The following is a 45,663-nucleotide window of genomic DNA, read 5'->3' on the forward strand; positions in this document are numbered from 1 at the left end:
CTGGGTCAGCAAGGTGTTGCCGGCGTTGACCGAGCCGGTGTCGGAGCGCAGCAGGATGTGCGCGTCGTCGCTGGCGCCCAGGCCTGTCGATTTCAGATAGGCGCCGCCGGCCGAGACGTCGCCGGCCGAAGCCGTGATCTCGATGTCGTCGCCGGCGAAGATGCGGTTGGTCACATAGGCGGCCGTCGAACCGGTCACGAACACGTCGCGCGCCGCGTCGATGGTGCTCACGAAGACCTGCGGAGCGCTGATGGTGACGTCGCGCGCCGAATTGCCCAGGGTGAGCGACGCCGAACCGTTGCTGGTGAGCAGGATGTCGCCCGAGGTCGTTGTCGTGGCCGCGCCGACCGAGGTGTTGGCGCTCGACGAGACCGTGACGCCGGTGGCGCCGGTGATCTGGGTGACGGTCGCGCCGGGGCCGCCGGCGGCGACGCTGGCCGCGCCGCTGGTGGCGACGACTTCGCTGGCGGTGATCGAGCCCGAGGTGGTGGAGATGTCCACAGTGGCGCCCACCACGGTGGAGACGTTGAGGGCGCCGCTGGAGGCGCTGAGCACGACGTCGCCGCTGCTGTTGATCGAGGCGCTGGTCGCCGAGCTGATCGTGGTCATCTGGATCAGAGCGTCGGCGGTCGAGCGCAGGAAGGTCAGCGGCGCAGCGGAATCGACGAAGCTGGCGTCGACCAGCCCCGAGCCCTTGCTGAACAGGAAGCCGCCAGCGGTCATGGTCGCGCCCGGCGAAATGATCACGCCCTGGGGCGAATAGAACCAGACATTGCCGGCCGTCGCCGCCCCGACCTTGCCGGTCACCACGCTGCCGTTGTCGAACCGGATCTGGCTGGTGGTCTTGTTCAGGACGATGTCGCTGGCGGAGTCGAACAGGAAGTTCATCGCGTCGCCGCTGCTGAGGTGCAGGTCGGTCCAGTTGATGACCGTCCGGGGCGCGTTCAGCTCGATCTGCAGCGTGATGGCGTCGGGAAAGCTGATCACCGGCTGCGAGCCGCCGGTCGAGACCGTGATGTTGGCGGCGCTGGGAATGCCCGGCAAGGTTCCCGACACCGCCGGCTGAGCCAGCATCGCCGCCACGCCGCCCATCAGGGAGCTGACGAGGGCGGACGCCGCCAGCAACTTGGTTCGGTGCGCCGGGCGCGGGGCGTTGCGAGAGAAGGTCGGGCGGATCGGCGACGAGGTCATGATGGACGCTCCGGGACTTCGACGGTCTAGAACAGGGCGGCGGACAGCGAGATCAGGACGCGCGAGGGCGGCTCGTCGCCGACCCCGAACGGGCTGTCGAAGGGCTTGGCCCAGGTCAGGTCCAGCGCCACGCGCGAGGTGATCTGCGCGCGCAGCCCAACCCCCGCCGAGGTCAGGTCCAGCTTGCCGCCCCCCAGGCCCAGATTGGTCAGCTCGGCGACGTCATAGAAGGCGTAGGGCCGCCAGGCCGCCCTCCCCCCGCCCTTCAGGGCGAACGGCAGGGCCAGCGGCGTGGTGCTGATCTCGAGCGAGCCCGAGATCGCGCGGTCGCCGGACGCCGCCGACGGGTCGTAGCCGCGCCCGATCGTCAGGTTTCCGACCCCGTACTCCTCGTAGGAAAGCAGGGGATCGTCCGTATGCTGCCAGGCGACGTTCAGCTTGCCGATCAGCGGTCCGGCGAGCCGGCCGCCGAACTCGCCCTCGGCCCGCACGACCGTGGCCTCGGGCTTGCCCAGGAAGCGCGAGGCCGAAAGATCGCCGTACTTGCTGGCGCCCAGGCCGCGGCTTCCCTGGCGCACCTCGACCAGGCCGGTCATGGCCACCGAATGCGAAGCCAGACTGGCCGGGGCGTAGTGGCCGTCCAGCCGCAGGAAGAACACCCGCAGCTTGTCTTCGGTCAGCACGGCCGCGCCGCCGCCGAACTCGACCTTCTGGTCCACCCAGTCCAACCCGACCCCGATGTTGAGGTTGTGGCGGCGGTGACGGACCAGCGGGTAGGTCAGGCGGAGGCTGCCCGCGAAGGACTCGCCCTCCAGGTCCAGCGGCTTGAGCACGTCGCCCGGCCGGGTCCAGCCCCACGCGCCGGACAGATCGGCCGCCAGGCCGTCGCCGCCGATGTAGAAGCGCTCGGCAACCTGGATCACCCGCTGCTCGTCGCTGGACAGCGTGCCGTAGCCGAGGATCGAGGTGCGTTCGCCCAGCGGCGTGAAGCCGTTGAAGTCGACGCGCGCCAGGGTCAGGTCCCGGCCCACGGTCTTGGAGCCGTAGTTCTGGGCCACCACCGAGCCGTCGACGGCGTCGCGGGTGATGGCGATCTCGAGATCCAGCGCGCCCTGCCCCTGCGGCGAGGCCTTCAGCACCGACTGGATGCGCGCGCCGGGCACGTCGGAGGCCAGCAGCAGGTAGCGCTGGGCGACGTCCAGGTCGAACGGGGTCAGGCCGCGCAGGTGATCCAGAAAGCGGACGACCTGCTTCTGGGCTGGGCCGGCGTCGCCGTGATAGTTCACCGCCGCGATCCGCGCCTCGACGACCGTCAAGACCAGCTTGCCCTCGACGATCCGCTGCTCGGGAATGACCACGCTGGCCAGCACGCCGCGCCGCAGATAGAGCGTCGCGGCCCGGTCGCGGATGTCGCAGACCACGCTGACCGGCGTCTCGCGGCCGACGAACTCGGCATAGGTCGAGGCCAGGGCCTGGTCCGACAGCGCCAGCGGTCCGGACCTCGCGCCCTGGAACTCCACCGCCTTCAGGGTGACCTTGACGGGGCTGTCGCGGAAGGCGCAGGAACCGGCCTCCACGCCCTTGAACAGGTCGCCGCGCGGCGCGGCCGCGATCGGGGCGGCGTTGGCGGGGTCCAGTTCCTGGCGTGACGGCAGGGTCACCTGCGCGGCGGCGGGCGCGGCGAAGGAAACGGCGGCGGCCAGGACCGCGCCCATGCACGCCGGCGCACCGGCGCCCACGATGGCGCGACGCATCCTCATCAGCACTTGCAAGCCCCTTGCCACCAAACGCGGTATTGTCACAACGCCGTTACGTCATGACTCGCGCCGGTTTAGTATAACACGGTTCTGCAACGAGCAATCTTGAGCCGCGCCGCCGCCTCCGATCAGAACCTCCAGCTGAGCTGGGCGCGAGCCCCGTGGTCGGTCGAGCGGTCGCCATAGTCCCCGGAGTAGCTGACGCCCAGCACGGCGCTCCGGCCGAGGTCGGCTTCCAGGCCCAGATTGACGGCGAGGCTGTCCTTGTCGATCGGGGCGCCGACGATCCTGAACGACGGCGCGCCGCTGAAGGCCAGGTCGATGGTCGGCGCGCGATCGCCGAACGCATGGCGCAGCGCGGCCGAGCCGGCGAGACGCAGGTGAAGCTCCCCGGCGTTCAGGTCGCTCTTCAAGCGCACGCCGACCGAACCGTAGGTCAGGTGTTCGTCGCCGCCGCCCTGCAGCGCGGCGGCGCCGCCCTGCTCGCTGACATCGGAGTCGGTCAGCGCGACATAGGCCAGGCCGGCGAATGGCTGCAGCGTCGTGCCGGCCACCTCACGCTTCAAGGCGACCTCGCCGAACGCCTGATAGGTGTGGGCCGAATAGTCGCTCGACAGGGTCTCGCCGAACGTTCCGAACGCGACCCGGCGCGAGGCCTCGACCTCATGCCACGCATAGGCGCCGCCGAGCTGGAACGACACCCCGCCGCGCTCCGCCAGGACATAGCCGCCGAGGTGATAGGTCTCGACGTCGTGCTTGGCGCGCGCGGTCTTCAGGTCGCTGGTGCTGTAGCCCGCGGCGACGCCGGCGCGGATATCCCGGCCCAGCGAGCCGTCGTAGCCGGTCAGCAGCCCCTGGATGTCGCGGTCGTAGCTCTGCGCGTCGCCGTCGCCCTTCATGGAGCCCCAGCCGCCGAAGATCTGCCCCCACGCCGAGGTTCCGTCGACGCCGGCCAGGTCGCCGCGCGCCAGGATCGCGTCGCGAACGAAGCGGCTGTCCTGGATCAGCGAGCCGCGCAGGCTGGCGTGGTCCGAACCGGCCAGCTGGTCGAAGGCGTCGCGCGCCTGATCGGCCGAGAGGTTGACCACGGCGTCGAAGACCGGGTTGTCCCAGCCCAGGCTCTCGGCGCCCGCCCCCGCCGCGATCTGGTTCGGGGTCACGCCGATGTCGGTGAAGCTGATGTCGTTGCGCCGCAGCCGCAGATAGACGTTCGAGCCGTCATAGCTGAGCGAGGGGTCGAGGAAGGCGAGGTTCGAGGTGACGCCGTCGAACTTGCCGCCGGCCGTCAGGCCGCCGTCGGCATGCAGGATCAGGTAGCTGGTCTGGGGCTTGTAGGTGCCCGCGCCCGCCAGGACCTTGACGGTCCCGCCCTGGATCGTGGCCGCGCCGGAGGCGAGGATCTTGTCCGACTGACCGGCCGCGTTCGCCTCGACCTCGAAGATCGAGCCCGGCTTGAAGGTGACGCCGCCGGCGATGTTCAGCGTGCCGATCGAATTGCCGGGCGCGATCGTGCCCGACACGACGGTGGTCCCCACCGTGCCGACGCCTTGCAGGCGAGCGCCGGACCAGACGTCCAGCGTTCCGCCGAGCAGGCCGTTCACCGCCAGCGTGCCCTGCTCGACCGTGGTCGAACCGGTGAAGCCGCTGGAGGCGCCGGTCAGCTCCGTCTTGCCCGCGCCGACCTGGCGGATGGCGCCCGAGCCGCTGATCGCGCCGGCGAAGGTCAGGCTGTCCGAACGGTCGAACACCAGCGCGCCATTGGCGACGACGTCCCCGCCGATCGAGCCCGTCGTGCCGCCGGCGCCGAGCTTCAACTGCGCGCCCGAGGCGATGCTCGTGCCGCCGGCATAGCTGTTGTTGGCGGTGAAGGTGACGCCGCCGTCCAGGATGCGAACCGCGCCCGAACCCGAGATCAGCCCACCGAAGGTGACGGCGTCCGACCGGTCGAAGGCCAGCACGCCGCTGTTGGCGACGTCGCCGACGATCGAACCCGAAGTCCCGCCATCGCCGATCTGGAGCGTACCCGCCTGGATGGAGGTGCCGCCGGCATAGGTGTTGGTCCCGGTCAGGACCAGCGTGCCGGCCTCGGTCTTGACGACCTTGCCCACGCCGGTGATCGCCGCGCCGATCTTGGCGACGTCGGCCAGCACGCGGATCTCGCTGCCCGTCGCGACGGTGGTCAGCTGGCCGCTCCCGTTCAGTTCATAGCCTTCGTCGACGAATTGCAGGCCCAGGAAGCTCTGCGCGCCCTCCACCGTGATCTCGCCGCCGACAAACGCGCCGGCGTCCTTGAAGACGGCGTAGTTGCCCGCCCAGGCAGCCGGGGTGTTGCCGCCCTGGTTCAGCCATTGGGTGCTGGCGGCGCTCCAGACGCCGTCGCCGCCCTGCCAGTGCTGCAGGGTGTCGTCGCCAGGAATGAGCGTGCTGCTGATCAGCAGGTCGACTCGGCCGCCGCCCGCCTCCAGCGTGTAGTCCACATTGCTCAGCGACAGCATGGAGTTGATCGTCGCCGTGTTGGCGGTCAGGGCGCCGCCGTAGGTGATCAGGCGATAGTATCCCAGGCCCGCCGCCATGGCGGGGCTCTGCGAGAGATTGACCACGCCGTTCAGCGCCAGGTCGCCGCTGACGACCAGACGGTCGCTGACGCCGGGCGAGGCCGACGACGCGCCCGGAGCGACCAGCTCGATGTCCAGGTTCGAGCCGGACGCCAGGGTCAGGTCGCCCGCGATCGACAGGGTTGCGACAGATCCGATAGATCCACCGGAGCCGGGAGCCAGATGGCCGCCGCTCTGGATGATGGTGTCGCCCACCGTGCCCTTGCCGCCCAGCGTCGCACCGGAAGCGACGGTGACCGTCGAACCGGCCAGGGAGCCGTTGACCGTCAGGGTTCCCGCCTCGACGGACGTCGCGCCGGTGAACGCCGAAGAGTCGCCGGTCAGGACCAGCTTGCCCGAACCGACCTGGCGGACCACGCCCGAGCCGCTGATCAGGCCGTCGAAGTCGAAGCTGTCGGAGCGGTCGAACACCAAGGCGCCGTTGGCGACCACGTCGCCGATCAAGCCGCTCGTGCCGCCGGCGCCGAGGTTCAGCTGCGCGCCCGAGGCGATGGTCGTGCCGCCGGCATAGATGTTGTCGGCGGTGAAGGTCACGCCGCCGTCCAGGATGCGCACCGCGCCCGAGCCGGAGATCCGACCGGCGAAGGTGATGGCGTCGGAACGGTTGAAGACCAGCACGCCGCGGTTGCCGACATTGCCGACGATCGAGCCCGAAGTCCCGCCGTCGCCGATCTGCAGCGTGCCCGCATCGATCAACGTCCCGCCGGTGTAGGTGTTGGCGCCCGTCAGGATCAGCGTGCCGGCCTGGGTCTTGGTGACGAGGCCGGCGCCGGTGATCGCCACGCCGATCTTGGCGACGTCGGCCAGCACGCGGATCTCGCTTCCGCCCGAGACGGTGGCCAGCTGGCCAGTCCCTGTCAGCTCATAGCCCTCGTCGACGAACTGGAGGCCGATGAAGCTCTGCGCGCCGTCCACCGTGACCGTGCCGCCCGTGAAGGCGCCGGCGTCCTTGAAGATCGCGTACTTGCTCGCCCAGGCCGCCGGGGTGTTGCCGCCGTCGTTCAGCCATTGGGTGCTCGTCGCGCTCCAGACCCCGTCGCCGCCCTGCCAGTGCTGCAGGGTGTTGTCGCCAGGAATGAGGGCGTTGCTGATGTAGAGATCGACCCGGCCGCTGCCGGCCTGCAGCGCGTAGTTCACATTGCTCAGCGACAGCGTGGAGTTGATCGTCGCCGTATTGGCGGTCAGGGCCCCGCCATAGGTGATCAGGCGATAGTAGCCGATGCCGGCGACGCCGTCGGCCGAGGCGGCGCTCTGCGAGAGATTGATCACGCCGTTCAGCGCTAGGTCGCCGCTGACGACCAGACGGTCGCTGACGCCGGGCGAGGCCGAAGACGCGCCCGGCGCGCCCAGCTCGATGTCGAGGCTGGAGCCTGACGCGAGGGTCAGGTCGCCGGCGATCGACAGCGTACCGACGGAGTTGCCGGCCGCCAGATGGCCGCCGCTCAGGATGATGGTGTCGCCCACCGTGCCCGTGCCGCCCAGCGTCGCGCCGGAGGCGACGGTGACCGTCGAACCGGCCAGGGAGCCGTTGACCGACAAGATCCCGGACCCGACCGTGGTCGCACCGGTGAAGGCCGAAGAGTCCTCGGTCAGGATCAGCTTGCCCGAGCCGGCCTTGCGGAACTCGCCAGCGCCCGAAAGCACGAAGCCATAGGTTCCGTCCGTGCTCTGATCGAGGGTCAGGAACGCGCCGGCGTCGATCGTCGCATCGTTGCCGAACAGGCCGGCCTGGGCGATCACCCCGCCGCCCGAGATCGTCCAGTTCGAGGCGGACTCGCCGGTCAGCGTCAGGGTTCCGGCGCCCGTCTTGGTCACCGCGCCGCCGCTGGACATCTGGCCGCGGTAGACCCCGTCGAACGCCTGGTCGAAGACGACGCCCCGGCTGCCGGCGCCGGTCCCGAAGACCACGCTGCCGGCCAGGCTGTTGCTGTCGCCCTTCAGCACGCCTTCCAGCAGCGACCAGGTCTGGGCGCCCGTGCCGGTCAGGGTCCAGGTGCTGGCGCCCAGCTTCTCGAAGGTGTCGAAGCCCATGTAGCCGTAGCCGTCATAGGACCCGTCCGACCCGATATGCGTGGCGTCGAACCTGTCGTCGTCGGCGCCGCCCAGGGCCAGCACGTTGTTGGAGCCGCCGCCGGTCACCGCCACGACGTCACGGATCCACGAGCCGGCGTGAAGCTCCAGACGGTTGTCGCTACCGAACAGTTGGATCGCATAGGCGCGCTGGGAGCTTACGCTGACGCCGCCGATGATCGTGCCCGAATTGATGATGGTGGTGGAGCCGGTGCTGGCGCCGACCACGCCCCTGCCGCCGGCGCCCCGCCGGATCGCGTTGGAGGCAGGGCCGCCCGCCCCGCCCTGGATCGTTCCGGCGTTGACCAGCAGCCCCGGCTGACCGCCCGTGAAGACGATGCCCGCCCCGCCGGCGCCGGAATACATCCCGCTGAAGTTGCCGTTCCCTTGCCCGCCGACGCCGCCGGCGATGACGCCGGTCGCGCTGTTCTCGATCGTGCCGCCCCAGGCGATCACGCCGATGCCGGCCGCCCCGCCGTTCGAGTAGCCGTAACCGCCCTCGCCGCCGGTGATCGTCCCCGCGTTGACGATGGTTCCAAGATTGCTGAGCACGCCGGCCGCGCCGGCCCCGCCCCAACTGGCGAAAGTGCCCCCGGCCCCGCCTGTGATCGTGCCGCTTTGGACGTTCAGCGAACCGCCGTTGTAGAGGAAGAGGCCCGCGCCGCCGTTGCCGAGCGAGCTGCCCGCGCCGCCCGTGATGGCGCTGGCCGCACCGCCCGCGCCGCCGTCCACGGTCACCGAGCCGCCGTTCAGCAGCACCAGCCCGACGCCGCCGCCGCCACCGCCGCCGCCGCCGCCAGCGTTGCCCTCGCCGCCGTCGCCCCCCGTGATGTCATAGCCCGCGGTCGACAGCCGCACGTTCGCGCCCGTCAGCACGAGCCCGCCGCCGCCGCCGCCGCCAGCCGCATTGGCGCCGCCGTTGGCGCCGCCGTTGGCGCCGTCCGTCCCCGCGAAGTCGACGACCAGCGAGATGGTTCCGGTCGAGGCGACCTGCCAGCCCAGGCCGCCGTCGCCGCCAAGGCCGGTGGAGCCGCCGCCGCCGCCGCCGGCCGAGAGGTCGTTCAGCGCCCCGGGCTGCCCTCCGGCCTGGCTGCCGTTGGCCCCGGCCTCGGCCGAGCCGGTCGGCGTGGCGGCCGCCGCCCCGCCATAGCTTCCAGAGCCGGAGGCGCCGCCGGCGCCGCCGGCGATGCCGCCTTGGGGCGTATAGGAGCCGAAGCCGGCGCCATCACCGCCGCCCCGGGTGATCTGCCGGGCCTGGGCCATCGGGGCTGCAAGGCTGACCGCCAGCGCCAGCACCGTGAGCGAGACCGAATTGCGGATAGCCCGCGTGTTGTTGAACGCCCGAACCGTGTTGATCGACTGCCGCACTTTGACACCTGCCAGGCCCGTCTTGGCGGGCCGTTCTTGAACCGCAGGGACGTCAGATCGCGTCACGCGACGCGCTGGCCTGGGCCCAGGCCCGATCCCCCTGAAACGCACGTGCAAACAGGGATCGACGGCGACGCTTCAGGCCGGCCAGGTCGAGGATCCGCATGACGCGTGTCCGCCCGTCCCTGCCAGCGAGGCGGGCGCCGGACTATGCGATCCCGGCATGAACGGCGGAGTTTGGAGAAAGGTCAGTGCGCGTTGCGGCGCAGGGTGTCCGAAGGACGCTCGCCGAAGCGAAGGCGATAGGCCTGGGCGAAGCGGCCCAGTTCCCAGAAGCCGTGATCCATGGCGACCTTGGTCACCAGGGTGGTGGCGGGATCGGAAGCCCGCAGCCTGGCATGGACGAGGTCCAGCCGCCGATTGCGGGCGTAGCGCACCGCGCCTTCCCCAAGAAACTCCTGGCAGGCCAGGTTGAGCGTCCGCTCGGCCGCGCCCACGACCCTGCAGATGTCGCCCAGCGACAGCATCTCCTCAGGGCGCTCCTCCAGGGCGCGCTCGAAGCGGGCGACGATCTGGCGATGGCGACCCAGGGCGGCCCTGTCCGGCTTGACCAGCCCCTCCGAGAGACAGGCCATCAGCCTGTCCACGACCGCACCCGCCAGGGCCTTGGACGGCTGTGGCTCCGCCAGGACTTCGGGCGTGCTCTGGATCACGCCCGAGATGTCGCTCATCAGCCCGATGAGCTCGTTCATCGCCGCCGACGGCGCGACGAACATGCGGTCATCGTCCAACGGCGTCGCATGGCCCGCGCCCATCAGGTTGGGCGCATGCTCGGTCAGCCGCTCGAACGGCATGGTCACGATGCCGAAGGCCCAAGGCATGTCGGGCGGAGAGCCGGTGACGGTCCGCTCGTTGGGCCGGAAGTGGAAGATGTGCCGGCCGAACAGCTTGCGCCCCGAGACGCGCCGCATGATCCCCGGCTCGGTGGCGAACATGAAGGTGTGGACGCCGGGGATGGCCGCGGTCTGGGCGATGCCCTGGGCGAAGCGGCCCATGCCCAGGTTCAGCCCGCCGAAGCTCGCCCGCGCCAGCATGCCGTCGAAGCGCCGGCTCGTCCGTTCGAGGGGAAGAGGCTTGGCGCCCGAATTGATGTCGCCGATCGCCAGCGCCATCGTCTCGGCGTCGGTGAACCTGGCGAAGGCGCTCGAGGCGGAAGGTACGCTGGACGGGTCGGGTGTCATCGTGATGCGGAGAGGTCGCGAACTGTGTCGGCTTAGCGACAATCTCCAACCGGTATGCCAAGACTCGGCAAAGAACAACCGAAGCCCGCTGGAACCTAGATGGACCTGATCAGTCTTCCCGTGTCGCCGTTCGCGGCGCGCGTCCGCATCGCGATCTACGCCAAGGGCCTGCCCATCGACCTGATCCCGCCGCCCGCGGGCTGGCGCGACAACCGCCACTTTCGCGACCTGAGCCCGACCGGGCGGATCCCCGTCCTGCTCGAGGATCGCGGCCCCCTCTGGGAGTCGGCCGTCCTGCTCGAGTATCTGGAAGAGCGGTTTCCGGAGGCGCCGTCCCTGATGCCGGTCGACGTCTTCGACCGGGCGATGGCGCGGCTCCTGGTGCGGCACGTGGATCTCTATCTGATGCCGTCGATGGTCGCTCTGGCCCAACCGCGCACCGACGCCGCCAGCGCCCGCCGGACGGTCGAGGAACTGCTGAACGGCGTCGCGATGCTCGAAGACCTCTTGCCGGGACCGGGCTACGCCCTGTGCGAACGCCTCACGATCGCCGACTGCGCCCTGGCCCCCGCCCTCTTCGCGATCGGGGTGACGGCCGAACGCCTCGGCATGGACCTGATCGCGCCCGCCTCGATCACCGAGACCTACGCCCAATTCCTGCGGCGGGACCCGCACGTCGAACGCGTGATCGACGAGATGGAGCAGGGCATGCGCCACCTGGTGCAGGTCGGCTAGCGAGGGCCTTCGGGGACAGCCTCACTGCTCGCGGAAGCTCCGGAAAAGCCGCTGCTGCAGCGGCTCCAGCAGGTACTGCAGCGCCGTGCGCTTGCGCAGCGGCGCCACCACCTCGACCGGCAAGCCCGCCTTCAGCGCTGGCGGCTCCCGCCCCGGCTGCCTGAGCGCGGCCAGTTCTTCGGGCGGCACCGCGACCTCGGCCCGGAAGTAGCGCGCGCCGGTCTTGTCGTCGGTGAAGCCGTCGGCCGAAAGCTTGGTCACCGTGCCTTGCAGCAGCGGCAGGTGGCGGTCGTGGAACGCCGTCAGCCGCACGTCGGCGGTCTGGCCGACATGGACGTCGTCGGCGTCGTTCGGCGACACCCGGGCCTCGATCACCAGCGGCGCGCGCTGCGGCACGATCTCCATCAGGACGTCGCCCGGCGCGGCCACGCCGCCGACCGTGAACACCTTGAGCCCGACCACCTGGCCAGAGGCCGGCGCCCGGACCATGCCGCGCGACAGCTGATCGCGGGCCGCCGCCAGCCTGGGCTTGAGGTCGTTGAGCTCGATCTCCGACTGGCGCAGGTCGGTGATCACCTCGTCCATGTGCTCGCGGTCGCCTTGCAGGGCCTGCATGCGGGTCTCGCCGATGCCCTCGCGGGCGCTGGCGGCCTGGGCGCGATAGGCGCCGTCGGTTCCGACGAGGTCGGCCGCGGCCCGTTCGAGCGCCCTCACCCGCGTCAGCGGCGCATAGCCCTGGGCGGCCAGCTTGCGCATGCCGTCCAGCTCCTCGCCGATCAGCCGCTGCTGCTCGCGGTTCGCGGCGAGCTGGCGGTTGTAGCCGTTGATCTGCTCGGCCAGCTGGCTGGCCCGCTCGCCCAACACGCCGCGCCGAGAGGCCAGGGCCGCGCGCTGGGCGGCGAGCTGGCGGCGTTCCAGGCCCATGGCCTCGTCGGCCAGCGTCCGGTCCTCGGCCGGCAGGCCTGCGAAGGCGACCGGCATGACGGGTTCGGCCAGGCCGTCACGCTCGGCGACCAGCCGGGCCCGGCGCGCCTCGACCGCGAACACCCGAGCGGCCAGCGCCCGTTCCTGGGCCCGGACCTCCTGGACGTTCAGCTCCAGCAGCACCTGGCCCTGGCTGACCTTGTCGCCCTCCTGCACCCGCAGGGCCGAGATCACTCCGCCTTCGCGATGCTGCACCGCCTGGCGGCTGCCCGAGACCACGACGACGCCTTGCGCATAGGCCCCCGCGTCGAGCGGCGCGAAGGCGGCCCAGCCCATGAAGCCGACGAAGAACAGGCCGGCGGCGGCGAGGCCGACGCGGAGCTCCCAATGGGGTCCGTCGGTGGGACCGTCTTCCTTGTATGCGTCGACCGTGGTCAGGGCCCCGGTCTTTCTGACGGCGAGCGAGGCGGTCATGGCGCGCCCCCGGTGACCCGCAGATCGGGCGGCGCGTTGGCCGGCCGGGGCAGGCCGGCGACCCGGGCCTCAAGGGCCTGCAGCACCTCGCGGCGCGGGCCGTAGAGATCCATGGCGCCCTCGCGCAGCACCAGCAGCTTGTCGGCCACGCCCAGGATGTTGAGGCGATGGGCGATGACCACCAGGGCCGCCCCCCTCGCCTTCTGGGCCGCGATCGCATGCTCCAGCGCCGTCTCGCCCTCGAAGTCGAGATTGGAGTTGGGCTCGTCGAGGACGAACACCTGGGGTCCGCCATACAGCGCCCGGGCCAGGGCCAGGCGCTGGGCCTGGCCGGCCGACACCCCCGCCCCGCCCGGTCCCAGCGGCGTGTCGTAGGCCTGGGGCAGGCGCAGGATCATCTCGTGCGCGCCGGCCGCGGTCGCCGCCGCCACCGCCCGCTCGTCGATCTCGCGCGGGTCGCTCTCGGTGATGCTGGCGAAGCGGGCGATGTTCTCCTTCACCGTGCCGGCGAACAGGCCGCAGTTCTGCGGCAGGTAGCCGATGTGGGCGGCCAGGCGCTCGGACTGCCAGTCGGAAAGGTCCGCGCCGTCGATGCGCACGCAGCCCTGGTCGGGCGTCAGGGCGCCGACCAGCACCCTGGCCAGGGTGGTCTTGCCGGCTCCGCTGGGGCCAACGACACCGATGATCTCGCCGGGATTGAGGTCGAAGGAGACGCCGCGCAGGATCATGCCCGCGCCATCGGCGGCGCGGACGCCGGCCTGCTCGGCCCGCAGCCGGCCCTTGGGCTCGGGCAGGCGGGTGCGGACCGGCGCGGCCGGGGAGCGCTCGAACAGGTCGACCAGGGTGCGCAGGCCGTCGCGCGCCTGGATCACGCTCTTCCAGGCCCCGACGATCTGCTCGACGGGCGCCAGGCTGCGGCTCAGCAGGATCGAGGCGGCGATCACGCCGCCGGCCGAGATCTCGTGGCGCACGGCCAGCCAGGCGCCGGTCCCCAGCGCCAGGGATTGCAGCGTCAGCCTCAGGAAGCGGATCAGGCCGGTATAGACCCCGCCGGTGAACTGGGCGTCGGCCTGCAGGCCGACGGCGGCGCGGCGGTCGAGCAGCTGGCGCACGATCAGAGGCTCGCGCATGCCCAGGGCCTTCACCAGTCCGCCCTGGCTGGCGATCGCCTCCTGCGTGGCGTAGGCCTCGGCCGAGGCCTGGTTCAAGGCCTCGAGCTTGGTGCGCGTGGCCTGCTCGTTGAGGATGGCGAGGATCAGCAGGATCCCCGCCCCGATCACCGAGATGACGCCCAGCAGCGGGTGCAGGATGAAGCAGAGCGCCAGGTAGATCGGGGTCCAGGGGGCGTCGAGCATCGCCGTGGCCGCGGGACCCGACACGACGTTGCGGAAGGCGTCGAACTCCCGCATCGCCTGGCGCAGCCGCGGCCCGGAGTCGGGACCAAGGCCGCCGGTCAGTCGGGTCAACACTTCGGGAGCCAGCTGGCGGTCGAGGCGCAGGCCGAGGCGCACCAGGATGCGCTGGCGGAGGCTGTCGAGCAGGGCCAGGGTGGCCAGGGCGAAGACGACCGCCACGGTCAGAAACGCCAACGACAGGAGCCCGCCGGTGGGCAGGACCCTGTCGTAGATCTGCAGCATGTAGAGGGTCGGCGCCAGGTAGAGGATGTTGACCAGGGCGCTGAAGCCGGCGGCGATCAGCAGGTGCCGCCGGCAGGTTTTCAAGGCGCCGGCCAGCGGCTCGGGAAGGGCGCGCCGCCCCGAGCCTCTCGCCCTGCCCTCGCCGCCCCGGCCGCTCATGCGAGGACGTCCTCGGCGTGGTAGCGGGTCAGCATGGTCACGAACAGATGGTCGTCGGCGCTGCAGGAATAGGCCACGCCGTTGATCGTGCCGTGGTTGTTGTACTCGTCGAGCGCCGTGTGCAACCCCGAGCCGGAGCCCTGCCAGGCCGCGCTGTTCTGCTTGATCGCCGGACCGTTGAAGTCGGCCACGCCGTCATGGTTGGCGTCGGCGTATTGCTGCAGCCAGTCGATGGCCTGGTTCATCTTGTAGGTCGGGCTGTTGGGATCGAGCGCCCCGCCCGCGCCGTTGCCGGCCTCGAAGTTCAGCCAGGCGGCGACGACGTCTCGACCCAGGACGTAGCGCGCGTCCTGCGACGGCTTCAGCGAGGCGTCGATGACTTTGAGGGCCATCGCCAGGGACATCTTCAGGGTGTCCTCGCCGGCGTCGGTGACGCCGTTGCCGTTGTAGTCGCCCAGCAGGATGTAGCGCTCTTCCTTGTTGCTGCTTCCCGGGTCGGGGCCATCGGTGATGCTGTTGTTGAAGGCCAGCAGTTCACCGTTCGGGAAGTCAGGGCCGGACTTGGTTTCGTTGCCCACCGTGCCGTCCCAGAAGGTCAGGCCGTTGGGCGACAGCCAGAAGCCGGGGGTGCGCGTGCCCACGCAGTCGATCAGGCCGTAGTAATAGGCCAGGTCATGGTCGCTGACCGGACCGCCGGAATAGCTGCCCGAGGCCGTGGCGTCGTTGACGTGCTGGCCGGCGGTCCAGGGCGCGGAGATCTGGAACTCCGTGCTGGCGCCGACCCCCAGGGTTCCCAACGTCCGCGCCGTGCCCGCCGCCGCGCCGTTCAGGTCGAACACGGAGTCGGTCACCGAGGCGTTGGTCAGGGTGACGTTGCCGGTGTTGGCGACCACGAACTTGAACATGATGTTGGCGCCGGAGGTGGCGATCGGCCCCATCGGGTTGTCCGCGTCGTCCCAGGTCGCGCCGCCGTCGATCGAGACGTACTTCTCGATGTCGATGCTCGCTCTCTGCAGCACGGGCACGGTGGCGTCGTCGGTGTCAGGCCCGGTCTGGTTGGAGTCAGCCGTGGCCGTGTTCTCCAGTTGCCCGTCTCCGCCGCCGTTGGAGTCCAGCTCAGCCTGGGTCACGGTGTGCTTGGCCGTGTAGCCCCAGGTTTCACCGACTTCCAGGAGGCCGTCATTGTCGCCCGAGACATCGGCGCCCCTGACCAGGGACCCGACATCGGCGTAGGGGTCCGTCACCGTCACGCCGTCGAGCGTGGTGTTGCCGGTGTTGGCGACCGTGATGACGTAGCTGATCTGCTCACCGGCCGCATCGGCCGTACCGCCGGGGACGGTGGCGTCCTTGACGATGTTGAGGCTAGGCCGGCGATCGACGGGCACGGTGGCGTCGTCGGTGTCGGGACCAGTCTGGTTGGAGTCGGCGGTCGCCGTATTCTCCAGCTGTCCGTCGCCGCCGCCGTTGGAGTCGATCTCGGCCTGGGTCACGGTGTGCTTGGCCGTGTAGCCCCAGGTTTCACCGACCTCCAGCAGGCCGTCATTGTCGCCCGAGACGTCGGCGCCGCGGACCAGGGATCCGACGTCGGCGTAGGGATCAGTGACGGTGACGCCGTCCAGCGTCGTGTTGCCGGTGTTGGCCACGGTGATGACGTAGCTGATCTGCTCGCCGGCCGCGTCGGCCGTGCCGCCGGGGACGGTGGCGTCCTTGACGATGTTCAGGCTCGGCCGGCGATCGACGGGCACGGTGGCGTCGTCGGTGTCGGGACCGGTCTGGTTGGAGTCGGCGGTAGCCGTGTTCTCCAGCTGTCCGTCGCCGCCGCCGTTGGAGTCGATCTCGGCCTGGGTCACGGTGTGCTTGGCCGTGTAGCCCCAGGTTTCGCCGACCTCGAGCAGGCCGTCATTGTCGCCCGACACGTCGGCGCCGCGCACGATCGAGCCGGCGTCAGCATAGGGGTCCGTCACCGTCACGCCGTCGAGCGTGGTGTTACCGGTGTTGGCCACCGTGATGACGTAGCTGATCTGTTCGCCAGCCGCGTCAGCCGTGCCACCGGGGACCGTGGCGTCCTTGACGATGTTGAGACTCGGCCGGCGATCGACCGGCACGCTGGCGTCGTCGGTGTCCGGGTCCGTTTGATTGGAGTCGCCGGTCGCCGTGTTCTCCAGGGCGCCGTCGCCGCCGCCGTTGGAGTCGATCTCGGCCTGGGTCACGGTATGCTTGGCCGTGTAGCCCCAGGTTTCACCAACCTCCAGAAGGCCGTCATTGTCGCCCGAGACGTCGGCGCCGCGGATGATGGATCCGGCGTCGGCGTAGGGGTCGGTGACCGTCACCCCATCCAGCGTGGTGTTGCCGGTGTTGGCGACGGTGATGACATAGCTGATCTGCTCGCCAGCCGCGTCGGCCGTGCCGCCGGGGACGCTGGCGTCCTTGACGATGTTGAGGCTAGGCCGGCGATCGACGGGCACGCTGGCGTCGTCGGTGTCCGGGTCCGTTTGATTGGAGTCGCCGGTCGCCGTGTTCTCCAGGGCGCCGTCGCCGCCACCGTTGGAGTCGATCTCGGCCTGGGTCACGGTGTGCTTGGCCGTGTAGCCCCAGGTTTCACCGACCTCCAGCAGGCCGTCATTGTCGCCCGAGACGTCGGCGCCGCGGATGATGGATCCGGCGTCGGCGTAGGGATCAGTGACGGTGACGCCGTCCAGCGTCGTGTTGCCGGTGTTGGCCACGGTGATGACGTAGCTGATCTGTTCACCGGCTGCGTCGGCCGTGCCTCCAGGCACGGTCGCGTCCTTGGTGATGTTCAGGCTCGGTCGGGGGGCGACTGGAACGCTGGCGTCGTCCGTGTCCGGGCCAGTCTGGTTGGAGTCGGCGGTGGCCGTGTTCTCCAGTTGCCCGTCGCCGCCGCCGTTGGAGTCCAGTTCAGCCTGGGTCACGGTGTGCTTGGCCGTGTAGCCCCAGGTCTCGCCGACTTCCAGGAGGCCGTCGTTGTCGCCAACCACGTCGGCGCCGCGAATGATGGATCCGGCGTCGGCGTAGGGATCGGTGACGGTGACGCCATCCAGCGTGGTGTTGCCGGTGTTGGCGACGGTGATGACGTAGCTGATCTGTTCACCAGCCGCGTCGGCCGTACCGCCGGGGACGGTGGCGTCCTTGGTGATGTTCAGGCTGGGTCGGCGATCGACGGGCACGCTGGCGTCGTCGGTGTCCGGGTCCGTTTGATTGGAGTCGCCGGTCGCCGTGTTCTCCAGGGCGCCGTCTCCGCCGCCGTTGGAGTCGATCTCGGCCTGGGTCACGGTGTGCTTGGCCGTGTAGCCCCAGGTTTCACCGACCTCCAGCAGGCCGTCGTTGTCGCCAACCACGTCGGCGCCGCGCACGATCGAGCCGGCGTCGGCGTAGGGGTCGGTGACAGTCACGCCGTCCAGCGTGGTGTTGCCGGTGTTGGCCAACGTGATGACGTAGCTGATCTGCTCGCCAGCCGCGTCAGCCGTGCCGCCCGGGACGGTGGCGTCCTTGACGATGTTGAGGCTAGGCCGGCGATCGACCGGCACGCTGGCGTCGTCGGTGTCGGGGCCGGTCTGGTTGGAGTCGGCCGTGGCCGTGTTCTCCAGGGCGCCGTTGCCGCCGCCGTTGGAGTCGATCTCGGCCTGGGTGACCGTGTGCTTGGCCGTGTAGCCCCAGGTTTCGCCAACCTCCAGCAGGCTGTCATTGTCGCCAACCACGTCGGCGCCGCGCACGATCGAGCCGGCGTCGGCGTAAGGGTCGGTGACGGTGACGCCGTCGAGCATCACGTTGCCGGTGTTGGCGACGGTGATGACGTAGCTGATCTGCTCACCGGCCGCGTCGGCCGTACCGCCGGGGACGCTGGCGTCCTTGGTGATGTTGAGGGCGGGGTTGCGGGTCAGGGCCACGGTCTCGGGGTCGGTGTCCGACGCCGTCAGGCCGCTGGCCGAAACGCCCGTGGCCGTACCGGTGTTGGTATAGCCGGCGGCCTCGATCTCGGCCTGGCTGAACACGTGGAGCAGGCTGCCCGTGGCCGCCGCTCCGGGCGCGAGGTCGTCGGCCTGGCCGTCGCCGTCTCGGTCGGTGAGACCCGTCAGGGTCACGGGGATGTCGTCGGCCGTGTTTCCGGGCGTGCCGTTGTCATCCATCAGGGTGACGTTCAGCAGATTGATCGTGCCGGTGTTGGTAACCGTGAAATTGAAGAGCTGGGTGTCGCCCGCGTCGTCGCCATTGGCGTCGCCGTCCGTGCGGGTCCCGGCCGTCTTGACCACGTCGATATGCGGCGGGATCGGCTGGTTGCCGATCTCGACATTGTAGGTCGTGGCCGCGCTCAGGGTGACAGTCTCGAAGGCGCCCGTGGTCTGGGTCCAGCCGTCCTTCAGCACCTCGTCGACCTGGACCGTGCCCAGCGATATCGGCAGGCCGCCGATCTGGAACGAGCCGTCGGCGCCGGTGACCGTCGAGCGTTCGCCCGCGTCCAGCACGCCGTTCTTGTTGTCGTCGATGAAGATCGTCCAGCCCGACAGGCCGGCCTCGCCGGCGTCCTTGACCCCGTCGCCGTCGGCGTCGAGGAACTTGACGCCGCTGATGATGGCGGCCTGCTCGGTGTTGAATTCCTCGAAGCCGTCGTCGGCGCCGTAGGCCGTGCCCGGCCGGCCGAACTCGGCATAGACGGTGATGTAGGCCGTGCTCAGGTTGGCGCCGCCGAACAGCGAGACCGGTACGTAGAACACGTAGTCGTCATTGCCGCTGCCCGAGGAGTGGGCGTTCATCAGCAGCGTCTTGTCGCCGCCGGCGTCGAGGTCGAAGATCTTGGTGAAGTCGGCGTCTAGCTCCTGCGTGCCGGCGACATAGTCCGCGCCGATGGCCGGGGCGGACGAATAGTAGATCTTCATCGCGTTGAGCGCGGTCAGCGGATTGGCGTTGGTCTCGTTGAGGTCCAGCCGGAATTCCAGGTACTGCACGCCGTCGATCACCCGGATGGGGATCTGGTTGAAGGTCAGGCTGCTGGTCTTGGCGGCGTTGGTGTTCAGCACGCCGCTGGCGTCGGTGTTGAAGCCGTTCTCGTTGCCGTCGTTGTCGCCGATGGCGAGGAACGGGGCGTAGAGGCCGGTGCCCGATCCGATCGGGCTCCCGTAGGTGACGATCACGCCGTTGACCGTAGTCGTACTGCCTGGTGCGGTGATGTCTATGTCGGCCATGACTGGCTCCCGAACGCTTCGCGCGAGAGCCGGAAGGGCCCGTCCGCGCGATCCAAAGGAAGGCCTCGATCACAACGTCGACGGGGGAGACGGTTGGCGGGTCCAGGGTCGGCGCAGGAAGCGTTCGCGCGGATACCTGAAGTTCACGACGGCTTTCCGGGATGCGGTCCTCCGCCTCCCTCGTCGTCGATTGAGACCTTCATGAAACGCGGGACGCCTACGCGAAGCGAAACAGCGGCTACCGATCTGCCTAGTTCAGCTCGACGTCAATAGCTCGACCGTAGCAATGAAAAGACGTCATGTAGAATGCATTACGGAGAAAGCCTCAGTTTTCGCCTCAATTTCGCATTCAGAAATCAATCATCGAAATGCACTAAACTTTCGCCAGAGTGGAGTCGTTCGGAAAATCGCCAAATCGGAGACAAAAAAGAAGGCGCCCGAAGGCGCCTTCCTTGATCACTCCCACTCGATCGTGCCGGGCGGCTTGCTGGTCACGTCGTAGACGACGCGGTTGACGCCTCGGACCTCGTTGATGATCCGGGTGGCGGTCTTGCCGAGGATTTCCCAGGGGAATTCGAAGAAGTCGGCGGTCATGCCGTCGGTCGAGGTCACCGCGCGCAGAGCCAGGACGTTTTCGTAGGTGCGGGCGTCGCCCATGACGCCCACCGTCTTAACGGGAAGCAGCACGGCGAAGGCCTGCCAGATCTTGTCGTAGAGGCCGGCGTTGCGGATCTCTTCGAGATAGATGGCGTCGGCGTCCTGCAGAACCTTGACCTTCTCGGGCGTGATCTCGCCGGGGATACGGATGGCCAGGCCCGGGCCGGGGAACGGGTGGCGGCCGACGAAGGCCGGGGCCAGGCCCAGCTCGACGCCCAGGGCGCGGACCTCGTCCTTGAAGAGCTCGCGCAGCGGCTCGACCAGCTTCAGCTTCATGTAGTCCGGCAGGCCGCCGACGTTGTGGTGGCTCTTGATCACGGCCGACGGGCCGCCGCGGGCCGAGACGCTCTCGACGACGTCGGGATAGAGGGTCCCTTGCGCCAAGAACTGCGCGCCGTCGATCTTGGCGGCTTCCTTGTCGAAGACGTCGATGAACAGGCGGCCGATGGTCTTGCGCTTGGTCTCGGGGTCGGAAACGCCGGCCAGTTCGCCCAGGAACAGGTCGCCAGCGTCCACGTGGACCAGCGGGATGTTGTAGTGGTCGCGGAACAGGGTGACGACCTGGTCGGCCTCGTTCTTACGAAGAAGGCCGGTGTCGACGAAGACGCAGGTCAGCTGATCGCCGATGGCTTCGTGGATCAGCACGGCGGCCACCGAGCTGTCGACGCCGCCCGACAGGCCGCAGATCACCTTGCCGTCGCCGACCTGGTCGCGGATCTTCTGGACCATCTCCTGGCGGAAGGCCGCCATCGTCCAGTCGCCCTTCAGGCCGGCCAGGGCCAGGAAGTTCTTGTAGATCTGGGGGCCGTTGACAGTGTGGTAGACCTCGGGGTGGAACTGCAGCGCGTAGATCTTCTTGTCGTCATTGGCGATGGCGGCGAAGGGCGCGCCGTTCGAGGTGCCCACCACCTCGAAGCCCTCGGGAATGGCGGTGACGCGGTCGCCGTGGCTCATCCAAACGGTTTCCAGCTCGCCGACGCCGGCCAGACCCTGGAACAGCGGGCTGGTCTTGCCGATGGTCAGTTCGGCGCGGCCGAACTCGCCGGCGTGGCCGCCCTCGACCTTGCCGCCCAGCACGTCGCACAGCAGTTGCTGGCCGTAGCAGATGGCCAGCAGCGGCAGGCCCAGATCAAACAGTTTGCGGCCGATGCGGGGGCTGTCGGCCTCCAGAACACTGGCCGGGCCGCCCGACAGGATGATGGCCGAGGGCTTGTACTCGTCGACCAGCGCTTCGGCCTTGTCGAACGGATGGATCTCGCAATAGACGCCGGCCTCGCGCACCCGGCGCGCGATCAGTTGGGTCACCTGGCTGCCGAAGTCGACGATCAGGACGCGCTGGTGGTGGGTTTCGGTGGTCATCGGGCGGGTCTCCAGCGGGTCGATCGGGCGATTACGGTGCGTAGGTGGAGCGCTGCAGCACGGCGGCGAAGAAGCCGTCCGTACCGGCGCGGTGCGGGGTGAGGCGCAGATAGCCTTCCGGGGTCACGTGGGTGACGCCGTCCAGGGCGATCGGCTTGACGGTGAATTCGGGGTGGCGCTCGAGGAAGGCCGCGACGCGGTCCTCGTTCTCCTCGGTCAGCAGCGAGCAGGTGACGTAGACCATGCGGCCGCCGGCCTTCACGAAGGTCGAGGCGTCCTCGATGACGCTGTCCTGCTCGATCTGGCGCTTGGCCAGCTGGTCGGGCGACAGACGCCACTTGGCGTCAGGATGACGGCGCCAGGTGCCGGCGCCGGTGCAGGGCGCGTCGACGAAGACGACGTCGATCTTGCCTTCCAGGCCCTTCAGCGGCTGGGCCTCGATCGGCGAGCGGATCTGCAGGTTGCGGACCCCTGCCCTCTGGCCGCGACGGATGGTGTCGGCCAGGCGCCGGGCGTCGCTGTCATGGGCGAAGATCTGGCCGCTGTTGCCCATGGCGGCCGCGAGCGCGAGCGTCTTGCCCCCGCCGCCGGCGCAGAAGTCGAGCACCTGCTTGCCCTTCACATCGCCGGCCACGGCCGCGGCGATCTGGGAGCCCAGATCCTGCACCTCGAACCAGCCCTTGGAGAAGGCCGGGACGGCTTCAACCGACGGGGTGCGATCGGCGGCGGCGGGCGCGGGAATGCGGAAGGCCGTGGGCAGGATCCCCGCCGGAGCGGCGTTGATCGGGGCCAGGGCCTTGGCGCCGCGCTCGGCGTCGGTCTTCAGGGTGTTGATGCGCAGATCGACCGGGGCGCGTTCCGACAAGGCCGCCATCTCGGCGACCTGATCGGCGCCGAGGGCGCGGGCCAGATGCGGTTCGAGCCAGTCGGGATAGTCACCGGCCACCGGCGAGGGCGCGCCATCCAGCGAGACGGGATCCTTCAGGCGGGCCTGTTCGGTCTCGGAAAGCGCGCCGAAGCCGTGCTCTTCGGAGGCGGCTTCTGCGATGCGCTCGGCCGGCCATTTCCAGACCAAGGCCAGCACGCCCAGCACGACGCCGCGCGCGGCGGGATCGCCCATCGCCCAGCCCAGCGAGCGCTTGCGGCGCAGGGCGTCGAGCACCAGGCCCGAGACGAAGGCCCGGTCCTTGGAACCGGCGTAGCGCGCGGCCTCGCCCCAGCGCTTGAGCGCCATCTTCACCGGAAAATGCCGCGTCTCGATCTCGGTCAGAACCTCGATCGCCGCGGAAACCCGTCCTCCGTCACGCATGTGAGCTATATCACCAAGGCCAGGAGAACGAGGCCCAGGCCCGCCATCGAGGCGACCCAGACCAGGCTGCGAACGACCGGCACGCCGAACGCATAGAGAAAGACATAGACCGCCCGGGCGCCGACATAGAGCGCGGTTCCGGCGACGGTCAGCGCGCCGAGCCGGCCGCCCAGATAGGCGACCAGCACGGCGGCGACGAAGAACGCGAAGGTCTCGCGGAAGTTGGCGAAGGCCCTTTCGAGCCGTCCGGCCATGCCGGTCAGCACGACCGGCGTCTCCCGCGAGCCGACATTCCACTTCAAGCCGCGCTGGGGCTGGGCCGCCGCGCTGGCCCACAGAAGGTGGACCAGCCCGATGACGACCGCCGCCGCCAGCATCTGCAGCTCGAAGGCCATCTGCATGGCCTAGACCGCGCTCGGATAGTTCGGAGCCTCGCGCGTGATCATCACGTCGTGGACGTGGCTTTCACGCAGGCCGGCGCCCGTGATCCGCACGAAGCGCGCGCGCTCCTGCAGTTCCGCGATCGTGGGAGCGCCGACATAGCCCATGGCCGCCCGCAGGCCGCCGACCAGCTGGTGCAGCACCGGGGCGATCGGACCCTTGAACGGGGTCTGGCCCTCGATGCCTTCCGGCACGAGCTTGAAGCTGTCGGTCACTTCCTTCTGGAAGTAGCGGTCGGCCGAGCCGCGGGCCATGGCGCCCACCGAGCCCATGCCGCGATAGCTCTTGTACGAGCGGCCCTGGTACAGGAACACCTCGCCCGGCGCCTCTTCGGTGCCGGCGAACATCGAGCCCATCATGGCGGTCGAAGCGCCCGCGGCGATGGCCTTGGCCAGGTCGCCCGAGAACTTGATGCCGCCGTCGGCGATCACCGGCACGCCGCTCTCGCGACCGGCGCGGACGGCTTCCATGATCGCGGTCAGCTGCGGCACGCCCACGCCCGCGACGATGCGGGTGGTGCAGATCGAGCCCGGACCGATGCCCACCTTCACCGCGTCGGCGCCGGCGTCGATAAGAGCCCGCGCGGCGTCGTAGGTGGCGATGTTGCCGGCCACGATCTGGACGCGGTTGGCTTCGCGCTTCAGACGCGAGACCGCCGCGGCGACCTGGCTGGAGTGGCCGTGGGCGGTGTCGATGACGACGACGTCGACGCCGGCGTCCACCAGGCCCATGGAGCGTTCGAAGCCGGCGTCGCCGACGGTCGAGGCCGCGCCGACCAGCAGGCGGCCCTTGTCGTCCTTGGCGGCCAGGGGGTGAGCCTGGGCCTTTTCGATGTCCTTCACCGTGATCAGGCCAACGGCGCGATAGGCGTCGTCGACGACGATCAGGCGTTCGATCTTGTGCTTGCGCAGCAGCTCGCGGGCTTCGCGGCTGTCGACGCCCTCGCCCACCGTGATCAGGTTCTCGCGGGTCATCAGCGCCGAGGCCGGGACGCTGGCGTCGCCCTCGAAGCGCATGTCGCGGTTGGTCAGGATGCCGACCAGCTTGCCCGTCTCGCGCTCGACCACGGGGAAGCCCGAGATCTTGCGGCGGGCCGTGATCTCGCGGACCTCGGCCAGGGTGGTGTCGGGATTGATGGTCAGCGGATTGATGACCATGCCGCTTTCGTACCGCTTCACCTCGCGGACGTGGTCGGCCTGCTCCTCGTTGGAGAGGTTGCGGTGCAGGACGCCCAGGCCGCCGGCCTGCGCCATGGCGATGGCGAGGCGACTTTCGGTGACCGTGTCCATGGCGGCGGACACGAGCGGGATGTTCAGACTGATTTCACGCGTGAACTTGGTCTCGGTCGTCACTTGCGTCGGCATGACGTCGGACGGACCAGGTTCGAGCAAAACGTCGTCGAAGGTGAGCCCTTCGCGAATCTCCATCGGATTCTCCATTTTGCGGCGCGGGTATAGTCGCGAGGCGGGCGTTTGTCGACCCGCCCGGAGCCGGAAATGGAGATGATTTTCCGGAATGGAAGCCGGGAAGGAGCGGCTCGCCCCTCCCCGGCCGCCGGGTCACTTCACCGGCTTGGCGCCCGGCGTGCCGCACTTGGCGAACTTGCCCTTGGCGTCCTTGCACTTGACCGGCTTGGCCGGCGCGGCGGCGGCCGGGCACTTGATGAACTTGCCCTTCGCATCCTTGCAGGGAGCGGCCATGGCGCCGCCGGCCGCGGAAACGGCGAAGGCGACGGCGAGCGCGGTGACGAGCGAACGGGTCATTGGGGGATATCCAGTCTGGCGAGCGCGGGGGATACGCTCCCGCCGAGATCACACCCGCGCGAAAGCCAGAGCAAGATCACCCAAGGCTGCAAGCTACAGTATTTTCGAAGCAAACCTCGAAAACACAACCCAAGGACAAGTTTCGATAAATATTCCCGAAAGACGCGTCACCGACATCGCCGCGGCGCAATACTCCGGTCAACTCGCCGGAACATTCTCACCGATCGACGCAAAGTGCGGCGCCGGAACCTGCTGAACTCAGAGTCTCGGTCAGGCGGCGGGGCGACTCACGCGATCGCGCCGCCGCCTGCTGGTCAGCGCCCCTTGAACCCCGTCGCCACGAGGAAGACCTCGGAGCTGTCCTGACGGCTGGCCTTGGGCTTGAAGTGCTGGACCTTCTCGAAGTTCTTCTTCAGCCGGGCGATGACCTCGGAGGTCTCGCCGCCCTGGAAGGCCTTGGCGACGAAGGCCCCGCCGGGACGCAGGGTCTCGATGGCGAACTCCGCCCCGATCTCGATCAGGCCGACGATGCGCAGGTGGTCCGTCTCGCGATGGCCGACGGTGTTCGGAGCCATGTCCGACATGACGAGGTCCGGCGCGCCGCCCAGCAGCTCGAGCAGCTTGGGCGGACAGGCAGGATCCGTGAAGTCCATCTCGATGATGTGAGCCGGCTCGACCGGATCGACGTGCAGCAGATCGACGCCGACCAGTTGGGTCACGCCGCGCTCGACCGCGATCTGCAGCCAGCCGCCGGGGGCGCAGCCGAGGTCGATGACGCGCGCGCCCTTCTTGAAGAAGCGGAACTTCTCGTCGATCTCGCTGATCTTGAAGGCCGCGCGGCTGCGATAGCCGAGCGCCCGGGCCTTGGCCGAGAACGGATCGTTGATCTGGCGTTCCAGCCAGGCCTGCTGGCTGGGCGTGCGGCCGTCGGCGGTCTTCAGGCGCGCGGGCTTGGCGCGACCGTCGGCGTTGCCGCCCGTGGGCGGCTTGACCATCCGGCGTCTGGGGGGCTCGTCGTTCATGCGTTCACCGTTCGGGCCGAACCGGCCCCGCCGCGCCGCCGACGGCGGGGGCGCTTCTGCCGATCCGACATCAGAGACATCAGGAGCCCCTCTCTAAGCCCTCGATCGGCGACTCGCACGCGCGAACATGGCCAAAGCTCTTGAACGGCTTGAAGAATGGCCGCGCCGGCCAGGACGAGGTCGGCGCGATCGGCGCCGATGCAAGGCTCCAGCGCCCGCTCCTTGGCGGTCAGCTGCAGCAGGCGGTCGGCGGCGGCCTCGCAGTCGGTGCGCTGCATCCACAGGCCATCGACGACGTTGCGGTCGTAGCGCGGCAAACCAAGGTGCAGGCCGGCCAGGCTGGTGATCGCGCCGGAGGTGCCGACCAGGTGGGCCCGGCCCGCGTCGAAGGTCTTGCGCATCGGGGCGGCGTGCGGAAAGGCCGCGATCTTGGACTTCACTTCTTCGACCATGGCCCGGAACCAGCCGTCGTCGGCCCGCTCGCCCTCGGGGAAGCGCTCGGCCAGGGTGACGACGCCGATAGGGATCGACAGCCAGGCGCGGATCGGCAGTTTCCAGGCCTCGAACTGGCGCGGCTTGGCGTCGAGCCCGCCAGCCTTGAGATCGACCCACGACAGCTCCGTCGAGCCGCCGCCGACATCGACGACCAGCGCCGCGTCGGCCTGGCGGTCGAACAGGCTCATGCAGCCGGCGACCGACAGCTGCGCCTCTTCGCGCGGGGTGATGATCTGGAGCCGCAGGCCGGTCTCCTCGGCCACGCGACGGACGAACTCGGTGCCGTTGGTCGCGCCGCGACAGGCCTGGGTGGCCACGGCCTTGACCCGGATCGCCTTGCGGCGACGGATCTTCTCGGCGCAGACCTTGAGGGCGGCCATCGACCGCTCCATCGCCGCGTCGGACAGCTGGCCTGTCTGGGAAAGCCCCTCGCCCAGCCGGACAATGCGGGAATAGGCCTCGACGACGCGGAAACCGCGCGGCGAAGGCGTCGCCACCAGCAGGCGGCAGTTGTTGGTTCCGAGATCGAGCGCCGCGTAGCACGGCTGCTCGCCCGGAGGCCGGCGTCGTTCCCGGCCGTCCTGGGCCTGGGATGCGCCGGGCGCTCTCGGCGCCTCCGACATGGTCTTTCCACCTTGTCTCGCAGGCGATTCGTGACGAACCGCCTCACTTCGTCGCCGACCATAGCAATCGAGTTCGCCTCTCGGAAGCATGGCGTTGCGCGACAATGGGCGTCGTTTACGTTCAGGATTCAGTCAGGAGACTCGTCGTAATCTCTTCATCATGAACGAGAGACTCGCCAAATTCGCGATCGGCCAGATCGTCAAGCACCGCATCTTCCCTTTCCGGGGTGTGGTGTTCGACGTCGACCCCGTATTCGCCAATACGGACGAGTGGTGGGAGTCGATCCCCGAGGACATCCGGCCGTCCAAGGACCAGCCGTTCTACCACCTGCTGGCCGAGAACGACGACAACACCTACGTGGCCTACGTCTCCGAGCAGAACCTGCTGGCCGACGAGACCGGCGAGCCCGTGCAGCATCCGCAAGCCGCGCTGATCTTCGAGTCCTTCGATCACGGCGCCTACAAGCTTCGCCCCCGGATCTCGCACTGACGGGCATGCCTATCCGCCCGAATGGCGGTTGCGCGCAAAAATCGAACGGAACTTGCCGCTAGGCGGGCGTAACGTCGTTTCATGAGCGCAGACGGTTTCAGCGGCGGGCCGCCCCCAGGGGCGCGGCCCGATTGGACGATCGACCAGGGCTGGGAAAGCTACGGCCAGGCCGAGCACGACGTCTGGATCACCCTCTACGAACGCCAGGCCAAGGTGCTGCAAGGCCGCGCCTGCGACGAGTTCCTGCGTGGCCTCGACGCGCTGGACCTGCACCGCACCGGCATCCCCGACTTCAACCGCATCAACGAGGAGCTCCAGCGCCTGACCGGCTGGAGCGTGGTGGCCGTGCCGGGCCTGGTGCCCGACGACGTGTTCTTCGACCACCTGGCCAATCGCCGCTTCCCGGCCGGCCAGTTCATCCGCAAGCCGCACGAGCTGGACTACCTGCAGGAGCCGGACGTCTTCCACGACGTGTTCGGCCACGTGCCGATGCTGACCGACCCGGTCTTCGCCGACTACATGCAGGCCTATGGCCAGGGCGGGCAGCGGGCGCTGGGCCTGGGGCGGCTGGCCAATCTGGCGCGGCTCTATTGGTACACCGTCGAGTTCGGACTGATGGCGACGCCGGCGGGCCTGCGCATCTACGGGGCGGGCATCGTCTCGTCGCGCACGGAGTCGATCTTCGCGCTCGAAGACCCCTCTCCCAACCGCATCGGCTTCGACCTGGAGCGGGTGATGCGCACGCCCTACCGCATCGACGACTTCCAGCAGGTCTATTTCGTCATCCCGTCGATCCAGACGCTGCAGGAAGTGACCCTGCGCGACTTCGCCGCGCTCTACGAGCGGCTGGCCGGCGCGCGCGACATCGGCATCGCCGAGATCGTGGGCGCGGATCAGGTTCTGACGCGGGGCAGCCAGGCCTATGCGACGGCCGGCGGGCGACTGGCCTCGGCCTAGCGCTTCACCGCCCAGAGCAGCTTCTCGACCTGCCCCTCGCCGCCGGCGATGGGGCTGTCGGCGTACTCGCGGACCGTCCAGCCCGAAGCCTCCAGGAAGGCCGACACCCGCTCGACGCAGACGGCGATGATCTCGGGATCCTTGACCAGGCCGCCCTTGCCGACGTTCTCGCGGCCGGCCTCGAACTGCGGCTTGACCAGGGCCACGAGGTCCGCGCCGGGTTTCGCCAGGGCCAGCGCCGCCGGCAGCGCCTTTTCCAGCGAGATGAAACTGACGTCGGTGACGACGAGGCCGACGCCGTCCGGCGCATGCTCGGCGGTCAGGGCGCGGGCGTCGAGCGGCGACAGGTCCTCGACACGGGGATCAGCCTTGAGGCTCGCATGCAGCTGGTCGCGGCCGACATCGACGGCCAGGACGCGGGTCGCGCCCTTCGAAAGCAGGACCTCGGTGAAGCCTCCCGTCGAGGCGCCGACATCGATGGCGATCCGGCCTTCGACGGCGACGGGCCATAGCTCCAAAGCGCGGACCAGCTTGAGCGCGCCGCGACCGACCCAGGGATGGGCGGCCTCGGCGACGATGTCGGCGGCCTCGTCGATGGCTTCCGAGGCCTTGGCGACGACCTTGCCGTCGGCCGTGACGTGGCCGGCCTCAATGGCGGCGCGCGCCTTGGCGCGGCTGTCGAACAGGCCCTTCTCGACCAGCAGGATGTCGGCGCGTTTGCGGCTCATGCGCGCCTGATAGCAGACTCGCGCTTACGCCGCTTCGGCGTCGTTGGCGGCCAGGCCCAGCCGCGCGCTCACCGCGTCCATCGAAGCGCCGCACGGGACGACGACCCATTCGCGGGGCCGGGAAGCATTGACCGCGACAACGGCGTCCTTGGGACAGACGTCGAAGCAATCGACCTCGATCACCGCCAGCGGCGCCTTGCGATCCTTGCCCTTGCCGCCGCCGGAGGCCTTGCGCAGGGCCTTGGCGAAGCTCTGCTCGCCGCCCTTGCCGAAGCCACCGTCCAGCTTGCGCGAGCACTTGCGGCAGACGAGGACCACCTCGTTCCAGTCGGCGCGCACGCGCTTGATCGGCCTATCTTTGCTCACCTGAGCCTCGTTGCGTTCGGACTGCCCAGCCCAAGGCTTGGACATGGGAAGTCGCCTCGCGAAGTGCTAGAGACGCCCGCTTCAACGCTTCGGAGGCCGTCATGGTCCGCAATCTCAAGGGCAAGCTCGCGCCGCCCGCCGCCGACCCGACCGCCGCCGAGGACCTCGCCTGGTTCGCCGCCAAGGCCGACCGCGCCTTCCGCCTGCGCGACCCGGCCCCGCTGGAGTTCGGTCCTCTGGGCGATCCGGGCGACGGCTTCAGCTGGCGCGTGCTGGTGGCCCGCCTGCCCGACGGCGGTCGCCTGCGCCTGCCGATCTCCCTGGCCTGGGACCTGCACAACGACCACGCCAAGGACCAGCACCTGTCGATGCTGTTCGACCAGGTCGCCCCGGCCGAGGCCAAGGCGCTGCTGAAGAAGAAGGCGAACTAGGCCCCCTGGGTCCCGGGTCTTCGCTTCGCTACGCCCGGGATGACGACGGTGGGAAGCTCAGCCCTTGCGCATCCACGCCGCGACCGCCCAGGAGTGGGCGTCGTGGCGCAGGGCGACGACGGCGTCGCGGGGGTCGAGCCAGACCAGCTTGTGGTCGTCCTCGACCTTGAGCTCGGGGCGCTCGCCGACCGCCTTCACCGCGTAGATGCCGCCGTAGTTGCGCACCGGCTGACCGTCGGACTTCAGGAACGGCTGGGAGACGTCGACCACGCGCGCGCCGACCTCGACGACAAGGCCCGTCTCCTCGCCGAATTCGCGGACCAGGGCCTCGCCTTCGCTCTCGTCACCATCGACGGCGCCGCCCGGCAGGTCGAAATAGGGCGCCTTGCCGGGCTTGGTCACTTCGACCAGGGCGATCCGCCCCTGCGTGTCCTCGGCGATGCCGAAGGCGGCGTGACGGTCCTGGTAGGCCAGGGACGCGTCAGGGGCGTAGAACGCGATCAAGAATGTCAGTCCTTGCCGAACAGGTCGTTCCACGGATCGGCCTTGCCGGACTCGACGTCGGCGACGCTGATCTCCGGACGATAGCCGATCTTGCCGTTGGCGCTGGCCTTCCAGGCCATGGTCACCACGTCGCGCAGCTCGGCGGCGCCGGCGGCCAGGCGGGCGTCGACGAAGGCCTTGGCGCGCGGATCGGTCTCGACCATGCCGCCGGCCTTTTCCAGCTGGTACAGCGGCTCGGTCTGCTTCCAGGTGGTGGTCAGGTAGCCGACCATGCGGGTCTCGATGCTGCAGGCGCAGTCGACCGGGGCCGGCATCAGCGCCTTGACCTCGTCGTCCTTGGCCACGGCCTTGACCAGCGGCCCCTCGAAGGCGCCGTGGGTGCCCTTGCTCTGGGTGTAGTTGTTGGGGTTCGGATAGTCGCCCCAGCCGTTGTAGTGCACGCTCATGTGCAGGGGCTGGCTGCCGTCGCCGACATAGTGGGCCCAGACGCCCAGGTCGCGCAGCAGCAGCTCCTCGCGGCGCTTGAGGTCGGCGGCGTACCAGGCCTTCTTCTGGGCGTCGGTGGTCGCCTTCTCAGCCGCCACCAGAATGCGCCAGTAGGTGAAGTCCTTCACCAGCTGCTGGTAGCCGTCGATGATGGCGTAGGGCAGGTAGCCGGCCTTCCAGCTGTCCTGACCGGCGGCGCGCAGGGCGGTCTCATAGTCGGCGCGGGTGGCCGGCAGGGTCTCGACCGTGAACTTCGGTCCGCCGAACATGCGGCCCTCGTCGTCGAGATCCAGGAAGTGGGCGGCGTCGCGATCGGTGTCGTGAACCTTCCCCGAGCCCTTCCAGCGGTCCGGCTCGCGAGCGTATTCGCCGATGGCCGCCACGCCGTAGGGGCTGCGCACGAAGGCCGGCACGTCGTCCGGCAGGGTCGAGGCGCCGAGCACGCCGACCATGCGGTGGCCCGAAGCGCCCCAGGCCAGGGCCGACTGGGCGGGCGCGGCCAGGGCGGCGGCGAGGACGAGAATCTTAACGGTGGAAGACGGCGACGTCATGCGCGCTCCGAGGCGTTTCAATCTATGCCGAGGGCCGTCTCGACGCGGCCCACCCAGGCCTTGACGGCCGGATAGCGCGACAGATCGAAACCGCCCTCGTGGGCGACACGGGTGTAGGCCACCAGCGCGATGTCCGCCAGGGTCAGGCGGTCGCCGACCAGGAAACCGCTGCCGGAAAGGCCGTTTTCCAGGCGCGCCAGCGCCGCGTGGCCCCGCTCGACGATCTTTCCGTCCAGCGACTCGACCGGCTTGCCCATGTAGGCGACCTGGAAGCGGGCCACGGCGACATAGGGCTCGTGGCTGTACTGCTCCCAGAACAGCCACTCGTACATCTTGGCCTTGAGGTAGGGATCGGCCGGGATCAGCACCGAACCCTCGGCCAGGTGCAGCATGATGGCGTTGGACTGGGCCAGGAAACGACCATCCTCCAGCACCACGGCGGGCACCTGTCCGGCCGGGTTCATGGCCAGGAAGTCGGCGGTGCGCGACTCGCCCTTGAGGATGTCGACCTCGATCCATTCGTAGGGAAGACGCAGGCGCTCGGCGGTCCACTTCACCTTCAGGCAGTTGCCCGACTTGCCGTCGCCGAAGATCCGCAGCGTCATTCCGTCGCCCTCCCTCACTTTTCAAACGGCGCGCTAAACGATTGAATTTTCAACCGAGTTCCGAGCTTGACCAGAAGTTTTCATCCGATTCCGGCCCATTTGGGCGGTTTTAAGCGGGTTGTCACGGAGCCGTGATCGGCTTAAGGAGACCGCCGAACCGACAGATACGCCGATAAGAGGACAACCTCGATGCGACGCACGCTCGCCGGAATTTTGGCCTTCATGGCCATGTTCGCCGCCCTTCCCGCCGCCGCGGGTCCTGACTCCGAGCGCAAGGACCCTCTGGGCGAACTGATCGCCGGCGCCCTCACCGGCAGCCTGCCCGGCTCCATCGAATACAAGATGAAGGCGACGCTCTACCACGCCGGTGCCCGGGGCATCCGCGCCCTCGACAGCCTCGGCTGCAAGGTCGTGGCCATGCGCACCCTGGCGGTCGACACCAAGGTGATCCCGCGCCGCACCGTGGTCTTCATCAAGGAAACCGTCGGCCTGCCGATGCCCAACGGCGAAAAGCACGACGGCTACTGGTACGCCTCCGACATCGGCGGGGCGATCAAGGGCAACAAGATCGACATGTTCAGCGGCCAGGGCGCCGGCTCGATGAAGCCGCTGGCGGACCTGAACCTCGCCAACCTCTCGGTGACCAAGGTCGGCGAGTTCAAGGGCTGCCCGCCCGAATAGGCTTCGGCCTTCCCCGACAATTCCTCGATGACGCCGGCGCCTTGCGCGCCGGCTTTCGCTTGCGCGCCTGGCGTGCAACGCCGCCCCGGTTAACCAAATGCGCGATGTTCGCGCTGGCCTCGCGCGCGGTTCTGAACCACTCTGGATAGGTGCTCTTCGACTCCCCTATAGCTAAGCTTGCAGGCATGGCATGGCATCGAGGCGATCCGACAGTAACCAAGCGTCCTCGCCTTCGGTCCTGATAGCGGACGACGACGCCCTGCTCCGGGAGATCCTGGAGCACAAGCTCAGCATGGCCGGCTACGAGGTGAGCGTCTTCGAGGACGGCCGCGCCGTGCTCGAGGCGGCCCGGACCGCGCGGCCGCAGGTCGTGGTGCTGGACGGCATGATGCCGATCATCGACGGCTTCGAGGTGCTGCGGCGCATGAAGGGCGACAACGCCCTGCGTGACATCCCCGTGGTCATGCTGACGGCCCTCAAGGGCCGCAACGACATTGTCACCGCCCTCAACCTCGGCGCCGCCGACTACCTGCCCAAGCCGTTCGATCCGGACGAGTTGCTGGCGCGGCTGTTCCGCATCGCCCCGGTGGCTGCGTGATCGAAGCGCCAATCCAGGAAACCCAGGCGGCCGACCCGGCCTACGCAGCGGCGGTGGCGGCGCGCCAGGCCGGACGCACGGGCGAAGCGATCGCCGCCTTCGACCTGCTGTCCAAGCAGCGCCCCAAGGATCCCGACGTCTGGCTGAACCTTGGCCTCTCGCGGATGGCCGCCCAGCGCTACGGCGAAGCCGACCAGGCCTTCGAGACTACCCTCGCCCTGGCTCCCGACTATCGCGACGCCCGCATCGCCTATGCCCGCTCGGCCTTGTTCGCCGGACGCCCCGAACTGGCCAGGCGCCGGCTCGCGCCCCTGCTGGCCGGCGGATCCGCTGATGCGGAGGCCCGCGCGCTCGACCAGCAGATCTCCGCCACCCTGGCCATGCCGGGCGAGCCGAGCTGGCGGCTGGACGTCGCCTACGCCCGAAGCGAGCTCAGCCTGGACCTGGGCCACTGGAGTTCGGCCACCCTCGCCCTCTCCCGCCGCATCGATCCACGCACGACGATCGGCGGCTCCATCGAGCACACCGAGCGGTTCGGCATCTCGGACACCTATGGCGAGCTGCTGGCGGCGCGAACCTTCTCGCCGCGCTGGGACGGCTTCATCGCCATCGGCGGCGCGCCGGACGCCGACTATCGGCCGGAGCTCACCGTGCGGGCCGGCGGCTCGGCTGGGCTGCGGACAACCGGAACCTTCCGGGCGCGGCTGGGCCTGGACGGCGTCTGGTCGCGCTACGCGGTCGGCGAGGTAAAGAGCCTGCAGCCCTATCTGGTGCTGGCGGCCGGGCCAGTGTCGCTGACGGCCCGATCGATCAACACCGAGGACGAGCGCGGCAAGCATCAGTCCGGCTACACCCTGAACGGCGAGTGGTCGGCGACCGAGCGCCTGCGCCTGCGGCTGGGCTGGGCCGACGCGCCGGAGAGCGCCGACGGCGCCACCGTGCCAGTCGAGGCGGTGTCGGCGGGGGTCGCCTTCGACCTTGCGCCGCGCTGGACGGTGCAGATCGCCGGCGCCCACGAAAAGCGCACGGCCTATGACCGCGACGAGATCGGCGTCGCCGTCACCCGACGGTTCTAGATGTCGTCGCTGACGCTGATCTGGGTCATCGCCCTCGTCCTGATCGCAGGGGCGCTGACCTGGATGAGCGCGCTGATCGTCGCGCGGCTATTCAAGGAGGCCGGCGCGGCCGATCGCGCCAGCGAACGCCGGATCATCATCCAGGCCCTGTCCGGCCTGCTGCGCGGCCAGGCCGAGGCGGCGGACGAGCTGGGTCGTTTCCTGAGGCGGCCCGAGGTGCTGGCCGAGGCCATACTCGACTTCCAGGGCATGATCCGCGGCGCCGACCAGGATCGCGCCATGGCCGCCCTCAAGCGGCTCGGCCTCGTCGCCGCTCTTGAGAAGCGCGCCACCCGCGGATCGCGGGACGAGCGCCTGACCAGCGTCGAGGCCCTGGCCGCCCTGGGCGGCGAGGAAGCCAAGGCCGCGCTGCGCCGCGCCATCGGCTCCAAGGACCCGAACGTGCGGATGGCGGCCGTGAAGGGCCTGGCGGCGGTTGGAGCTCCGCCCTCGGCCTCGCGCCTGCTCGACTATGCCGGCTCGGGCGAGCTGACCCCGTCACGGGTCTATGCCGAACTGATGCGCCAGGCGGTGGCGGCGCGGCCGGCCGACGGCCTGCTGGCGCTCGACCGCCAGGGCCTGACGCCGCTGATGCGGGCGCTGTTGCTCGACGCCCTGGGCCGATCGGGCGCCTACGAGGCGGTGCCCGCGCTGTCGGCGGCGGCGAGCGATCCCGACCTCGACGTGCGAACGGCGGCGGTGCGGGGCCTTGGCCGGCTGCAGCACCCCGCCGCCGCCGCGCCCCTGACCGCCGCGCTCACCGACGAGGCCTGGACCGTACGCTCGGCGGCGGCCGAGGCCGTCGGCGCCGCGGGACTGGCCAAGCTCGCCGCCCCGATGGCCGCGCTGCTGGACGATCCGGAATGGTGGGTGCGCTTCCGGGCCGGCGACGCCCTGGGAAAGCTGGGCAAGACCGGCCGCGCCCTGCTGGAGGCCGCCGCCGGTGACGACACGCGTCCCGTGGCCCAACGCGCGGCCGAGCGCGCCCTGGCGGAGGGCGCATGACCATGTTGCCCGAACTGGAGGTCCTGGCCCTCGTGGTCGTCCGCTTCGCCGAGACCATCGCCTGGGCGGTGATCGCCACCGGCCTGCTGCAGAACGCGCTCTATCTCTACCAACTGATCCTGGCGGCCCGCGCGCTGTCGCAGGCCCCGCCGGTCAACCAGGCCGCCCTGCTCTGGCGGCGATACGCCGAGGCCGCCCCGCCGATCACCCTGATGGCCCCGGCCTATAACGAGGCCCTGACCATCGTCGAAAGCGTGCGCTCGCTGCTGGCCCTGCAATACCCCCACTTCGAGGTGGTGGTGGTCAATGACGGCTCCAAGGACGAGACGCTTCAGGTGCTGATCGACGCCTTCGAACTGCATCCCGTCGAGCGCCACTATGACCTGGCCGCTTCGTGCCAGCGCATCCGCGGCCTCTATGCCGGCGCCAATCAGCCGCGGCTGCTGGTGGTCGACAAGGACAACGGCGGCAAGGCCGACGCCCTGAACGCGGCCATCAACCTGTCGCGCTCGCCGATCGTCTGCTCGATGGACGCCGACTCGCTGCTGGAGGTGGACGCCCTGCTGCGGGCGGTGGCGCCGTTCGTCGAGGATCCCGATCGCACGGTGGCCGTGGGCGGCACGATCCGCATCGCCAACGGCTGCAAGATTTCGTTCGGACGGGTGGTCGAGGTGGGGGTGCCGAAGAACCTGCTGGCCCGCTTGCAGACCGTCGAATATCTGCGCGCCTTCCTGATGGCCCGCCTGGCCTGGAGCCGTATCTCGGCCCTGACCATCATCTCCGGCGCCTTCGGCCTTTTCAGGCGCCAGGCCGTGCTCGACGTCGGCGGCTACAGCCACGGCACGGTCGGCGAGGACATGGAGCTGGTGGTCAAGCTGCACAAGCACTACCGGCGCCTCGGCAAGCCCTATCGCGTGGCCTTCACGCCCGAGCCGGTGTGCTGGACCGAAGCGCCGGAGACCATGGCCGTGCTGTCCCGGCAGAGAGCGCGCTGGCATCGCGGGGCGCTGGAGACCTTCTTCCGGCACCGCGACATGATCCTGAACCCGCGCTACGGCCGGATCGGGCTGATCGGTTTTGGCCACATCCTGGTGGTCGACGTGCTGGGGCCGCTGATCGAGATCTTCGGCTACGTGCTGATCCCAGCCTTCTGGCTGCTGGGCGTGCTGGACGTCGACTATCTGTGGGCGTTGCTGGCGGTGACCTTCGGGTTCGGCATCGTCATCAGCGTCGGCGCCCTGGCGCTGGAGGAGACCGAGCTTCGGCGCTTTCCCAACGCCCGCAGTCTCGCCGTGCTGATGGGCGCGGCGATCCTGGAGAACTTCGGCTACCGCCAGATCAACAACTTCTGGCGGCTGCGCGGCACCTGGCAGTTCCTGACCGGGGCCCAGGGCTGGGGCAAGATGACCCGCAAGGGCTTCTCGTCAGAGACCTGAGCCTCAGATGTCGCCGCCGACATTGGGGGCGACGCCCGGGGCGCGGGCGACGTGGATGCCGCACTCGGTCTTGTCCTGGCCCTGCCAGCGCCCGGCGCGGACGTCGGCGTTGGGGTCGTCCACCGGCTTGGTGCACGGCCAGCAGCCGATCGACGGGAACCCCTGGGCGACCAGCGGGTGGGTCGGCAACTGGTGCTCGGCGACATAGGCGTCGAGCTCGGCCTTGCTCCAGTTGGCCAGCGGATTGAACTTCAGTTTTCCGTCGGCGTCCTCGACCACGGCGAGACGCAGGCGGTCGCCGCCATGGAAGCGCTTGCGGCCGGTGCACCAGGCCGAGAAGCCCTCGATGGCGCGGTCCAGCGGCAGCACCTTGCGGATGTGGCAGCAGGCGTCGGTGTCGGTGCGCCAGAGGTCCGACTTGGGATCGGTCACCGCGATATCCGCGAAGGCCGGGCGCAGGTCGCGCACGTCGGCCAGGCCAAGCTTGGCGGCCAGGCTCTTGCGGTAGTCCAGGGTCTGGCCGAACAACATGCCGGTGTCCAGGAACAGCACCGGGATGTCCTTGGAGACCTGCGAGGCCAGGTGCAGCAACACCGCCGACTCCGCGCCGAACGAGCTGACCAGGGCCAGCTTGTCGCCGAAGGTCTCGTAGGCCTTGCGCAGGATAGTCAGCGGATGGGCGTCGCGCAGTTCGGCGTCCAGCCGCGCCGCCAGGGTCGGCGCGGCGTCGGTCTGGTCGTAGGCCATCAGAGGGCGCCTTCCTTGGCTTGGGCCCGCTCGTCCGCCGCGATCGGGCGGGCGTCGACGGCGCGCTGATAGACGTGGCGGAACCGGTTGGCGGCCTTGGTCCAGGCCTCGGGCGTGGCGCCGTCGTTGGGCTCGAAGGCGTCGAAGCCGACGCGGACCATGAAGCCGGCCTGCTCCTGCAGCACGTCGCCCACGGCGCGGATCTCGCCCTGGTACTTGAAGCGCTCGCGCAGCAGGCGGGCCGAGGTGTAGGCGCGACCGTCGCGGTACTTCGGGAAGGCCAGGGCCACCACCGACAGGCGCGGCAGGTCGTAGGCCAGAGCCTCGACCTCTTCGGCCGGCTCGATGCGCACGCCGACGCGGCGGCTGTTGGACGACAGCAGCGCGTCGCCCTCGGCCTGGAAGCGGGTCAGCGACAGGATGACGTCGCCGGCGTCCGGAATGGCGTCCTCGTCGGCGACGTTGACGAAGGCGTTCTCAGCCGATTGGGCCGCGCCGTCGATCAGCTTAATCAGCTTGGGCATAGACCGCTTCCTTGAAGGGCTCGAGGCCGACGCGGCGATAGGTGTCGAGGAAGCGCTCCTCGCCCTGGCGCGCGGCCAGATAGGTGTCGACCAGGGTGTCGATGGCGGGGGCGACCTTGTCGGCCGGCAGAGCCGGGCCGAGGATCTTGCCGATCGTGGCGTCTTCCGCGCCCGAGCCGCCGAGCGAGAGCTGGTAGAATTCCTCGCCCTTCTTGTCGACGCCCAGGATGCCGATGTGGGCCACGTGGTGGTGGCCGCAGGCGTTGATGCAGCCGCTGATCTTGATCTTCAGCTCGCCGATCGTCTCGGCCCGGTCGGGGTCGGCGAAGGTCTTGGCGATGTCCTGGGCGATCGGGATGGCGCGCGCATTTGCCAATGCGCAGTAGTCGAGGCCCGGGCAGGCGATGATGTCGCTGACCAGGTCGATATTGGCCGTGGCCAGGCCGTTGGCCTCGAGGATGGCGTGCACCGCCGGCAGGTCGTCGAGCTTGATGTGCGGCAGGACGAGGTTCTGGGCGTGAGTCACGCGCAGGTCGTCCAGGCCGTAGCGCTCGGCGAGATCGGCCACGACGTCCAGCTGGTCGGCGGTGGCGTCGCCCGGCGTCTGGCCGATGGCCTTCAGCGAGACCTCGACGATGGCGTAGCCCGGCTTCTTGTGCGGCTTGACGTTGTTGCGCGCGAAGCGGGCCAGCGACGGGCTGGCGGCCTTGGCGGCCTCGAAGACTTCCGAGCGGGCCGGCAGGGTCTCGAACGGGGTCTGGGCGAAGGCGCCGCGGATGCGGGCCAACTCGACGTCGCCGAGGTCGGCCCGGTCATGGTCGATCTTGGCCCACTCTTCCTCGACCTGGCGGCCGAACTCCTCGGCGCCGAGGGCGGCGACCAGGATCTTGATGCGGGCCTTGTAGATGTTGTCGCGGCGACCGTGGCGGTTGTAGACGCGCAGGACGGCTTCCAGATAGCTCAGCAGGCTCGAGGCCGGCAGGTGCTGCTTGATGGTCGGGCCGACATAGGGCGTACGCCCCTGCCCGCCGCCGACGATCACCTCGAAGCCCAGCGAGCCGTCGCGGGCCCGGCGCAGGATCAGGCCGATGTCGTGCACCTTCACCGCCGCGCGATCGGTCAGGGCGCCGGTGATGGCGATCTTGAACTTGCGCGGCAGGTAGCTGAATTCCGGGTGCAAGGTCGACCACTGGCGGATCACTTCCGACCACACGCGCGGATCGTCGATCTCTTCGGCGGTGGCGCCGGCATAGGGATCGGCCGTGGTGTTGCGGATGCAGTTGCCGCTGGTCTGGATGGCGTGCAGATCGACCTCGGCCAGGGCGTCCAGGATGTCCGGCGCGTCCTTCAGCTTGATCCAGTTGAACTGGACGTTCTGACGCGTGGTCATGTGCCCGTAGCCCTTGTCGTAGGTGCGGGCGATCCAGGCCAGGCGGCGGGCTTGGCGGGCGTTGAGCGAGCCGTACGGGATGGCGACCCGCAGCATGTAGGCGTGGAGCTGCAGGTAGAGGCCGTTCATCAGGCGCAGCGGCTTGAACTGGTCCTCGGTGAGGTCGCCGGCCAGGCGGCGGGCCACCTGGTGACGGAACTCGTTGGAGCGGTCCGTCAGGAATTCACGGTCGATGACGTCGTACTGATACATAGGGTCGGCCTACTTGCGGCGGATCAGGTCGACGCGGCCCGTCGAGCGGGCGGCGCCGGAAGCGTGGCGGATGGCTTCGACGACGGCGCCGCCTTCAGCCTGCTTGCCGTGGAGAAGTTCGTTGGTGGGGCCAAGGGCGCGGATGCGCTCGCGGTAGCTGACCGGGGCCAAACCCAGGTCTTCGACGGTGATGAGGTCGATCGGATAGGGATCGACGATCACGGTCGGGGCGGCCTTGCCGGCGGCGACGGCGGCCTCGACCGCTTCGGCCTGGGCGTCGTCGAACAGCTGGGCGTCGCCGAAGCCGTCCACCCACGCGCCTTCCTTCCAGAAGACGACCTCCCCGTCGATGAGGCGATTGGCGGTCACGGCTTTCATTGGCCCGAACTCACGTTTTGAACTTCGAAGACGGCGGCGGTTGCGACGCTGCCGGGAGATTGCCCCGATATATGGGGGATTTCGGCCATGGCCATGGCCTCGCCGACCATCAGCAGGGCCGGCCCCTTCAGCCCCTCGGTCGCGGTCGCCAGACCGGCCAGGGTGGTGAGGATGCGGCGTTCGTCGGAACGGCTGGCGTTCTCGACGACCAGGGCCGGCGTCGAGCCGGCGCGGCCGGCGGCGGTCAGGCGCTGGGCGATGAAGCCCGCGGTCGAGACGCCCATATAGACGACGACGGTCTGGTTGGGACGCGCCAGGGCGGTCCAGTCCAGGTCCGGCTCGCCGTGGGCCGCGTGGCCGGTGACGAAGGTGACGGCCTGGGCGCTGCCGCGATGGGTCAGGGGCGCGCCTGCGCCGGCGCTGGCGGCGAGAGCGGCGGTTACGCCGGGCACCACGGTGCAGTCGACGCCGGCCTCGCGGCAGGCGGAAAGCTCCTCGCCGCCACGGCCGAACAGGAAGGGATCGCCGCCCTTAAGGCGCACGACCTCCAGGCCTTCACGGGCCAGGGCGACCAGCAGCTGGTTGATGTCGTCCTGCGGCAGGGTGTGGCGCGACTTGCGCTTGGCCACGTCGATGCGGCGGGCCTGGGGGGCGAGATCGAGGATTTCGGCCGAGACCAGGCCGTCGTGCACCAGCACGTCGGCGGCCTGCAGCGCCTTCAGCGCCTTGATGGTCAGCAGGTCGGGATCGCCGGGACCAGCGCCGACCAGCGTCACCCGTCCCGGAACCGGCCGCACGCCCTCGCCGCCGCGAAGCGCGACCAGACGGGGTTCAGCCTTGCGATCCGAGGGCGACGCCATGCGCGATCCCAGGTCCTCTAAAAGCGTCCATGGACGCGCGAAAGCGGCGCGAGCCGATTGACCCTCGCCGTCCAAACCCAATGAAATACGGGGCGAACCCGAAAGCTCGCCCCGCTCTTGCCCGCCGACGAAAAGGGCCAATCCGTCAGCGAACGCTTGCAAACTGGGCGCGGGCAGGCCAATTCGCAAACAAGGACTTCTGCCGGGGCGTTCAGTAAAACTCATGGAACGACAGAACGAACGGCGCCGCCTTCCGCCTCTCAACGCCCTGCGGGCTTTCGAGGCCGCGGCGCGCCATCTGAACTTCAGCCGCGCCGCCGACGAACTGTCGGTGACGCCCGGCGCCGTGAGCCAGCAGATCCAGAACCTGGAAGACTATGTCGGCGCGGCCCTGTTCAAGCGCACGCCCAAGGGCCTGCTGCTGACCGACGCGGCCCAGACCGCCCTGCCCGCCCTGCGCGAGGCCTTCGACCGCCTGGCCGAGGCCGCGTCCCTGCTGACCGCCGCCGTCGACGGCCGCCGCCTGACCCTGACGGCCGCCCCGTCCTTCGCCGCCAAGTGGCTGGTGCCGCGCCTGGGCAAGTTCGAGCAGGCCCAGCCGCAGGTCGATGTCTGGCTGTCGGCCGGCATGGAAGTGGTCGACTTCGCCGCCGGCGAGGTGGACCTGGCCATCCGTTACGGCTCGGGTCGCTATCCCGGCCTGGAAGTCATCCGCCTGCTCAACGAAACGGTCGTGCCGGTCGCCAGCCCCGAGCTGCTGGCCGAGACGCCGCTGGAGAGCCCCGAAGACCTGTCGCGCCACATCCTGCTGCACGACGGCTCGCCCGACGCCGACGATTCGTGCCCGGACTGGGCCATGTGGCTGGCGGCGCGCGGCATCCGGGGCGTCGACGGCGCCCGCGGCCCGCGCTTCAACCAGTCGAGCCTGGTGATCGAGGCCGCCGCCAACGGCCGCGGCATCGCCCTGGCCAAGCGCACCCTGGCCCAGGCCGATCTCGACGCCGGCCGCCTGGTGATCCCGTTCGACATCGCGACCTCGGTCGACTTCGCCTATTATGTGGTCCACCCCAAGGCCAAGGGCCGCCTGCCGCAGGTGAAGGCCTTCGTCGGCTGGCTGAAGGACGAGGCGGCCGCCCACGAAGCGGCCTTGCTGACGATCGACAACGGGGCGGGCATCTAGGCTGGAACAGCCCCGCCAAACCGGCTTAAAGGGGCTCATGATCAAGACGACTCTCAACGTCGACGAGCGCCTGGCGCCGGCCGACTGCCAGACCATGGTCGACGTGCGCCAGGGCGTCGACGCCCTGGACCGGGCCCTGGTGGCCCTGCTCGCCGAGCGCCAGGGTTACATGGACGCCGCCGCCCGCATCAAGACCGACCGCAGCAAGGTGTTCGACCGCGCCCGCATCGAGGACGTGGTCGACAAGGTCAAGGCCGCCGCGCGCGACGCCGGCCTATCGGAAGCCATCGCCGAGCCGGTCTGGCGCACCCTGATCGACCGCTGCATCGCCTACGAGCACGACAGCTGGGACCGGACCAAGGGCGCCGCGTGACCAAGGAAGAGATCGACCAGCAGTTGGACGAGATGGCCGCCGAAGCGCTCGCCAAGGGCGACGACGACCTGCGTCCCGGCCTGATCTATCTGAACGACAAGGCCTATGGCGTGCAGATCCGCACCGAGACCGTCTCGGCCAAGCGCGGCCAGCGCTATCGCGGCGTGCGGGTGTTCGTGTCGCGCAGCTACGACACCAAGATCATCACCCGCAAGGAAACGGCCGGCCTGGAGGTCGGCGAGTTCGAGGATCTGACGGACTCGATTCCGAACCCGGTCTAGGACGGATCTTCCGCCACGGGCTCGCGCTGATTTTTCACCGAGCCCCCCCGCGAAGGCGGGACCCAAGCCGAATCCGCGAATGGATCACGGCCGCGCCTCCTCCTGAAGGTCAGCTTGGATCCCCGCCTTCGCGGGGAAAGACGGGTCTTGGGGGAAACCAGCAGATGAATGTCGATCCGACCTGGGACGAGGCCTCCGCCCCGGCGTCGTTCGACGGCGCCGTCGGCGCCGTCGGCGCGACGTATCCAGCATCACACCAACCGCGATTATCTGTAGGCACATACCTACAGTGACAACGTTGTCCAAAACCTGTTGCCAGCCGAGTTTTCACGTTGTTAGCGTTCCCTCCAGGGATGAAACGCGACCGCTTCCAAGCGGCGAAAATCACAGGGGGACGCCGTGACGCCGGCTGAATTGAGCGTAGCCTTTTTCCTGCAGATGTTCGTCATCGTGGCGGCTTGCCGCGCGAGCGGCTGGGTCATGAAGCGGTTCTTCGACCAGCCCCAGGTGATCGGCGAGATGATCGCCGGCATCATACTGGGTCCGTCGCTGTTCGGCCTGCTGGCCCCCGACATCCAGCACATGATCTTCCCCAAGGAGACCAAGTCGGTCCTGTTCGTCGGCGCGCAGCTGGGCGTGGGCCTCTACATGTTCCTGGTCGGCGTCGGCTTCCGCGCCGATCACTTCAAGGCCAACGCCAAGAGCGCGGTGACGGTGTCGCTGTCGGGCATGATCGCGCCGTTCCTGGTGGCGATCGCCCTGACGCCATGGCTGATGAGCCTGAACCTGTTCGGCAAGGGCGTGCAGTCGTTCCAGGCCATGCTGTTCATGGGCGCGGCCATCTCGATCACCGCCTTCCCGGTGCTGGCCCGCATCATCCAGGAGCGCGGCCTGACCAAGACCCGGCTGGGCTCGCTGGCCCTGTCGTCGGGCGCCATCGACGACGCCGGCGCCTGGACGGTTCTGGCCATCGTCCTGGCCAGCTTCGGCGGCGGCCCGGCCGTGGCGATGAAGGCGGCGATCGGCGGCGGCGCCTTCGCCCTGTTCATGCTGACCCTGGGACCCAAGCTGCTGGCGCCCCTTGGCCGTTGGGCCGAGCGCGAGGGCAAGATCACGCCGCCTCTGCTGGGCGTGGTCATCATGCTGTTCATGCTCAGCGCCTGGGCCATGGACGCGGCCGGCCTGCACTCGGTATTCGGCGGCTTCCTGCTGGGCACGGCCATGCCGCGCGGCGTCCTGACCCGCGAGCTGAAGAAGTCGCTGGAGCCGCTGACGGTCGCCCTGCTGGTGCCGATGTTCTTCACCTTCTCGGGCCTCAACACCCAGATGAACCTGCTGAACAGCTGGTCGCTGGCGGCGGTGGCCATGGTCATCCTGGTCGGCTCGATCCTGGCCAAGGGCGGCGCCTGCTGGGCCGCCGCGCGCCTGACCGGCCAGGACAACGCCACGGCCATGGGCATCGGCGCGCTGATGAACGCCCGCGGCCTGATGGAGCTGATCATCATCAACATCGGCCTGCAGAAGGGCATCATCGGCCCGGCGCTGTTCTCGATGCTGGTGGTCATGGCCCTGGTCACCACGCTGATGACCTCGCCGCTGTTCGAGCAGGTCTATGGCAAGAAGGCCCGCGAGCGGGGCGAGCTGGGGGCGCTGAACGAGGACGAGGAAGACGACCTCGCCCCGGCCGGCGCGCCGGCCCGCTGATCCGGACGCCAGGGACGGGAGCCGCCGAAATGACCGCTCACGCAGCGCTGGCCGCTTCCGTCCAGGACTCCGGGGCCGTCGGCGCCGACTTCAAGGAGGTGCTGGCCCACCTGGCCAGCGGCGTCGCCATCGTTTCCTGCTGGGATGGCCACACGCCGCGCGGCCTGCTGGTCAGTTCGATCACCGGACTTTCGGTGGAGCCGCCGCGCTTCCTGTTCTGCGTGCGGAAGGAAGCCGGCTGTCACGAGGTGTTCCTGCGCCGCCCGGCTCTGTCGATCGCCCTGCTGGGCGCGGCCGACAAGGACGAGGCCCTGCGGTTCGGCGGCCCGAGCCTGGCCCACGAACGCTTCGCGCCCGAACGCTGGCGACTGACGCCGGACACGCCGCCGACCTATCAGCGGGGCCTGGCCGGCGCCGTCTGCGAGATCGACAGCATCGTCGAGGCCCAGACCCATTCAGTGTTCATCGTGACCGCCACGCAGCACCAGCTTACACCGGCCTCGCCGCTGATCGCCTGGAACCGGTCGCTGATCGCGGTCGGCTGAGGGGTCGCTACCCCTTCAGCGACCGCAGCGCCTGCTCGTGGACATAGGCGGCGATGTCCAGCAGCACCGCATCGAGGGCGGTGATCACTTCGTCCAGACTGGCCTCGCCAGCCTCGGCGCGCTGGCAGACGTCGCCCAGCGCATTGGCCCCCACGCCGCGCGCCGCGCCCTTGACCGTATGGACCGCGTCGCGCCAGCCGGGATGGTCGGGCGACAGCATCGGAGTCCACAGCGCGGCCTGTTCGCGGAACAGGGCCAGCACCTCCTCGATCACCGTGGCGTCGCCGGCCGCGAACCCTTCCAGATAGGCGAAATCCACGGCTCCGCTGATATCTCGCCTGGCCATCGAAAAAGTCCTTGCGCTCTCAAATTCATTGCGTATGTTCCGCGCCTCGCCGCCGGGACGCTTCAGCGCTTCGGAATCGCGAATGGGTGTAT

The 45,663-nt window shown here is 69.3% G+C and carries 39 protein-coding genes (1 of these 39 cut by a window edge); 14 read left to right on the forward strand and 25 right to left on the reverse strand.

Features of this window, described 5'->3' with window-relative positions:
* The 4 genes from AC1RRS_RS16940 to AC1RRS_RS16955 all read right to left on the reverse strand — a co-directional run.
* A protein-coding gene (locus tag AC1RRS_RS16940; protein WP_492856132.1) for a YDG domain-containing protein crosses the window boundary here: on the reverse strand, positions 1-1,191 show its 5' end (the start). The gene continues 5,358 nt to the left of window position 1, outside the view; the window shows 1,191 of its 6,549 coding nt (coding positions 1-1,191); its start codon is at positions 1,189-1,191; the stop codon falls past the left edge of the window.
* Positions 1,192-1,217: 26 nt separating this feature from the next.
* The gene (locus AC1RRS_RS16945; RefSeq protein ID WP_492856133.1) at positions 1,218-2,951 is read right to left on the reverse strand and encodes a ShlB/FhaC/HecB family hemolysin secretion/activation protein; all 1,734 of its coding nucleotides are present in this window, start codon (positions 2,949-2,951) and stop codon (positions 1,218-1,220) included.
* Between the two features lie 125 nt (positions 2,952-3,076).
* Positions 3,077-9,001: an autotransporter domain-containing protein gene (locus AC1RRS_RS16950; protein WP_492856134.1), complete on the reverse strand. Its 5,925-nt coding sequence runs from the start codon at positions 8,999-9,001 to the stop codon at positions 3,077-3,079.
* A 248-nt stretch (positions 9,002-9,249) separates the two neighbouring features.
* Entirely contained in the window at positions 9,250-10,242 is a 993-nt protein-coding gene (locus AC1RRS_RS16955) for an AraC family transcriptional regulator (RefSeq protein WP_492856135.1), read from the reverse strand.
* Between the two features lie 99 nt (positions 10,243-10,341).
* Here AC1RRS_RS16955 and AC1RRS_RS16960 point away from each other — a divergent pair, with 99 nt between their 5' ends.
* Entirely contained in the window at positions 10,342-10,977 is a 636-nt protein-coding gene (locus tag AC1RRS_RS16960) for a glutathione S-transferase family protein (RefSeq protein ID WP_492856136.1), read from the forward strand.
* 21 nt (positions 10,978-10,998) lie between these two features.
* On the opposite strand, the gene AC1RRS_RS16965 is transcribed toward AC1RRS_RS16960, so the two are convergent.
* The 10 genes from AC1RRS_RS16965 to AC1RRS_RS17010 all read right to left on the reverse strand — a co-directional run bounded on the left by AC1RRS_RS16965 (position 10,999) and on the right by AC1RRS_RS17010 (position 27,038).
* Entirely contained in the window at positions 10,999-12,375 is a 1,377-nt protein-coding gene (locus AC1RRS_RS16965) for an HlyD family type I secretion periplasmic adaptor subunit (protein ID WP_492856137.1), read from the reverse strand.
* Entirely contained in the window at positions 12,372-14,171 is a 1,800-nt protein-coding gene (locus AC1RRS_RS16970; RefSeq protein ID WP_492856138.1) for a type I secretion system permease/ATPase, read from the reverse strand. The genes AC1RRS_RS16965 and AC1RRS_RS16970 overlap by 4 nt, the downstream gene beginning before the upstream one ends.
* Positions 14,168-19,369, reverse strand: a complete 5,202-nt coding sequence (locus tag AC1RRS_RS16975; RefSeq protein WP_492856139.1) for a beta strand repeat-containing protein — start codon at positions 19,367-19,369, stop codon at positions 14,168-14,170. The genes AC1RRS_RS16970 and AC1RRS_RS16975 overlap by 4 nt, the downstream gene beginning before the upstream one ends.
* A 456-nt stretch (positions 19,370-19,825) precedes the next feature.
* Positions 19,826-21,385: a glutamine-hydrolyzing GMP synthase gene (guaA, locus tag AC1RRS_RS16980; protein WP_492856140.1), complete on the reverse strand. Its 1,560-nt coding sequence runs from the start codon at positions 21,383-21,385 to the stop codon at positions 19,826-19,828.
* Positions 21,386-21,416: 31 nt separating this feature from the next.
* Positions 21,417-22,694, reverse strand: a complete 1,278-nt coding sequence (locus tag AC1RRS_RS16985; protein WP_492856141.1) for an RsmB/NOP family class I SAM-dependent RNA methyltransferase — start codon at positions 22,692-22,694, stop codon at positions 21,417-21,419.
* Between the two features lie 5 nt (positions 22,695-22,699).
* Positions 22,700-23,095, reverse strand: coding sequence for an MAPEG family protein (locus tag AC1RRS_RS16990; protein ID WP_487289479.1), 396 nt, complete (start codon positions 23,093-23,095; stop codon positions 22,700-22,702).
* A 3-nt stretch (positions 23,096-23,098) separates the two neighbouring features.
* Positions 23,099-24,562: an IMP dehydrogenase gene (gene guaB / locus AC1RRS_RS16995; protein WP_110120272.1), complete on the reverse strand. Its 1,464-nt coding sequence runs from the start codon at positions 24,560-24,562 to the stop codon at positions 23,099-23,101.
* A gap of 132 nt (positions 24,563-24,694) precedes the next feature.
* A complete protein-coding gene (locus tag AC1RRS_RS17000) occupies positions 24,695-24,898 on the reverse strand; it encodes a hypothetical protein (RefSeq protein ID WP_487289482.1) in 204 nt (67 codons plus the stop codon).
* A 314-nt stretch (positions 24,899-25,212) separates the two neighbouring features.
* Positions 25,213-25,920: an RlmE family RNA methyltransferase gene (locus AC1RRS_RS17005; protein WP_199228478.1), complete on the reverse strand. Its 708-nt coding sequence runs from the start codon at positions 25,918-25,920 to the stop codon at positions 25,213-25,215.
* Positions 25,917-27,038, reverse strand: coding sequence for a Ppx/GppA phosphatase family protein (locus AC1RRS_RS17010; RefSeq protein WP_110120269.1), 1,122 nt, complete (start codon positions 27,036-27,038; stop codon positions 25,917-25,919). Before AC1RRS_RS17010 ends, AC1RRS_RS17005 begins: the two co-directional genes overlap by 4 nt.
* A gap of 160 nt (positions 27,039-27,198) precedes the next feature.
* On the opposite strand from AC1RRS_RS17010, the gene hspQ reads away from it, so the two are divergent.
* Together hspQ and phhA are read left to right on the forward strand one after the other, a co-directional pair.
* A complete protein-coding gene (gene hspQ / locus AC1RRS_RS17015) occupies positions 27,199-27,528 on the forward strand; it encodes a heat shock protein HspQ (protein WP_110120268.1) in 330 nt (109 codons plus the stop codon).
* 81 nt (positions 27,529-27,609) lie between these two features.
* The gene (phhA, locus tag AC1RRS_RS17020; protein WP_492856142.1) at positions 27,610-28,485 is read left to right on the forward strand and encodes a phenylalanine 4-monooxygenase; all 876 of its coding nucleotides are present in this window, start codon (positions 27,610-27,612) and stop codon (positions 28,483-28,485) included.
* Here phhA and AC1RRS_RS17025 read toward each other — a convergent pair.
* Both AC1RRS_RS17025 and AC1RRS_RS17030 read right to left on the reverse strand, forming a co-directional pair.
* Entirely contained in the window at positions 28,482-29,213 is a 732-nt protein-coding gene (locus AC1RRS_RS17025; RefSeq protein ID WP_492856143.1) for a TlyA family RNA methyltransferase, read from the reverse strand. The two genes, phhA and AC1RRS_RS17025, sit on opposite strands and share 4 nt — an antisense overlap.
* 24 nt (positions 29,214-29,237) lie before the next feature.
* The gene (locus AC1RRS_RS17030) at positions 29,238-29,579 is read right to left on the reverse strand and encodes a (2Fe-2S) ferredoxin domain-containing protein (RefSeq protein ID WP_492856144.1); all 342 of its coding nucleotides are present in this window, start codon (positions 29,577-29,579) and stop codon (positions 29,238-29,240) included.
* Between the two features lie 101 nt (positions 29,580-29,680).
* Here AC1RRS_RS17030 and AC1RRS_RS17035 point away from each other — a divergent pair, with 101 nt between their 5' ends.
* Entirely contained in the window at positions 29,681-30,010 is a 330-nt protein-coding gene (locus AC1RRS_RS17035) for a hypothetical protein (RefSeq protein WP_110120265.1), read from the forward strand.
* Positions 30,011-30,067: 57 nt separating this feature from the next.
* Here AC1RRS_RS17035 and AC1RRS_RS17040 read toward each other — a convergent pair whose 3' ends face one another.
* The 3 genes from AC1RRS_RS17040 to AC1RRS_RS17050 are packed head-to-tail and all read right to left on the reverse strand — an operon-like array spanning position 30,068 to position 32,156.
* Positions 30,068-30,514 (reverse strand): NUDIX domain-containing protein, encoded by a 447-nt coding sequence (locus AC1RRS_RS17040; protein ID WP_492856145.1) that lies wholly within the window; start codon positions 30,512-30,514, stop codon positions 30,068-30,070.
* Between the two features lie 5 nt (positions 30,515-30,519).
* Entirely contained in the window at positions 30,520-31,551 is a 1,032-nt protein-coding gene (locus AC1RRS_RS17045) for a phospholipase C/P1 nuclease family protein (RefSeq protein WP_492856146.1), read from the reverse strand.
* Positions 31,552-31,568: 17 nt separating this feature from the next.
* Positions 31,569-32,156: a glutathione S-transferase family protein gene (locus AC1RRS_RS17050; RefSeq protein WP_110120262.1), complete on the reverse strand. Its 588-nt coding sequence runs from the start codon at positions 32,154-32,156 to the stop codon at positions 31,569-31,571.
* 189 nt (positions 32,157-32,345) lie between these two features.
* On the opposite strand from AC1RRS_RS17050, the gene AC1RRS_RS17055 reads away from it, so the two are divergent.
* From AC1RRS_RS17055 to AC1RRS_RS17075, 5 genes are all read left to right on the forward strand, one after another.
* Complete coding sequence (locus AC1RRS_RS17055) at positions 32,346-32,837, forward strand: 3D domain-containing protein (protein WP_492856147.1); 492 nt, start codon at positions 32,346-32,348, stop codon at positions 32,835-32,837.
* Positions 32,838-33,027: 190 nt separating this feature from the next.
* Positions 33,028-33,435, forward strand: a complete 408-nt coding sequence (locus tag AC1RRS_RS17060) for a response regulator transcription factor (protein WP_487289491.1) — start codon at positions 33,028-33,030, stop codon at positions 33,433-33,435.
* Positions 33,432-34,511, forward strand: a complete 1,080-nt coding sequence (locus tag AC1RRS_RS17065) for a YaiO family outer membrane beta-barrel protein (RefSeq protein WP_492856148.1) — start codon at positions 33,432-33,434, stop codon at positions 34,509-34,511. Before AC1RRS_RS17060 ends, AC1RRS_RS17065 begins: the two co-directional genes overlap by 4 nt.
* Positions 34,512-35,555, forward strand: a complete 1,044-nt coding sequence (locus tag AC1RRS_RS17070) for a HEAT repeat domain-containing protein (RefSeq protein WP_492856149.1) — start codon at positions 34,512-34,514, stop codon at positions 35,553-35,555. It abuts the gene before it with no gap.
* Positions 35,552-36,991, forward strand: a complete 1,440-nt coding sequence (locus AC1RRS_RS17075) for a glycosyltransferase family 2 protein (protein WP_492856150.1) — start codon at positions 35,552-35,554, stop codon at positions 36,989-36,991. The genes AC1RRS_RS17070 and AC1RRS_RS17075 overlap by 4 nt, the downstream gene beginning before the upstream one ends.
* A gap of 3 nt (positions 36,992-36,994) precedes the next feature.
* Here AC1RRS_RS17075 and AC1RRS_RS17080 read toward each other — a convergent pair whose 3' ends face one another.
* The 5 genes from AC1RRS_RS17080 to cobA are packed head-to-tail and all read right to left on the reverse strand — an operon-like array spanning position 36,995 to position 41,142.
* A complete protein-coding gene (locus AC1RRS_RS17080) occupies positions 36,995-37,738 on the reverse strand; it encodes a phosphoadenylyl-sulfate reductase (RefSeq protein WP_492856151.1) in 744 nt (247 codons plus the stop codon).
* Complete coding sequence (locus tag AC1RRS_RS17085; protein WP_492856152.1) at positions 37,738-38,262, reverse strand: DUF934 domain-containing protein; 525 nt, start codon at positions 38,260-38,262, stop codon at positions 37,738-37,740. The genes AC1RRS_RS17080 and AC1RRS_RS17085 overlap by 1 nt, the downstream gene beginning before the upstream one ends.
* Positions 38,246-39,904: a nitrite/sulfite reductase gene (locus tag AC1RRS_RS17090; RefSeq protein ID WP_492856153.1), complete on the reverse strand. Its 1,659-nt coding sequence runs from the start codon at positions 39,902-39,904 to the stop codon at positions 38,246-38,248. Before AC1RRS_RS17090 ends, AC1RRS_RS17085 begins: the two co-directional genes overlap by 17 nt.
* Positions 39,905-39,913: 9 nt before the next feature.
* Positions 39,914-40,282, reverse strand: coding sequence for a DUF2849 domain-containing protein (locus AC1RRS_RS17095; RefSeq protein ID WP_492856154.1), 369 nt, complete (start codon positions 40,280-40,282; stop codon positions 39,914-39,916).
* A complete protein-coding gene (cobA, locus tag AC1RRS_RS17100; RefSeq protein ID WP_492856155.1) occupies positions 40,279-41,142 on the reverse strand; it encodes a uroporphyrinogen-III C-methyltransferase in 864 nt (287 codons plus the stop codon). Before cobA ends, AC1RRS_RS17095 begins: the two co-directional genes overlap by 4 nt.
* A gap of 223 nt (positions 41,143-41,365) precedes the next feature.
* On the opposite strand from cobA, the gene gcvA reads away from it, so the two are divergent.
* From gcvA to AC1RRS_RS17125, 5 genes are all read left to right on the forward strand, one after another.
* Positions 41,366-42,322, forward strand: a complete 957-nt coding sequence (gcvA, locus tag AC1RRS_RS17105; protein WP_492856156.1) for a transcriptional regulator GcvA — start codon at positions 41,366-41,368, stop codon at positions 42,320-42,322.
* A 37-nt stretch (positions 42,323-42,359) separates the two neighbouring features.
* Complete coding sequence (locus tag AC1RRS_RS17110) at positions 42,360-42,695, forward strand: chorismate mutase (RefSeq protein WP_492856157.1); 336 nt, start codon at positions 42,360-42,362, stop codon at positions 42,693-42,695.
* A complete protein-coding gene (locus tag AC1RRS_RS17115) occupies positions 42,692-42,976 on the forward strand; it encodes a hypothetical protein (RefSeq protein ID WP_492856158.1) in 285 nt (94 codons plus the stop codon). The genes AC1RRS_RS17110 and AC1RRS_RS17115 overlap by 4 nt, the downstream gene beginning before the upstream one ends.
* A gap of 414 nt (positions 42,977-43,390) precedes the next feature.
* Complete coding sequence (locus AC1RRS_RS17120) at positions 43,391-44,680, forward strand: cation:proton antiporter (protein WP_492856159.1); 1,290 nt, start codon at positions 43,391-43,393, stop codon at positions 44,678-44,680.
* Positions 44,681-44,709: 29 nt separating this feature from the next.
* Positions 44,710-45,225 carry a flavin reductase family protein gene (locus AC1RRS_RS17125; RefSeq protein WP_492856160.1) on the forward strand — a complete coding sequence of 172 codons (516 nt, stop codon included), beginning with the start codon at positions 44,710-44,712 and terminating at the stop codon, positions 45,223-45,225.
* A gap of 7 nt (positions 45,226-45,232) precedes the next feature.
* On the opposite strand, the gene AC1RRS_RS17130 is transcribed toward AC1RRS_RS17125, so the two are convergent.
* A complete protein-coding gene (locus AC1RRS_RS17130) occupies positions 45,233-45,571 on the reverse strand; it encodes an Hpt domain-containing protein (protein ID WP_492856161.1) in 339 nt (112 codons plus the stop codon).
* Between the last annotated feature and the right edge of the window lie 92 nt (positions 45,572-45,663).

It is taken from the genome of Caulobacter sp. GW821-FHT12A07 (assembly GCF_058807655.1).

Bases quoted from the DNA above. Each gene is read 5' to 3' on its own strand.
- AC1RRS_RS16945 (WP_492856133.1), bottom strand. From the start codon at position 2,951: ATGAGGATGCGTCGCGCCATCGTGGGCGCCGGTGCGCCGGCGTGCATG.
- AC1RRS_RS16955 (WP_492856135.1), bottom strand. From the start codon at position 10,242: ATGACACCCGACCCGTCCAGCGTACCTTCCGCCTCGAGCGCCTTCGCC.
- AC1RRS_RS16960 (WP_492856136.1), top strand. From the start codon at position 10,342: ATGGACCTGATCAGTCTTCCCGTGTCGCCGTTCGCGGCGCGCGTCCGC.
- AC1RRS_RS16965 (WP_492856137.1), bottom strand. From the start codon at position 12,375: ATGACCGCCTCGCTCGCCGTCAGAAAGACCGGGGCCCTGACCACGGTC.
- AC1RRS_RS16970 (WP_492856138.1), bottom strand. From the start codon at position 14,171: ATGAGCGGCCGGGGCGGCGAGGGCAGGGCGAGAGGCTCGGGGCGGCGC.
- AC1RRS_RS16975 (WP_492856139.1), bottom strand. From the start codon at position 19,369: ATGGCCGACATAGACATCACCGCACCAGGCAGTACGACTACGGTCAAC.
- guaA (WP_492856140.1), bottom strand. From the start codon at position 21,385: ATGACCACCGAAACCCACCACCAGCGCGTCCTGATCGTCGACTTCGGC.
- AC1RRS_RS16985 (WP_492856141.1), bottom strand. From the start codon at position 22,694: ATGCGTGACGGAGGACGGGTTTCCGCGGCGATCGAGGTTCTGACCGAG.
- AC1RRS_RS16990 (WP_487289479.1), bottom strand. From the start codon at position 23,095: ATGCAGATGGCCTTCGAGCTGCAGATGCTGGCGGCGGCGGTCGTCATC.
- guaB (WP_110120272.1), bottom strand. From the start codon at position 24,562: ATGGAGATTCGCGAAGGGCTCACCTTCGACGACGTTTTGCTCGAACCT.
- AC1RRS_RS17000 (WP_487289482.1), bottom strand. From the start codon at position 24,898: ATGACCCGTTCGCTCGTCACCGCGCTCGCCGTCGCCTTCGCCGTTTCC.
- AC1RRS_RS17005 (WP_199228478.1), bottom strand. From the start codon at position 25,920: ATGAACGACGAGCCCCCCAGACGCCGGATGGTCAAGCCGCCCACGGGC.
- AC1RRS_RS17010 (WP_110120269.1), bottom strand. From the start codon at position 27,038: ATGTCGGAGGCGCCGAGAGCGCCCGGCGCATCCCAGGCCCAGGACGGC.
- hspQ (WP_110120268.1), top strand. From the start codon at position 27,199: ATGAACGAGAGACTCGCCAAATTCGCGATCGGCCAGATCGTCAAGCAC.
- phhA (WP_492856142.1), top strand. From the start codon at position 27,610: ATGAGCGCAGACGGTTTCAGCGGCGGGCCGCCCCCAGGGGCGCGGCCC.
- AC1RRS_RS17025 (WP_492856143.1), bottom strand. From the start codon at position 29,213: ATGAGCCGCAAACGCGCCGACATCCTGCTGGTCGAGAAGGGCCTGTTC.
- AC1RRS_RS17035 (WP_110120265.1), top strand. From the start codon at position 29,681: ATGGTCCGCAATCTCAAGGGCAAGCTCGCGCCGCCCGCCGCCGACCCG.
- AC1RRS_RS17045 (WP_492856146.1), bottom strand. From the start codon at position 31,551: ATGACGTCGCCGTCTTCCACCGTTAAGATTCTCGTCCTCGCCGCCGCC.
- AC1RRS_RS17050 (WP_110120262.1), bottom strand. From the start codon at position 32,156: ATGACGCTGCGGATCTTCGGCGACGGCAAGTCGGGCAACTGCCTGAAG.
- AC1RRS_RS17055 (WP_492856147.1), top strand. From the start codon at position 32,346: ATGCGACGCACGCTCGCCGGAATTTTGGCCTTCATGGCCATGTTCGCC.
- AC1RRS_RS17060 (WP_487289491.1), top strand. From the start codon at position 33,028: ATGGCATCGAGGCGATCCGACAGTAACCAAGCGTCCTCGCCTTCGGTC.
- AC1RRS_RS17070 (WP_492856149.1), top strand. From the start codon at position 34,512: ATGTCGTCGCTGACGCTGATCTGGGTCATCGCCCTCGTCCTGATCGCA.
- AC1RRS_RS17075 (WP_492856150.1), top strand. From the start codon at position 35,552: ATGACCATGTTGCCCGAACTGGAGGTCCTGGCCCTCGTGGTCGTCCGC.
- AC1RRS_RS17080 (WP_492856151.1), bottom strand. From the start codon at position 37,738: ATGGCCTACGACCAGACCGACGCCGCGCCGACCCTGGCGGCGCGGCTG.
- AC1RRS_RS17085 (WP_492856152.1), bottom strand. From the start codon at position 38,262: ATGCCCAAGCTGATTAAGCTGATCGACGGCGCGGCCCAATCGGCTGAG.
- AC1RRS_RS17090 (WP_492856153.1), bottom strand. From the start codon at position 39,904: ATGTATCAGTACGACGTCATCGACCGTGAATTCCTGACGGACCGCTCC.
- AC1RRS_RS17095 (WP_492856154.1), bottom strand. From the start codon at position 40,282: ATGAAAGCCGTGACCGCCAATCGCCTCATCGACGGGGAGGTCGTCTTC.
- cobA (WP_492856155.1), bottom strand. From the start codon at position 41,142: ATGGCGTCGCCCTCGGATCGCAAGGCTGAACCCCGTCTGGTCGCGCTT.
- gcvA (WP_492856156.1), top strand. From the start codon at position 41,366: ATGGAACGACAGAACGAACGGCGCCGCCTTCCGCCTCTCAACGCCCTG.
- AC1RRS_RS17110 (WP_492856157.1), top strand. From the start codon at position 42,360: ATGATCAAGACGACTCTCAACGTCGACGAGCGCCTGGCGCCGGCCGAC.
- AC1RRS_RS17125 (WP_492856160.1), top strand. From the start codon at position 44,710: ATGACCGCTCACGCAGCGCTGGCCGCTTCCGTCCAGGACTCCGGGGCC.
- AC1RRS_RS17130 (WP_492856161.1), bottom strand. From the start codon at position 45,571: ATGGCCAGGCGAGATATCAGCGGAGCCGTGGATTTCGCCTATCTGGAA.